This is a genomic window from Streptomyces rhizosphaerihabitans, from assembly GCF_025399795.1.
GTDB lineage: Bacteria > Actinomycetota > Actinomycetes > Streptomycetales > Streptomycetaceae > Streptomyces > Streptomyces rhizosphaerihabitans.
Window position 1 is genome coordinate 173,015 of record NZ_JAODTZ010000001.1, and the last position, 54,781, is coordinate 227,795.

The window sequence follows — 54,781 nt, forward strand, 5'->3', positions numbered from 1 at the left end:
ATGACCCGGCTGGCCGCGGGTGTGGTCCTGGTGACCGCGCACGAGCCCGCACTGGCCCCGGACGGACCGGGCGGCGAGGACGTCGGCATGACCGCGACCGCGTTCATGTCCGTCTCCCTGGACCCGCCGCTCGTCCTGGTCAGTCTGCGCGAGGGCTCCCGGATGGACGACCTGCTCGACGAACAGCCCCTGTGGGGCGTCTCCGTGCTCTCGGAGAGCCAGCGCCACATCGCGGGCCGCTTCTCCATGAAGGGCCGCATCAGCGACCGGCTCCTCTTCGAGGACATCCCGTACGTCCGCGGCGGAACGTCCGGGGCGCTCCTGGTGGGCGGCGCCCTGGCGACCCTGGAGTGCCGCACCGAGCAGCGGATTCCCGCGGGCGACCACACCCTCGTCATCGGCCGCGTCCTGACGGCCCACGTGCCGAGCGCGGACGGCGGCCCCCTGACGTACTTCAAGGGCCGCTACCGGCAACTGGGCTGAGGCGGCCTCCAGCAGGGCGGGCCGGTTCAGCGGTCCAGGACGGTGACGTCGAGGACCGCCAGTCGCTCCGGGTCGTTGACGATGTCGATCACGGCGATCCTGCCGTGTACGACCGTGAACGCGAGAACACCGGCCGGACGTCCCCCGGCGACCACCACGACACCCGCGACGCCGTTCACGAGGGCGGGCCGCGCGATGCGGGCCAGGTGCGCGAAGCTGCTCGCGTTGGACGCCACTGCGACGGCACCCGCCGTCACACCCCGCTCCGAGCGGGCCACGACATCCGGGTCCAGGACGGCGACGAGCGCCTCGAAGTCGCCTTCGCGGGCCGCGGCGAGAAACGCCTCGACGATCTCCCGCTGCTGGACCGGATCGGCGTCCGACACCGGCGCGCCGCCCTGCACCCGGCGGCGGGCCCGGCTGGCCAGCTGACGGGAGGCCGCGGGCGTCCGGCCCAGGACGGCCGCGATCTCGTCGAACGGCACGGCGAACAGGTCGTGCAGAACGAAGGAGAGCCGCTCGGCGGGCGTCAGCGTCTCCAGGACGACGAGCAGGGCGAGGCCGACCGAGTCGGCGATCAGCGCCTCCTGCTCCGGGTCGACCCCGCTGAGGGGGCTGAGCACCGGATCGGGCATCCGCACTCCCTGCCACTCGGCCGCCGGCTCCAGCGGCTCCTCCCTCCGGGTCCTGCGCGATCGCAACATGTCCAGGCAGACCCGGCCCACCACGGTCGTCAGCCAGCCCCCGAGATTGCCGACCCCGCTCGCGTCGGCGCGGCTGAGCTTCAGCCACGCCTCCTGCACGGCGTCGTCGGCCTCGGCGAACGAGCCGAGCATGCGGTAGGCGACGGCACGCAGCCGGCTGCGGTGGCTCTCGAACCGTGCGGCGAGGAACTCGACGCCGTCCTGCGCGTACGCTTCCCCGCCGTCCGCCGTCCGCGCGTCCTTCGGGAAGTCCTCGTGGGCACTGCCGCTCATCGCTGGTCACCACTCCTTGTCGCGGGCCGTCATGAAGGTGACGGACCACGCGGCGAGGATGTGACAGCCGGGCCGAAGCGGGTGGTGCGGCCGGGCGGAGGTGGTGGCCGGGCCGGGGGGCGCGGGTCCAGGACCTGATCCAAACGACAGGCCCTAGCCCCAGTCGCGTCCCGTGCGGCCGCGCTTGGTGTCGGAGCGCTGCTTCTTCTCGCGCAGACGTCGTTCGTTGATGCCCCGGGGGATGCGGGTGGCGCGGCGCGGCTTGGGCGGCGGCGCGGTGGCCTCGGCGAGAAGGGAGGCCAGGCGTACGGCCGCCGTCTCGCGGTTGCGCCACTGGGAGCGGTGCTCGGAGGAGCGGACGCTGATCACCCCGTCGACGAGCCGTCCCGCCAGCTTCGCGAGGGCGCGGTCCTTCCACACGGGCGGCAGCGCCTCCGTGCTCGCGAGGTCGAAGCGGAGCTCGACCTGCGAGTCGCTGGTGTTGACGTGCTGCCCGCCCGGCCCGCCGGAGCGCGAGAAACGCCACATGAGCTCGGCCTCGGGCAGGGAGACGGAGCCGCGGATGACATAGGGACCGGACATGTGTTCATGGTCGCGTGCCCGGCCGGTCCGCGTCACCCGGTTTTCGTCGTCTCTCGGGGTGAAGCGCGTCTCTCGGGGTGAAGAGGGGAGTCTGGGTAAAAAAGGTAAAGACAGGCGGAACCTCGGGTACCCCCCTTGGCGTTCATAGAGGTGACGGTAGCTTCGTCCCCAGTACGAAGCCCGTACGTCACGAGGGAAGGGACTCCCAACAATGGCTGTAAGCCTGTCCAAGGGTGGCAACGTCTCGCTCACCAAGGAGGCTCCGGGCCTGACCGCCGTCACCGTGGGCCTTGGCTGGGATGTCCGCACCACCACGGGCACCGAGTTCGACCTCGACGCCTCGGCCATCGCGGTCAACCCCCAGGGCAAGGTCTACTCGGACGCCCACTTCGTCTTCTTCAACAACAAGCAGACCCCGGACCAGACCATCGTCCACACCGGTGACAACCGGACGGGCGAGGGCGCCGGCGACGACGAGGCGATCAACGTCAACCTGGCGGGCCTCCCCGCCGACGTCGAGAAGATCGTCTTCCCGGTCTCCATCTACGACGCGGAGACCCGGACGCAGAACTTCGGCCAGGTCCGCAACGCCTACATCCGCATCGTCAACCAGGCCGGCGGCGCCGAGATCGCCCGCTACGACCTCTCCGAGGACGCGGCCACCGAGACCGCCATGGTCTTCGGCGAGCTCTACCGCAACGGCGCGGAGTGGAAGTTCCGCGCGGTCGGCCAGGGCTACGCCTCGGGCCTGGCGGGTATCGCGCAGGACTTCGGCGTCAGCATCTGATCCTGAGCACCCGCACGACGAGAGGAGCCCCCGGACTTCGGCCGGGGGCTCCTCTCATGCGGCCACCCCGCCCGCGACGCCCGGCAGTTGAACCGCTCGCGACGCCGGAGACCGTGCTCCGTGACGCCGGACACCTGCACCCATCGCGACGCCCGGCGGCTCACGGGTGGGCCGGCTTGCCCTTTCCGTACAGCCAGTTCTTCCAGATCCCGCTGAAATCCTTGTCCGGCGCGGCCTTCTCGACGTACGCGGTGAAGTCGGCCGTGTCCGCGTTCGCGTGGCGATGGGTGGCGGCCCAGCCCTGGACGATGTCGTAGAAGGTGTCGTCGCCCACCAGTTGGCGAATCTTGTGCAGGACCATCGCCCCGCGGTAATAGACGGGCGGGTCGGAGATCTGCGCGGCGCCGGGCGGGTCTGCGGGCGGGAAGGCCCAGATCTCGCTGCTGTCGACGGGTTCGTAATAGTCGCCCTTGTAGAGGGAGTCGAAGATCTCGTCGGCCGTGTCGCCGCCGTGGTCCTCCTGCCACAACCACTCCGCGTAGGTGGCGAACCCCTCGTTGAGCCACATGTCCCGCCAGGACTTCGGGGTGACCGAGTCGCCGAACCACTGATGGGCCAGTTCGTGGACCAGGGTCTTGGTGTCGGGGGCGCCGGGGAAGACGGGGCGCGTCTGGGTCTCCAGGGCGTAGCCCGCGTCGTCGGGGCGGTCCACGATCGCCCCGGTGGAGGAGAAGGGGTACGGGCCGAAGTTGGTCTCCTCCCAGTCCATGATCTCCGGGATCCCCCCGAGCACCTTCTTGCTCGCCTGCGTCTGGGTCGGGTCCACCGCCACGTAGACCGGCAGCCCCTTCTCGGTCGTCGAGCGGGTGATGTCGTATCTGCCGATCGCGAGCGTCGCCACATAACTCGCCATCGGTTCGGCCGTGTGCCAGGCGTAGGTCGTACGGCCCTTCGCGGTCGCCTCGCTCGTCAGCTCACCGTTGGAGACGGCCTGGAAACCCTTCGGGACGGTGATCCTGACGTCGTACGCCGCCTTGTCGAAGGGGTGGTGGTTGCCGGGGAACCAGGCCATGGACCCTGTGGGCTCCCCGAGGGCGAGGGCGCCGTCGGCCGTGCGCAGCCAGCCCTCCTTCGAGGTGTCGGGATCGGTGATCGTCTCGGGGGTGCCGGAGTAGCGGACCGTCGTACGGAACGTCCTCCCCTTGTCGAGGTCGTCGTGCGGGCGCACGGTCAGCTCCTGGCCCGCCCGGCTCCAGCCGGCGCCGCGGCCCTCGACGGTGACGTCAACGACGTGCAGTCCCCGCAGGTCGAGATGGAAGGCGCTGAGGTCCGTCAGGGCCCGCGCGGTGATCTCGGCCGTCCCCGTCAGCCGCTTGTCCCGGGGGTCGTAGGAGAGGGTCAGCCCGTAGTGCGTGACGTCGTACCCGCCGTTGCCCATCTTCGGGAAGTACGGGTCGCCGACACCGGCCGCGCCGGGCTTCCCGTGCACGTCGTCCCCGCCGCAGGCGGTGAGGCCGGCGACGAGCGTGAGGGCCAGGGCAAAGGGGACGGTGAAGGAAGATCGGGGCACATCCGCGATCCTAGGCCGCCTCTCCCCCGCGGGCGGGGCAAATCGTCCCCCACCGGTCGCACACCTCCGAAGCCGACCGGAATACGCGGCCCGGGTGCCACCGACTCGGCAGGCGCCCCCGACCCCGCGTCCCCGGTCGGCTCCGGACCCCGCCCCGCTGCCCCAGAACGGCCCTGAATCCCCAGGCCCCACCCCCAAGAACAGTGCTGAACCAGCCCTCCGGCCCCACCCCCAGAACAGTCCTGACCCCCGGGCCCGCTACCCGACGGCGGCCGGAAACCGACGGGCGGGGAGCGGTACGCCCGGCGTGACACCATCACCTACGTGCTCGACATCGGCTATGCCCTCTCCAACCGCTTCCCCGACCCCCCGCAGACCGACTACCGTCGCGCGGACGTCCACGCGCTGCGGCACGACCTGTTCTGCGGCGACGTCTACCTCGCCGACACCAAGACGGACCGGGAGGTGTCCACGGGCTGGGGATGGGTGCCGGTGCTCGACTTCGCGTGGGCGCTGTGCGACATCGTGGAGCAGCTCGACCGCGACCCGCTCGGCAGCCGGGCCTCCCGCCCCCAGCAGGCGGAACTGGACTTCACCGAGTCGACCGACCGCATGCTCTTCGAGCGCCGCTTCGGCTGGGTGGACGTCGAGGCCGACTGGATGCATCGCGACGAGGAGCCGCTGACCTTCTCCCACACCGAGCTCCGCCGCGAGGCCCGTGACTTCCTGCACGACCTGCTCGCGGACCTCACGGACCTGCACGACGACCTCGCCGAGAACCCGGCGATCTGGACTCTGCAGGCCCGCTTCCCCCGCGTCTCCTAGTCCCCGTCCGAACCCGGCCTTCTAGCCCACGCCGACGTTCCCCGGAGCTTCCGGGGAATCCCGGGGACTGCCGAGGAAGGTCTCAGACCTCCTCCGCGCCCCCGTCCACCCGTACCCCCAGCGCCGCCGCCAGCACCGGCGCCAGGTCCAGGAGCTGGGCCGGGCTGATGACCGCGCCCGCGAGCCGGTCCACGCCCCGCGCGATGTCCAGCTCCGCCGCCGCGCGCAGGTCCACGTCCACGAGGGTGGCCTCGGTGAGGTCCGCCCCCTTCAGGACGCAGTCCACGAACTCCACCCGCTCCAGGCGGGCGCCCCCGAAGTCGGGCTCGACCAGGACACAGCTCTCGAAGACGACGTCCTTCAGCCTCGCCTTGCGCAGATTCAGATAGTCGATCTTCCCGCCGCGCACGACCACCCGCTCCAGGACGGAGCCGTGCAGCTGCACTCCGCCGAGGCGGGCGTCGATCACCTCGACGTCACGCAGCGTCGACTCGGCGAGATCGGTGCCCACACCCCGTATGCCCGTCAGGACGGAGTCCAGCACGCGCGCGTGGTGCAGCCGCGTCTCGTCCAGCGCGCAGCCCGTCAGCGCGCAGTCCATGAAGCGGGCTCCCCCGCCGTCCTGCCCGGCGAAGTCCGCGTCCCGGAACTCCAGCCCGTCGTAGTCACCGTCCGGCTCCAGCTCCGCGCCGTCGTACGGCTCCAGCACCGGCAGCCGCACCTCCGGCCGCCGTGCCGCCTTCAGGCCCGTCCCCGGCGCCTTCGCACCCGTACCGCCGCGCCCGCCCGCCACTCTCCTCGCCATGCGCCCATCCTGCCCGCCCCCACTGACAATCGGCGCCTACCTGCGAGAACTCCCCGCATGTCACATTCCGGGGTCCTCGACCCGTCATAGACGCAGGCCCCGAAGCACAGGACCCCGAGCAGAGGAGAGCTCCAGCCATGCATCGCATCACCGTCATCGGCGGCGGCTTCGCCGGACTCACCGCCGCCATCACCGCCGCCGAGGCGGGTGCCGAGGTCACCGTTTACGAAGCGCACCACACCCTCGGCGGGCGGGCCCGGACCGCCGAGGGCCCGTACCGGACGAACGAGGGACCGCACGCCCTCTACAGCGCCGGGCCGCACTGGACCTGGCTCAAGCAGCGCGACCTGATCGGGGCGCTCGCCCCGATCCCGCCCCTGGAGGCCGCCCGGCTGCGGCTGCGCCACAAGGGCGCGCTGCGCCGCACCCCGCCCTTCGCGATGCTCAAGCTGCTGCGCCGCTCCTGCCAGCAGGCTCCCGCGGACGCCGACTTCATGACCTGGGCGACCGGGCAGGCCGGCGCGGAGGGCGCGCGGGCCGCCGCGCACTACTCCGCCGTCGCCCTCTTCCATCACGACCCCGGTTCGCTGTCCGCGGCGTTCGTCCAGGAGCGGCTGCGCCGGGCCATGAAACTGCCGACGGAGGCGAACTGCCCCCGGGGCGGCTGGGCGAACGTCATCGACCGGATGGCGGGGCGGGCCTGGAACCTCGGCGTACGGATGGAGACGCTGGCCCAGGTGGACGCCGTCCCCGCGGACCGGGGTCCGGTCATCGTCGCCACCTCGCTCGACGCCGCCCGGCGCCTCCTCAAGGACGCGTCGCTGACCTGGACGAGCGGCCGTACCGCCCTCGTGGACCTGGCGCTGCGGAGCCGCCGAGGCGACGCGTTCGCCGTCTCCGACCTGGACGCGCCGGGCTGGATCGAGCGGTTCACCGCCCGGGACCGCACGCTCGCCCCGGCCGGGGAGCAGCTCCTCCAGGGGCAGATCCCGATCGCCCCGGGCGAGACCGGGGCACACGGCGTCGCCCGCGCCGAGCAGTTGCTCGACCTCGCCTTCGAGGGCTGGCGCGAGCGGGTCACCTGGCGGCGCGCGAGCGTCTCGAACGGCCGCACGGGCGCGGTCGACCTGCCCGGCACCAGCTGGCGGGACCGTCCGCGCATCGACCGCGGTGACGGCGTCTACCTCGTGGGCGACCAGGTCGCCGCCCCCGGCGTGCTCTCGGAGGTGTCCTTCAACAGTGCGATGGAGGCCGTGGCGCTGGCCCTGCGCATCCGGGAGCGCCTTGACCTCAAGCGAGCTTGAGGTTGAAAAGTGGTTACTCCACCGACCTCGCGAGGCGCCCTCCCGGGCCTGAGGGACCTGAGGGACCTGAGGCCTCGCAAGCCTCATGGACCTCGCAGGCCTCGTAGATTTTGAGGAGCCCTGATGTACGCGATCCGTCTGCACGCCTTCGGTCCCGCCGAGAATCTCGTCCACGAGCGGACCGAGGACCCCGAGCCGGGGCCCGGCCAGGTCCGTATCGCCGTGGCCGCCGCCGGCGTCCATCTCCTGGACACCGCACTGCGCGAGGGCATGCGGGGCGGCCCGGCCCCCGAGCCCACCCTGCCGACCGTCCCCGGCCGCGAGGTCGCCGGAACCGTCGAGTCCCTCGGCGAGGGTGTTGCCGGACTCTGGCTCGGCAGACGCGTCGTCGCCCACCTCGGCTTCGCCCCCGGGGGCTACGCCGAACTGGCCGTCACGGACGTCGAGCGCCTCCACGACATCCCCGGGAACCTCGACTTCGCGCAGGCCGTCGCGATGATCGGAACGGGCCGTACGGCCATGGGGATCGTGCAGTTCGCCGAGTTCGGCCCCTCCTCCGTGGTCGTCGTGCCCGCGGCAGCGGGCGGCATCGGCACGCTCCTCGTGCAGTACGCGCACCACGCGGGCGCGACCGTGGTCGGCCTCGCGGGCGGCCCGGAGAAGGTGGCGCGGGCCCGCGCGAACGGGGCCGATCCGGCCGTCGACTACACGGACCCCGGCTGGCCGGAGAAGGTCCGCGCACACCTCGGCGGCCGGGCGGCGACCGTCGTGCTCGACGGCGTCGGCGGTGATATCGCCCGGGACGCGGTCGGACTGCTCGGCCCCGGGGGCCGGCACATCGTCTTCGGCTGGTCCGGCGAGGGCATCCGCGGCGGCTCCCCGTACCTCGTGGAAGGGGTGTCCGAGCAGGTGCTCGGCCCCGTGATGATGCGGAAGGCCGGCGGCCCCGACCCCGTACGAACCCTGGAACTGCGGGCCCTGGCCGAGGCCGCGGCCGGGCGCCTCGTCCCGGCCGTCACCCGCTTCCCCCTCGCCGAGGCGGCCTCGGCACACCGGGCCCTGGAGGACAGGGCGACGATCGGAAAGGTGGTGCTGGAACCATGACCGCGAGCCCGTGGAACGCGTCCCGCGAAGCCATGTCGTCCAAAGATGCGACTCATCCTGTTTCATGGTCTTCTGAGCGAATGAGTGTCACCCGGACAGGTGAACCAGAAGCGCCCGTGGGTCCCGACGCGCACCGCTGGTGGGCGCTGGTGATCATCGCGCTGGCCCAGCTGATGGTCGTGCTGGACGCGACCATCGTGAACATCGCGCTCCCTTCCGCGCAGCACGACCTCGGCATGTCCGACGGCAACCGGCAGTGGGTCATCACCGCCTACACGCTGGCCTTCGGCGGGCTGCTGCTGCTCGGCGGCCGGATCGCCGACCTCGTCGGCCGCAAACGCACGTTCGTCATCGGCCTGATCGGCTTCGCCGTCGCGTCCGGGATCGGCGGCGCGGCCACCACGTCCGGGATGCTCTTCGGCGCCCGCGCCCTCCAGGGTGCCTTCGCCGCCCTGCTCGCGCCCTCCGCGCTGTCCCTGCTGACCACGACCTTCACCGATCCGAAGGAACGCGGTAAGGCCTTCGGTGTCTACGGAGCGCTGGCGGGCTCGGGTGCGGCGATCGGCTTCATCGTGGGCGGCCTGCTGACGGAATACCTGAACTGGCGCTGGTGCCTGTACGTCAACATCCCCATCGCGGTCATCACGGTCATCGGCGCGTTCGGACTGCTGCGCGACCGGCCGGGCCACAAGAACGTCCACCTGGACGTGCCCGGCGCGGTGCTGGGCTGCGGCGGACTGGTGGCGATCGTCTACGGGGTCAGCGAGGCGAATTCGCGCGGCTGGACGGACCCGCTGGTGCTGGGCCTCATCGCGGGCGGAGTGGCGCTGCTGATCGCATTCGTGTGGTGGCAGAACAGGGCGCCGAGCCCGCTCCTGCCGCTGCACATCGTCAAAGACCGCAACCGCGCCGGCTGCTTCCTGACGATGGGGCTCGCCGTCATCGCCCTGTTCGGCATGTTCCTGTTCATGACCTACTACCTCCAGGTCATCCTCGGGTACTCGCCGGTGAAGACCGGTCTCGCGTTCCTGCCGCTGACCGTCGCGATCATCATCGGTTCGACACAGATCTCGGCGCGGCTGCTGCCCCACGTGGCGCCGCGCATGCTCATGGTCCCGGGCACGATCCTCGCCGCCGGCGGCATGCTGATCTTCACGCAGCTCACCGTCGACTCGGACTACGCGGGCCAACTGCTGCCCGGTCTGCTCCTGATGGGGCTCGGCATGGGCCTGACCTTCATGCCGGTCTTCGCCACCGCCACCGCCGGGGTCGCCCCGCAGGACGCGGGCGTGACCTCCGCGACGGTCAACACCTCGCAGCAGGTGGGCGGTTCGATCGGCACGGCTCTGCTGAACACCATCGCCACCACCACCAGCACGGCGTACATCGCCGCCCATCTCCACAACCCCGCCCAGAAGGCGCTGATCGTCCGGGAGGGCGTCGTCCACGGCTACACCGTGGCCATCTGGTGGGCCACCGGCATCCTGCTGCTGGCCGGCCTGGTCGCGGGGCTCATGGTCACGGCCAAGGCCCCGAAGCACGCCGCGTCGGGCGCGGCGGTCCCGGAGTCCGTGGGCTGACGACTGCGGCTCCGGCACCCGGCGGGGGGCTCCCCCGCCGGGACCGGGTCGCCCTCGACCGCCGGAACCGGGTCGCCCCCGGTCGCCGGAGCCGGTCAGTGGCGCCCCGACACCCGGTCCGCGAGCTGGGCCAGCCGGGACGACTCCGGGCTGCGGGTGGTCAGTTCGCGGCGGTCGGCCGTGCGGTAGGTCGCGTACATGCCGTGGACGCCGATCCAGCGGAAGGGCTCCGGTTCCCACTTGCGGACCCTGTGGTTCACCCAGGGCAGGGTGGTCAGGTCGGTCGCGCCCGCCTGGCCGGAGTCCTGCCGCACGAGGTCGCGCAGGGTGCGGGCGGCGAGGTTGGTGGTGGCGACGCCGGAGCCGACGTAGCCGCCGGCCCAGCCGAGGCCCGTCGAGCGGTCCAGGGTGACCGTGGCGCACCAGTCGCGCGGGACGCCGAGGACGCCCGACCATGCGTGGGCCACCCGGACGCCGGTCAGCGACGGGAAGAAGCGGACGAGGATCTCGTACAGGGCGTCGACGGTCGCCTGCTGGGTGCGGCCGTCGTTGTCGGTGCGCGAGCCGAAGCGGTACGGGACACCGCGGCCGCCGAGCGCGATGCGGTCGTCGGCGGTGCGCTGGGCGTACATGTACGCGTGCGCCATGTCGCCGAGCGTCTCGCGGCCCTCCCAGCCGATCTCCGCCCACTGCTCGGCGGTCAGCGGCTCCGTCGCGATCATGGAGGAGTTCATGGGCAGCCAGGTGCGCTTCTGGCCCTTGAGGTTCGCGGTGAAGCCCTCGGTGCAGCGCAGGATGTAGGGGGCGCGGACGGTGCCGTACGGCGTCACGGCGTGCTGCGGGCGGATCTCGGTCACCGGCGTCTGCTCGTGGATGGTGACGCCGAGTGCCTCGACGGCCGCGGCGAGGCCCTTGACCAGCTTCACCGGGTGCAGCCGGGCCCCGTGCGGGGTCCAGGCCGAGCCCACCGCGTCCGCGACCCGGATCCGCTCGGCGGTCTCCTTCGCGCCGTACAGCTCGCGGTCCTTCTCGCCGTACGCCAGCTCGTGCGCGTGAAAGGCCTTGAGCCGGGCCAACTGGGCGGGCGTATAAGCCACTTCGAGGACGCCGCCCTGGTGGATGTCGGCCTCGACGCCTTCCTCGGCCGCCACCCGGACGACCTCGTCCACGGTGTCGTTCATGGCCTGCTGGAGGCGTACGGCCGCCTCCCGGCCGTGCAGCTTCGCGTACCGGTCGCGGCCCGCGATGCCGTTGTAGAGCCAGCCGCCGTTGCGGCCCGAGGCGCCGTAGCCGCAGAACTTCTGCTCCAGGACGGTGACGCGCAGGAAGGGGGCCGCCTTCTTCAGGTAGTACGCGGTCCACAGCCCCGTGTAGCCGCCGCCGACCACGACGACGTCGGCGGACGCGTCGCCGGGCAGGGGCTCCCGGGGAACGGGGAGGCCGTCGTCCGCGTACCAGAAGGAGATGCCGCCGTTCACTGCCTTGCTCGCCGAGCTGCTCATGAGCGGACGCTAACCCCGCAGAGCGTGCACTGTCTCCTTCGGATTCCATGCCTTTCCGCGCCCTCTGGTCAGCGGATAACAGGCCAGACCGATCAGCACGGAGGTGAAATGCCCGAGATCGGTGAGGGTGCGCGCGGTCATGAAGGGAATCCCGTACACCGCCAGAACGATCACCAGATACGGGTACCGCCAGGGCGTCGCGATCCGGTAGGTAAGCACGCCGACCACCCCCGCCAGGGCGTAGCTCACCCCGACGTCGAGGGTGTCGACCGCGGAGTGCGGTGCCACGCCGTGCTTGATCGCCCAGAGCAGCGCACCCTCGCTGACCAGCGTCGACAGCACGTGCGCTGCCGCGTTGACCGCGAGCCAGCGCGCGGTTCCCAGCCAGCGTTCGGCCGGCGCCTGGAAGACGGTGTAGAGCACGGCGTACGGCACCCAGTGGCCGCCGTCGATCCACATCGCGCTGGCGAACAACACGCGCACCGGGTTGTTCGACAGCTCATGGATGTTCGTCGAGCGCTGCCGCAGGAAGTCCTCTTCGAAATCCGGAGACATGTGGTGCATGGCGACTGTCGTGATGAAAAGAATGGTCAGCCAGATGTACGTGCCCGGCGCACCGCGCACGTACATCCACACCCTGTGGAGGACCCGGTCAATGCGCATGGTCCGATTCACCCATGCCGGCAGTGTCCCTCAGGTGATCGACATTCCGGACGAGCCGAACGCGTCGCGGGAGACTTCCGGCGGAGCCCTCCAAAACCAGGACCTGTCCTAGTCTCGACCCATGATCCGTATCGCGACCCCCGACGACATACCCGTCATCCATGCCCTGGTCCGTGAACTCGCCGAGTACGAGAAAGCCCTGGAGGAGGCGCGGGCAACACCGGAGCAGCTGCGCGAGGCGCTGTTCGGAAAGAATCCGGCCGCGTACGCGCACATCGCGGAGGACGACGTCACCGGTGAGCCGGTCGGCTTCTCGCTGTGGTTCCTGAACTTCTCGACCTGGCGCGGCGTCCACGGCATCTACCTGGAGGACCTGTACGTACGCCCGACGGCGCGCGGCGCCGGTCACGGCAAGGCGCTGCTCACCGAGCTCGCGCGGATCTGCCGGGAGCGCGGCTACCAGCGTCTGGAATGGTCCGTCCTGAACTGGAACCGGCCCTCGATCGACTTCTACGAGTCGCTGGGGGCGCGCCCGCAGGACGAGTGGACGGTGTACCGGCTCACGGACGAGGCGCTGGAGTCCCTCGGAAAGCGCGGCTGAGGCCCGGTGATTCCCGGGATCCGGTGCGGGCAACCTGTCGACCCGTCACGTACACGACACGAGGATATGAAATTGGCCAAATCGACAGAGTGTTCGTAACGGCCCTCGCTACTCTCTGGTGTTGTGAAGGTTACCGATGGTGCGGAAGTTCTCCGTTTCTCCTTGCTGGGCCCGCTGCGTGCCTGGCGGGGCGAGACGGAACTGGCACTCGGCTCGCCGCAGCAACGGGCCGTGCTCGTGGTGCTGCTCCTGCGCCGCGGGCGCGCGGTCGGTATCGGCGAACTCGTCGACGGCATCTGGGGCCACGACCCGCCGGCCGGCGCCGTCCCCATGCTGCGCACCTATGTGTCGCGGCTGCGCAAGCTGCTGGAGTCCGAACGGAGCCCGGGCGCACCGCCCCGGCTCGTGGTGTCCATCGGTGACGGATACGCACTGCGGACCGAGGAGATCACCAGCGATCTCGGCGAGTTCGAGGAAAGCCTGGCGCAAGCCGAGCGAAGCCGCGCCCGGGGCGACAGCCGCGGGGCGGCCCGGCTGCTGAGCACCACGCTCGCCGGCTGGCACGGCGCCCCCCTAGCCGGCGTCCCCGGGCCGTTCGCGGAGACCGAACGGGCGCGCCTGGCCGAACGGCGGCTGGCCGCCCTGGAGTACCGGCTCCGCGTGGAACTCGAACTCGGCCGCCACGAAGCCGTGTTGCCCGAACTGGTGGCACTGCGCGCCGCGCAGCCGCTGCGCGAGGCCGTGTGCGAACTGCTGCTGGTGGCCCTGTACCGCTGCGGACGGCAGGCCGAGGCCCTGGAGGTCTACGCGAGCACCCGCCGCACACTCGTGAACGAACTCGGCATCGAACCCGGCCCTTCCCTGCGGGCCGCACACGCACGGCTGCTGGCCGGGGACGCCGATCTGTCGCCGCCGCCGGTCCCGGTACCAGCGGCGGACACCGACGGCACGGACACCGAGGACGGCCCGGACACCGAGCCGGCGGACGCCCCCGACCGGGACGAGCCGATGCGGGCCACGGGCGACGTACACCCCTCCCAGCTCCCGGCCGACCTGCCCCTGTTCACCGGACGTGACATCGAACTCGGCCAGGTGGACGCGCTGTTGCCCGCCGAGGACCATCCGGACACTGCCGTCATCGGCCTCATCAACGGCATGGCCGGGGCCGGCAAGACCACCCTGGCCGTGCACTGGGCGCACCGGGTCGCCCACCGGTTCCCCGACGGCAGCCTCTATGTGAACCTGCGCGGATATGACCAGGGCGGCTCCGTCATGGAACCCTCCGAGGCGCTGGAAACGTTCCTCGTCGCCCTCGGGGTGGCCCCGCAGGCCGTCCCCGAAGGACTCGACGCGCAGGCCGCCCTCTACCGCAGCGTCCTCGCCCGCCGACGCATCCTGATCGTGCTGGACAACGCCCGTGACAGCGGGCAGGTACGACCGCTGCTGCCCGGCACACCGGGCTGTCTCGTCGTCGTCACCAGCCGCAGCCGGCTGACCGGGCTGGTGGCCGGCCACGGCGCCCACCCGCTGACCCTGGGCCCGCTGACCACCGGCGAGGCCCGCGCGATGCTCACCCGGCGCATCGGCGCCGCGCGGGTGGACACCGAACCGGAGGCCGCCGACGCCATCGTCGAGCTGTGCGCCCGGCTGCCGCTGGCCCTCGCCATCGTCGCGGCGCGGGCCGCCCACCACCCCGGCTTCCGGCTCGCGGACATCGTCGGGGAACTCCGCGAGACCCACGGAAGCCTGGACGCGTTCACCGGCGGCGACGCCCACACGGACGCCCGCGCCGTCTTCTCGTGGTCGTACCACGCGCTGCCGTCCCCCGCCGCGGAACTCTTCCGCCGACTGTCCCTCCACCCGGGCCCCGACATCAGCACGGCCGCGGCCGCCGCCCTGGCCGCGGTGCCCCCGCGCCCGGTCCGCGCGCTGCTGGCCGAGCTCACCGGGGCCAGCCTGCTCGGTGAACACGCGCCCGGCCGCTTCGCCTTCCACGACCTGCTGCGCGCCTACGCCCGCGAACTGGCCGACACCGAGGACACCGAGGAGCGGCGCGGCGCTGCGCTGCGCCGCATGCACGACCACTATCTGCACACCACCCACCACGCCTCCGCGATCATCAGCCCGCTCCGCGAGACCCTCCCCCTGCCGTCGAGCACAACGGACGGCGGCGCGGTGCGGTTCACCGGTCGGAGGAAGGCCATGCAGTGGCTGCGCACGGAACGGCACGTCCTGCGCGCGGTCGTCGAGCACGCCGCCGCCCACGGCTACGAGGACCACGCCTGGCGCACCGCCGTCGGCCTCGACCTGTACTTCGACCGGCTCGGCTTCTGGCACGACCTGATGGAGATCAACAGTGCCGCGCTCCGGGCCGCCCGGGCCGTCGGCGACCGGATCGGCGAGGCGCACGCCCTGCGCGGTCTGGGGTTCTTCCACACCCGGTTCGCGCACTCCGCCGAGGCGCGGCGGGACCTCGGCCGCGCGCTGGAGCTGTTCCGGGCCGAGGGCGACGCGTTCGGCGAGGCACGCACCCGGCGCTGCCTCGCCTACCAGGCCAACGGTGAGGGCCGGTTCACCGTCTCGCTGGACCACTACGCGCACGCCCGCGAGCTGTACCTGGCCGAGGGCGACACGAGCAGCGAGGCCATCGTCCTCAACGAGGTCGGATGGACGTACATCCTGCTCGGTGAGCACGACAAGGCGCTGGAGCACTGCGAGAAGGCCGTCGCCCTGCACCAGGAGATCGGCGACCCGGTCGGCGAGGCCGCGGCACAGGACAGTGTCGGCTACGCCCACCACCAGCTCGGCCAGTACGAGGCCGCCGTCCAACGCTTCGAGCACGCGCTGGCGCTGTACCGGGAGGTCGACGACCACTATCTGGAGGCCGACACCCTGCGCCACATCGCCGACTCCCGGCTCGCCGCCGGCGACCGGCTCGTACCGAAGTACTGGGACGCTCCGCAGCCGCCCTACCCGGCCCCGTTCTGGCGTGTACTGATTCAGAGCCGCGCGGCCCTGCCGGACCCGGAAGCCGAACCGTCCGTGTGCGCGCTGCCGCTGGCTCTGCGTCCTTTCGTGGACACCCCCGACGAGGTGGGCGTCGGGGCCCAGGCTTTCAAGGTGGGCGGTACCCCGTCCTGGGCGCAGGATCCCGAGTACTACAGGTGCGCGTGCGGCGCGGACTTGGTGTACGTCTGCCAGATTCCTGAGGGTATGGACTTCGCTGTCCACCCCGGCCGGCCAGAACAGCCCTACAGCGTCAGGGCCGACACCTACTGGCTGTTCCTGGGCAACGAGGTCTACCTGCTGGCGTGCCCGGCCCGCTGCGATCCGGCGGCCATCTGGCCGGTCAACCAGCACTGACGCGTCAGCATCATCACCCCTGCCCCCCTCCCCCGCGGTGTCCAGGAACCACCACCGCGAGCAGCCGCGTACCGGGTGAATGTGCCGCTGACGATGCCTGTGATGCGGGCCTGCCCGCCGGTGGTGAAGGTGAGGTGGCGGAGGGGCACGACTTCACCGCGGGGCCGGATTGGGCACGGCGGGGGGCTACTTGTGTTTCCCGCTGCCCTTCGCGCCGCTCGCCCGGCCTTTTCCGGCCGCGTTGCCCGTGTCGCCTGCGCCGTTGCCGGAGGCGTCGGCGCTTCCCGCCTTGCCGTTGCCGGCAGGCCTGCTCGGCGCGGCGGTCGCCCGCGCCAGCTGCTCGGAACAGTATGCGGCGACCTTGCCCTTCCCGCCGGCGGCCGTGACGAGTCGCTGCCAGGCCGTTCCTTCGAGCGCTTTGCCGCGATCCTTGACCTGCTCGTAGGCGCGGCAGTGGGCTTCGGTGTCCTGGGCGGTGTCCTGGGCGGTGACCGGGCCGTCCGTCGGTCCGGGGACGCCGGAGGACGACGACGAGGCCTCACCGCCCGGCTGGTCCGGGGCGACCGCCGACGGGTGCGCGGTACCCCGCTCGGCACCGTCACCGTCCGCGGACGAGCCGACGGAACCGATGGCCGCGACCGCGACTCCACCCAGCGTGAGACTGGCGAACACCACGCCGAGCGTTATCTTCACAGGACGCCTGGCACGCCGTTCCGCGGGCGGCCGCCAGTCGTCCCGGCGCCGGGTACGCGCCCGGTGCGCGCCTTCGTCATGGGCGACCCGGAAGGCGGCCAGGGCCCGTTGCTCGGCCTCGGGGTCGAGATGGCCTCCGCGCAGGACACCGCCCAGCTCCGTTTCCAGCGTGGCGGCGTCACGCACCTCCCACGGGTCGGACACGGCGCTGCCGGGGTGCGCACGTCGAAGGCCCGGAACTCCATCGCCGCCCAGCTGTTCACCCATGTCCGCTTCCGTTCCTGTTCGACCGGTTCGATTCGTTCGGCGTTCCGGGTCTGATGCCTGTCCATCGGTCGCTGTTGCCGGTGTCGTTCATTTCGACTCCCCCAGCGTTGGGGAAGCCTCATTCGTCACACCCGTGTCCGCTTCGCCGGCGACACCCAGCTGACGGGCGAGGCGTTTCAGACCCCGGTGGGCGGCAGTGCGCACCGCTCCCGGGCGCTTGCCGAGGACGCGTGCGGCGGCGGGACCGTCCAGGCCGACGACGACCCGCAGAAGCACGGCCTCGGCCTGGTCCCGCGGCAGCCCGCGGACCAGTTCGATCGCCCGCTCGGTGGACAGGGACTCCAGGGCCTCTTCATGGGTGCTGTTCCGGCTGGGCAGGTCCAGTACGTCCTGTTCGGTCCCTCCTGCCCGGGGCCGTACGCGCTGGCGGCGCAGGTGGTCCAGCGCCCGGTGTCGGGCGATGGTCGAGGTCCAGCCGCGGAACCCGGACCCGTCCCCCTTGAAACGGCCGAGGTCACGGGCGATCTCCAGCCAGGCGTCGGAGGCCACGTCCTCCGCGTCGTCGCCGACCAGGCCGCGCAGATAGCCCAGCAGGCCCGGCTGCACGATCCGGTACGCGACCGCGAAAGCGGCCTCGTCGCCGTCCTGGGCCCGCGCGACCGCCGCGCCCAATTCCCCATTGCACTCCCGTACACGTCGGGGTTGCCGTACCTGGCCCAAGACTGTCCTCGTTCGTACCGGGTTCATGGCGAGCGCATGCCGTCCGCCGTGCTCCGGTCGCATCGACGGCCCCATGGTTACCAGCGTCCGTGCTCACAGAAGTGTCACAACGCCGTGGACGCCCCTTGACGTCGTCACCGGTGCCCGCCACCCACCACCCCCCGCGCGCACGACTGTCGAGGTGTCTTCCCTCGAACGGGGTCCGTCGGACCGCGTAATGCTTCGGCGCCCTCGTGCGCTCCCTCTGGCATGAGTACGTACCTCCGTCTGCGAGCGGTCCCGCCCCCCGCACTGCGCAACAGCACGACCTGGCTTGAACGACTCTTCGAGGACGACTCGGAGACCGTCCGGCACCGGGTCGGCCGACACCAGGAAGAGTCGCTGGACGAGCGTTATCTGGACCAGGAACGCATCTACGCCGGCGCTCCCCCGCATGGTGCCGAAGACCGGCCCCGGACCCAGGTGGTGCTCGGTGGTCGGCCGGTGTTCCGCGCCGACAGGCACAAGCCGCCGTTCCTGGTGCTGACGGCGGCCCAGGCCCGTCGGGTGGCCAGGTTCCTGGCGATGGCCGACTTCGACGCGCTGTGGGATTTCGCCCGCGCCGAACTGCTGCCGCGCTACGGCGGTGTGACCGCGGAGCCCGAGACGTGGCATGAGTTCGCGGTGGCGCACCAGGAGTTGAGGGCGTTCTACGCACAGACGGCCGAGTGCGGGGACGCGGTGGTGAAGTGGCTGCCGACCTGAGGCGCGCGAGCTGCGCGGGCCAGGAACCCGGCTCGCGGTGGTCCGCATCACCACAGCCCGATGCCCTGTGACGTTCGTCGGACGCGGTGCGCTGTGGAGGGCGGACACCTGTGTGACAGGTGTGCCTCATGTGACTTTTTCTGTGGCCTTTCCGGGCCTTCTAGGGGTGGATACATCGTGGGTCGTCGTACGTCGCATGTGTACAGACCGCTGAGCATGAAACGACGGGCGTGGCTGACGCTCGGTGCGCTGGTCCTGGGCGGCGGGGGTGTGGTGACCTACGCCGTCGCCAGTCCGTCCTCCGATCCTGGCGCGGCCCGCCGGGCCAAGCGCCCGGCGAAGGTGTACGACCTCGCGCTGAAAGGCGGCACGGGCGACAAGCGGGAGCTGCCGCGCACGGACACCGAGCAGTTCTCGATGCTCGGCGTCTCCTGGACGGGGGCGGCCAAGCGGCTCGACGGCACGGCGCAGGTACGCACCCGGAGCATCGAGACCGGCCGGTGGAGCGCCTGGCAGGACCTCGAACTGAACGTCGACCCGCTGGAGAACCCGGGCGCCGGAGTGCGCGGAGCGTCCGAGCCGTTGTGGGTCGGCCCCTCCGACGGCATGCAGGCGCAGGTCCTCCGCAAGAACGGCGCCGGCAGCTCCGCTCTGCCCAAGGGGCTTGAGGTCAACCTGGTCGACCCGGGGGTGATCACCGACGCCGAGACCAAGGCCGGCAGTACCGCCGCCGAGAAGGCCGCGTTCGTCGCCGATGAAAGTCCCGGCGCCACAGCATCCGCGCCCACCGACGGCACCACGGACGGCACCACCGCCACCCCGACGGACGGCCAGACCGCCACGTCCCCGGCTGCGACGGACACCACGCCCGCAGCCACCGACTTCGTCCCGCCCTCCGCGTCGGAGTCCCCCGCGGACTCCGTGCCGCCCTCCCCGAGCACGTCCTCCAGCGCGCCGCCCTCGGCGCCGCCGTCCACCGTGCCCGAACCGCCGATCGTCTCGCGCGCCGACTGGGGTGCCGACGAGTCGATCAGCCCCGAGGCGCCGGAGTACAACGCGGACGTGAAGGCGGTCTTCGTCCACCACACCGACGGGGCCAACGACTACTCCTGCGCCGACTCGCCGTCGATCATCCGGAGCATCTACGCGTACCACGTCCAGGTCAGCGGCTGGAAGGACATCGGCTACAACTTCCTCGTCGACAAATGCGGCACCGTCTTCGAGGGCCGCAAGGGCGGCGTCGACCTTCCGGTGTTCGGCGCACACACCTACGGCTGGAACCGGGAGTCCGCAGGCATCGCGGTGCTCGGTGACTACACCACCACCAGCGCCACCAACGCGACGCTGGCATCGGTCGCCCGCCTGGCGGCCTGGAAGCTCGGCCAGTACGGCGCCGATCCCGCCGGAACCACCCAGGTCACGGCGGGAGCGGACCAGCACAACTACTTCAACACCAACTTCACCGCGGGCGGCAAGTACACCTTCCAGCGGATCTCCGGCCACCGGGACGGCTACAACACGCAGTGCCCCGGCGGCCTGCTCTACGACCAACTGCCGACCATCCGCACCTGGGCATCCGGCCCGGTGCAGGGTCTGAAGGTCAGTTCGGTCGACGGCGCGGGCCTTTCGGGCTCGACGTACTACACCAAGGGCGGCATCACCGTCCGCTGGACGGCCACCACACCGGCGTCGTTGATCTCCAAGTTCGAGCTGCTGGTCGACGGCAAGAGCGTCGCCACCACCTCCGGCACCGCCACGTCCGCCGGCGCCACCCTGGCCCTGGGCAGCCACACCGTCGCCGTGCGGGCCGTGCACCAGTCCGGCAGGACCGCGACCACTGCCGCGCTGACCGTCGTCGCGGAGACGACGGCGCCGACCTTCACCACCAACCCGAAGGTCTCCCTGGGCTCCGGCACCGTCAGCACCAGCGCCGTCCCGGTCGCCCTCGGCTGGAAGGCCACCGACGACAAGGCCCTGCGCGAGGTGAGGCTGCTGTCCCCCACCACCGCCACCTTCGGCCCGACCACCGCGAGTTCCAACCGCACCGCCAGGTCCGGCACCGCCACCACATGGTCGATGCGGGCCTACGACTACGCCGGCAACTACCTCACGTCCTCCCCCTCGTACACCCCGGTGATACTGCAGGAGACCGCCGCCGCGAAGTCCGGCAGCTGGACCACCCGCTCCTCCACCAGCTACCTCGGCGGGCAGTCCTACTCCAGCGGTTCCAAGGGCGCCGGCCTCACCTGGACCTTCACCGGCCGCTCCGCCGCCTGGGTGGTCTCCCGCGCCGCCGGCTCCGGCCAGGCGTACGTCTATGCCGACGGCACCAAGATCTCCACCGTCGACCTGAAGTCGTCCACCAGCCTGTACCGGCAGGCGATCTGGACCAAGACCTGGTCCAGCAGCGCCAAGCACACCATCAAGATCGTCGTGGTCGGCACCAGCGGCCGCCCCACTGTCACCACCGACGGCCTCGTCTACATCAAGTAACCCGAGCCCCGCGAAGACGAAGCGCCCCACGCCGACCGGCGCACGCGGTCCCCCAGCACGAAGTCGGCCTTCACGATCCGGCGTACGCGGTCGTGAAGGCCGACTTCGCAGTGACCGGGCCGTCGGACGAGGCAGCCTGCTTCTCCGTAGTGGAGCTGGAGTCGCGGGAGTTGGTCGGCGAGGCCCTGCTGTGGGGCATCGACACGCACAGCAGGACGGCTCGCGTCGGGATCTCCCTGCGACCGTCGTTCCGCGGCCGCGGGCTCGGCATCGATGTCCTGCAGGCGCTGTGCGAATACGGATTCGCCGTACGTGGACTGCAGCGCCTGCGGATCGAGACCCTCACGGACAACACCCCGATGATCGCAGCGGCGGCCAGGGCGGGCTTCACGCGAGAGGGCACGCTGCGACGCTCCGCCTGGGTGTACGGCGCGTACGCAGACGAGGCCGTCCTGACCTCCTCGCGAATGACTGGACGCCCCGGGCATGGACAGCAAGAACCGGGGCCGCAGGAGAGCAGACACGAACAAGATCGGGCCTCAGGCCGGCAGGTGCGCCGGCCGTACCCGTTCCGGACCGTCCGGCCGTCACCGGCGGGGCCGTCTCCGGCATCGGCCCTGAGACGGACGACATGCAGCGGCTCAGGACTCGTACGACCAGGACGTACCGGTCTGCCGGTACGTCCTGGTCGGGCAGCGGGGGGGCAGACGCTCAGACGGTACGCCTGACGACGACCGAGCCGGCCATGGAGTCCACCAGGCTCTGCTTCTCGCTGCCGAAGACCTTGAACAGGTTGACCCAGGCGACGATGCTCAGCGTCATCCCGCTGAGGAAGCCCAGCACCACGCCGCCCAGCAGGAAGTTGCGGACGAACATGTCGCCCCAGGTCAGCCGGACGCCGGTGTCCTTCTTCACTATGCACAGGCCCATGATCTTCTGGCCCGGGTTCGCCGAGTCGGTGGACCAGGTGACCATGGCCCAGACCAGCCAGCCGATACCCAGGGTGACGACCACCAGCAGGAGGTTCAGCAGGTAGGCGCCGAAACGCGCGCCGGCGCCCACGCGCAGTTCCTTGGGCACGGTCTGCGCGATGTACACGGTGTAACCCGGCCCCTGGGCAGAGGCAAGGGGCGCGGCGTAACCGGCGGGCGCGGCGTAACCCGCGGGCGTGACCGGAGCGGGCCCGAAGCCCGGCGCCTGCGTCGGGGCCGGCGGGGTCGTGGCTTCGGTCGTGGTGTGAGCCGGGGTTTCGGCGGACGTCTTGTCCATGTTCATGGCATTACTCCTCAAAAGATCGAGATATTCAGGGGTGTGAAGAAAGCTGGGCGCGGTACGGATCCGGCAACGGCGGGTGCGGTGCGGCGAGAACTCACCGGACCGCTTCCCTCGGCCATCACAGCGGGAGGAGCCGATCACCATCCGTAGTCGGTGTCGTAGCTGGGGTCGAAGGTCACGGTGGGCGCGGCGCCGGAAAGGTCGACAGTCGCCGAGAAGGACTTCGTGCAGGTGTCCTTCTGCTTCTCCTTGGCGCCGTCCCAGTCGTCGACACCGACCCAGCTCACCTTGAAGTCCAGGTCGCCGGAGGCTGTCACGGTTCCGTCCTCGGCCAGCTCGGTCTCCAGCCCCGGCTCCGACTGCTGGGTCCAGTGGACGTCCTCGACCTCGTCGAGCGAGGAGTAATAGTTGTCCGGACTCATCGGGCAGTCCTCGGGTTCGAGGGTCGTGCTCCGCTCCGCGCACTGAACCAGCTCGGTGACCACGGCCTCCCGCGCGGCCTGCTCACCCTCACCGGTGAGAGCCGCGTCAAGGCCGTCGGGGGTTCCGCTGCCGCCGGGCTCCACCATGACCGAGCCGCCGCCACTGGCGGCGACATAGCCGGAGTTCACGCCCTCGACGGTCACCATGCCGGGAAAGACGGCGAGTTCGGCGGTGCCGTCCTTCAACAGCACCGGCACACCGCTCACCTTGGCCTCGCGCAGCAGCGGAGACGCCGTCACATCGACCCGCGCCAGGCCGTCCGAGACCTTCCAGCGCCGCCACAGGCCGAGGTGCTTGTCGTCTTCGTCGGTGACCAGTCGCAGCGAGGTCTCGCGCTTCTCCCCGCCCACCGAGTAGGTGACGGTGGCGGTGGCCGTCGTCCCGGACTCGTCCACCTCGTCGACGCTCACGTCGGTCAGCGGGGCGGCCTTCAGCTGGCTGTCCAGCGCGGCCTGCGTCAGCAGCCGGCCGGAGGGGGAGCCGTCGAGCAGTTCCAGGGCGTCCTCGGCACGTCCGTCCGCGACGGCCTGGATGTAGTCCTCGGCGGCGGCCTTCGGGCCGTAGACCTGGGAATCCACGACCGCCCAGGCAGCCGTGCCGCCACCGCCGAGCACGGCGACGACGATCAGGCCGACGCCGGTGAACCGTGCCCACTTCGCGTCGGTGGCCAGTGGCGGACAGGCCAGCGGCTCGGTCAGCGCGCTCGTCAGCCGGGGCGGCACCGGGCGGCCCCTGCGGTGCGCGGCGTCGGCGAGCAGCGCGGCCCACTGCGGGTGCACGGGCAGGCCGGGCATCCGCAGCACCCAGGCACCCGCGGCGGGGAAGACGCTCAGCAGCGGCCGGGTCAGGAACTGCGCCGCGACGAGCAGCAGCCCACCCCACAGCAGCGCCACGAACAGCGTCCCGAACACGCTCAAGCCGAAGGACACGGAACCGTGCGCACTACCGCTGGCGCCGATCGGCCCCACCCCGATGTCCATGCCTCCGTCGACATCGGCATTCAGTCCGGACAGGATGCCGAGCGGCATCCACAGCACGGCCATGGCGCCCGCGAACCTCCACAGGGTGCTCAGCATGCGCGCCCGGGGGTCGTGGGCAAGCGCGTGACGCACCGCCGCGACGACCACCACCAAGGCGACGAGAAGCAGCAGCAGATAGGCGGCACCGGGCATATTGCCGGTGAACAGGCCCGCCTTCGAGTCCTTCAGCCGACTGGTGTCCTCGCCGCCGAGGAAGGACTGGACGCTTGCGGCGCCGTTCAGGGAACTGCCGGCCGTGACGCCCATGGCCACACCGGTCAGCCAGACCGCGGAGTTGATGAAGGTGAGCAGCGAAAGGCCGAGTGCGGCACCGGCGTTCAGGTCACCGGTGTCGCCGAAGACCGCGAAGCCCAGTGCCGTCAGGGCACCCAGGCCGAGCAGCACCGAGCTCACGGTGCCCGCCGCGGTCAACGGGGACCGCCAGTCGCGCAACCGGCCGGCGAACCCGCCCGGCAGCGCGCCCGGAGTGCCGTGGCGAACGGCGGCGCGGGCGGCGAAGTCGGCGAGGAAGACGAAGACGACGGTGTACGGAAGGAGCGGCCACACGGCCACGCCCAAGTCGACCGACACCGGACCGAGTTCCTCGGTGTTCATTCCGAAGACCGAGGAGGAGTGGGTGGCCAGAGCCAGAACGGTCATGGCGAGGGCGTAGACAAGAGCACCGGTGGCGGACCGGCCCGCCACGCGGGCCCAGGTGTCCGCCGCCGCGCGCCGCTCGCCGCGCCGGGCGAACCACCACACCGCGAACAGGGCGGTGCAAGTGAACAACATCAGCTGCAGGGTGACGCCGATCTCCCCCTGACCGGCGAAATTCCCGGGCATCGAGTCACCGAAGCCGCTGCCCGATCCGGATTGCCCACCCCCCTCAACCGTCAGGCCGAGCGTGCCCCGTAGGGCCAATCCGGCCACCCACACCGTGGTGGTCAGCCAGTCGCCCACCGTGCCGGTGTTGTCCTCGGGCAGGAACTGGGCGGCGATGGCAAGGACGACGAACAGCAGGCCGAGCTGGCTCCCCAGAGCCGACAGGGCGCTGACGGCCGCGGCCTTGGCGGACTGCGCGTCCGGCCGGACCTGGCTGAACAGGGTGGCCAGACGGCCGGGAGCCGTCACACCGGACTGCCCGGGTACCGGCTGCGGCACGGCCGGGACCTGTGCGTTCCACGGCGCGGGCGGTGCGGACGGCATCGGCGCGGCTGCCGGCGCAGCGGGCGCAACCGGTGCCCCGCAACTGCCACAGAACGCGTGACCTGCGGCTATCGGTTCAGCGCAGGACGGACAGGTACTCATTCACTTCCCTGAAGGACTGGTGGCCCGAGGGGGCCTACGGGTGGAATCGCGCGAACTCCCCCGACCACCCGGACACATCACGGGGCCGGGCGCCGGTTGGGGGACCGGCATTCGGCGTGCGGTCTGCCGCTGCGACCGCGCCATGAGCGCCGAACCGACAAGGAGCTTCTTCGCATTGTGAAGATCCAGTGGTTGATGCGTGGAGCAATTGATAGCAGCCCTGCGTGACTCATGCAATATGCATGAGTCACCGCGACAGCTCTGACCGGCGGAAACGAAGCGTCAGCACCCCGACAGAACCCACCCGGCGGCGCGACCGCGCCCCCTCCGAAGCCTTCACATACCCACCTGCAGGCGGACCGGGTTGCACCTCGGGTTGCGCCTGGCTCGTGCGCTCACCCCTCTTTCACGGCCTGCGCTGCGGCGAGTTGGCCACACTCGCCCGGGACGAGGCGGACCTGGACGCCGAGTTGCTCCACATCGGCAGGCAGCCGGCGTCCATCTCCCGCGAAGCACACGAGGACGAACCGAAAGCCGACAGCGTCCGCGACATCAAGCTGAACCGAGACGCGGTGATGCTCCCGCAGACCTGGCGCGCGAAGCAGACCGCCGAACACGAGAAGTGGTCATCGACCGGCGCTCCCGCAGCAGCCGCAGCCGCCGGCCGAGTCCTCACCGAGGACCGCTTCATCGAGCAGCAGGCCGGACCATGCACCGATCAAGGAAACAAAAGAGGCCCAGGTCGGAAATAGTGACCTGGACCTCTTTCATGGAGCCCCCTGTCGGATTCGAACCGACGACCTACGCATTACAAGTTGTCGGATCTTGATCCGTAGGCGTCCACCAACGTCAGCCAGCCGCGAATACCCCCTGCTCAGCAGCGGTGCCGGACGCCAACGGATGCCCATGGCGCTCTATGGATCAGGACTTCATCGAGACCGCAACTGAGACCAGTCGCGATCTCCATGCTCTCAACTGCCCGCTCTACGAGGGTCTGCCGGCCGTTTCACGTAGTACGCGCAGCCTCGGAAGGCTGCTCGGAAGCGCTCGTCTCACCAACAGCGTGGGCCCTGTCGATGGTTCCTTGGTGAGTGCTTCGCAGAGCCACGTACGTCGTCACGACACCTCCAACGACGGCGGCGGCCGTACTGAGCGGAGCAGCCAGACCGGGGGCTGCCCAGACTGCAAGGACCACCACAAGGGCCAAGAACCCTGCTGTGAGCATCAAAGGCAGTAGACCGAGTCTCTGGGAAGAGCGCTCCCAGCGGCGTACATTCATCAAGGCACCTCTTCGTTAGCTGAGTTACGAACCTGGGTGTAATCGCGGCCCTCCGTTGCACCGGGGGGCCGCTCGCCGTGGTGGCGTGCCGCAACTCTGATGCATCTCGCGGGAGCGTGCGTGATCCGCTGCGACACCCTTTGGCCCGCATATAGCGTGTTAGCCGTACGAGCAACACCGCAGGTCAGACGCTGGTCCTGGTGCGGGCTAAAGGGTCAGGCAACGGGAAGGTATCCATCGGTGACCCTTTGGCCCGTATGTAGCGTGTGAGTCGTACGAGCAACACCGCAGGTCAGAGGCGCAACACGATGCGGGCCAAAGGGTCAGAGGGGGCTTGACGTGCCAAGAAACGCTGATCGACGTGCACGCCGCTTAGAGGAACTGGAGGCTGTACGAGGACGCCTTGAGCAGGTGCTCCCAGCCGTAAAGCGCCTTCACAGACGCGGTGGCGGCTGGCCACTGAACGTGAAGCTTCGCGCATCGCTCTTCGTTGGCAGCACTCGGTTCCCGGCTCCATTAGCCCGGATTTCAGCGCCCCGCGGGGTGAACTTGCAGGTGTACTTTTTGGCGCTACTGGAAGCTCAGAGCAGGAAGCGCAGCGGGCCAGCGGGGCCGTGCCCTCTGCCACTTTCAGGTGGAGATATCTCCTGGGCGGACCTAGTTGTTTCTCAGGCTCAACAGAACATGAGAGCAAAGGCCCCGGTTACCGCAACACAGAACAGAGTTCGTCAAATCAAATCAGCCATCAAGCGTCTCGCTGACGAGAATTTGATTCTACGGAACGCAGGAGACCCTTCCAACCCATATCCACTCATGCTGCTGCGCGAGTCCGGACACAGGACAGGGGAGGACCATGACTACGTGATACCGGATTCATATGAGAGCCCGCCGACGGCCATCAGTCTTCCCGTGGAGTTTTTCACAAACGGCTGGATTCATCTGCTCACGGACTCCGAAATACGGATGTACTTGACCCTAAAGCATCTCGCGAGCCGATATCCGCGGGAGCACTCGCTGCGTGGCATCTACTGCATCGATCGAGACAGGGAGTGGCTTTATGGTGTCTCTCGCGATGTTTACGAGGCGCATCTGACCCTAGCCCGATTCGGCCTTATCGAGCTTGTCCAAAATGACTCACGCCACAAAGACGGCAAGATCGTCAACTATAAGGAGTTCCTGAAGAAGGGGGCCGTACCCCTACCCCCTCACAGGTTTCAAATCCTCCCCGACAATTCTTTCTATAGGCCCGCCGCAGAAAAGATCAAAAGAGCCCTACTCAATTACCCGCCTTCAGTAAAGCAAATGACGAGGAATTGACGAATCCCTGGACGTCACGGAGCCGTCCAGCCTCGCGATGCCGCTCTACTGGGCGAATAGCGCCGCTTCGATACCTTACTGGACGAGGCTAGGGTGGGCTTCCGGCCGACTCTCCGGTGGTATCGGACGGCGGCAATAGCAGGCCCTCGGGAGGATTCGCCACGACACCACTGTCGAAGATCGGAGGTACAGTCCACGACGCCACACGTTGTATGTCAACCTGGCTACCGACGAATTCGGCCTGATGGAAGGTCACATCGCTGCCAGTGAACTCGGCGAGGAAGAAGGTCACCGCACCTTCGAGGAACTTGGACTCGCGGCCGTCGAGGAAGCCTACCCAGCCCCTTCTGAACACGGCTCCGTCGAAGCTCACCTTGCCACCGGCGAATTTGGCGAAGTCAAAACTCGCTGCGCCACTGAACACGGCTCGGTCGAAGCTCACCTCTCCGTCGATGAAATCTGCACCGAATATCACCCCACTGTTGGCGAACTCGGCACCCTGAAAGGTCACCTTGCTGCCGGTGAACTTAGCGTCCTGAAAGGTCACCTCGCCACCGTGGAACTTGGTACTGCGAAAGCTAACTTCACCACCGATAAACTTGGCGCCCAAGAAGCTAAGCGAACCATTGGTGAACACAGCTCCGTCGAAGCTCATTTTGCCACTCGTGAACTCTGCGTCGAAGAAGCTCAGCGGCCCATTGGTGAACCTGGCGCTCCGAAAGCTCACCTTGCCACCGGCGAAGCTGGCTGAGCCAAATCTCACCGAATCAGTAAACACGGCCCGGTCGAAGCTCACCTTGCCACCGGCGAATTTGGCGAAGTCAAAACTCGCTGCGCCACTGAACACGGCCCGGTCGAAGCTCACCTCTCCACCAGTAAACTCGACATCGAAGAAGTTCACATCGTCAGTAAACGTGGCTGCGCTGAAATTTACTGCGCCTCTGAATCGGGTGTTGCTGAAGTCGCCGCCGTCGAACACAGCGCCGGTGAAGTCGTAGTCATATCCATCCCATGAGGCGGTGGATAGGGTGCCTTCGACTCTTAGGTGGTTACAAATGATCCGGATGACTGTATGGCGGACTTCGCGGTTGGCCTGCCAGGCAAGGTGCTGTTCGGGGAATGCAGTCTCGTCGGGTTTGGGCGGGTAGGGCATTCGAAGGTAGGCGCAGAGGACGTCGATGCAGGTTTGTCGGCGTTCGGTCCAGTCGTCGGCCAGCCCGGCCAAGGCGTGCACGCCGGCTAGGCGACAGGCCGCCTCATCGTGACCGAGGAGTTCGGCAGCGGTGGCGAAGCGCTCGTTGAGTAGGCGGGTCCGTTCATGCTGCAGGGACTCTTGGGCGCTTTTGCGGAGAGAGCGTTCGGAGCGTCGTGCGCCAAAGTACACACCTGCGCCGCCGAGCAAACTCCCGCCAAGACCTACAAGGAGGATCGCCCACAGGGGGCTGGCCGAGCCCGCACTTTGGTTCGCTAATGGAGAAGGCGACGGGGCGGGCGCAAGGATGAGGCTGACGGTGTCGAAGAGACTGCCCAGGAAGGTCATGGTGGCACGTTAGGCATGGTTGCAACGGTCTTCCGGGGCAGCGTGCCGGGCAGTAGGCCACTGTCATTCCGAGGGGTACAGCCACCCAGCCATCCGGCTGGAGGCGGAGTGGCTGGCGCGGAACTGTTGGCGGTCGACGCACCGAGCCTGCGGGTCGAGCCGGACGCAGAGGTCCCCACAGGTGTCGGCCAGCGCCGGTGCTGCGCCGCTTGGATAGGCCGCATCTCGGCGCCCCGAGCCGCGAACATTGACGTACAGAAGAACGGGCGACCGACAGAGCGGCTGCCTCTGTCCGTCAGTGTTCGCCACTGTTGATGTCAGAGGGAGCCCTGCCCACGGCCAGGAGGTGCGAACTGGCGGCAAGCAGCTCGGGGTACGGCTCTGCCATGCGCGCCGCCTCCATCGCCGAGGCAATCAGCTCGTCTGTGGGCCCCTCGCCTGGCTGTTGCTCGGCCGCCTTCACGAGCGACCATGCGGGCCCCTCGATCCCGAAGACCTGTACGTCCGTCAACCCGGAGGCCACCAGCTCTGCCACAAGCTCTTCAGCACGGTGGAAGTAGGACAGGGTGAACCCTCGTACACCGTCATAGACGGCCGTCTCAAGGATCTTCGAGACGGAGTCACGAATTCGTTCGGTGTGCAGGTGAGCGTATGTGACGTGCTCAAAGAGCGACGCGTAACGGTTGATTGCAGCCGCCGCAACCAGTCCGCCCGGCTTCACCACGCGGCGGGCTTCCGCCAGCGCCCTACGCCGATCATCGGGGTCGGGCAGGTGGTACAGCGGCCCGAGAAGCTGCACAACGTCGAAACTGTCGTCCGGCTCACGCAGATCGCGAGCGTCTCCCACGATCGCCGAGCACACTGCCGCCGCGCTCTCGACATGACGGGGCACGGGGTCCACGAGCGTGACGTCGTAGCCGTCCTTCACAAGCCATTCAGCGTGGACCCCGGTCCCCCCTCCCACGTCGAGCACGCGTGCCGGCGCGGGGGGCAAGAAGCGTCGGAGAAGCTCTTGAGTCCTGACCAACTCCATACGTCCGTCTGCCGAGCTACGCAGGCGGCTGTCCTCGTTCACTGTCTCGCCGTAGAACCGCATCACAGAGGGTGCCAATTCGAGATTCGACATGGTCGCAGTATCGTGTGTACCGGTGGACCAGTCCAGCGTGCGGAGTAGAGGAAGCCATGGCCGTCCTGAAGTACGAAGAGATCGCCGAGTCTCTGCGCGCCCGCATCGCCGCTGGTGAGTTCGCCCCTGGTGCCACCATCCCCTCCGGCCGCGACCTGGCCGAGCAGTGGGACGTGTCACGAGCCACCGCCATCAAGGCCGTGGACGTGCTGCGCAACGACGGTGTGGTGGTGGCCAAGCAGGGCACCGGTTTCGTCGTCACGGAGACGCCCGTGGCGCGCCCTGCCGGCGCCCGCCGGGCTGGGTCGGCACGCATCTTGGGCGGGATGCCGTTCCTTCGCGTCGGTACGCCCGACTGGGCGGAGCCTCCCGCACGCGTCGCCGTCGCACTCGGGATCTCCCCCGGCGTGCTGGCACTTCGACGCATCCGCGTCCTCCAGCTCCCAGACGGAACCCCGAACAGCTGCGTGGAGGCGTGGTTCCCTCCAGAGATCGCGGAGGCAGCGCCTCGCCTCGCCGACACGGCGCCCATCGCCGAGGGCACGACACGCTACGTCCGTCGGCAGACCGGGCGGTTCCCGGTCGAGGGAGTGGACATCACCACCGTGCGCCTCGCAACGGACGCGGAGGCGGACCGCTTGAACGTAGCGACGGCTACCCCGGTCGCCGTGCTGCTCCATACGGCACACGACGAGGAAGGTCGTCCGTTGGTCTGCGAGGAAGGTGTTACCCCCTCTTCGCTCTTCGAGCAGGTGGACACCTACGCCATGTAGGCACCCGCAAACCGAGCTGGACCGGTCCGCCGGTCCAGCTTTTTTGATGCCCCGTCACGTCAGTTGACCTGCGCAAACTCGGCCCAACGTCATCCAACTCCATTTTCATCGCTTGACTGGACCGGTCCACCGGTCCAGTCTGTTGATGCGGCGCCGCTCCTCCTCAGTGAGGAGCGGCGCCGGATAGGGCGGCCACTCTGCAAGACCGCCCGCTAAGGCCAGGCACAACAGGGTTTCGGCCCGTACTGGCGAGGTGGCCCGGTGACCGCGAGCAACGGCCGGAGGGTGGGGACACAGGTCCCCCTTGCAGTGCTTTTCCCTCTTCCGCGCAGACCCGATCTGCCCGACCACCAGGAGTTTTGATGCGTCAACGAAAGCGTAGGGCGCCGCCGAGACGGACCGGCCGGCGGACGTCAGTAGACGCTTCCCGGTCCTTGTTCTCCCTGGCTTCGCAGCGTTGACGCTGCGGCCGGCTGCCTCTCCCACCCGTCCGGCCCGCGCGCCGCGACGGTCGTACGGGTGGGAGTGCGGGGAGCCGCGAACTCGGGCTTCATCCGCCATTTTGGAGGCTCGTTCATGAATCGCTTGAAGAAGGCCACCGCCGCGAACCGTGCCGCTGCCCAGGTGCAGCGTGAGGCCGGCCGCGAAGAGGCTGCGGTCCGGCTGGAGGCCCGTGCCGGGGAGCTGGAGTCCGGCAGGCTCACCGACCGCACCGACGACGCGCTCGCCATCGTGCGCTTCGCGTTCCGTCGCTGACCCGCATGTCCGCACCGCCGTTTCGGCTGGAGCGCTTCGGTCCCTGCTGACGGCTGGGTCCACACCAACGACACGTCAGGAGTCCCGCATGTTCGACAAGAAGTCGCAGCAGTCGCCCGACCTGACCACCCCGGAGAACGTCAAGAAGGGCCAGCAGGTCTACAACCGCATCGTGTCCGGCCAGTGCAAGGACGTCACGGCGGAGCTGAAGGCCACCTACGGCCACGACATCAACCGCAAGAGCAACTGACACCCACCCCACGAAACGGCGCGCGGCTCCGGTGCTCGAACACCGGAGCCGCTTTCGGGCCGCACCACCTGCAAGGGAGACCACGACCCAATGAACGAGATTACTGTTCAGGACGCCATCACGGCATTCGCCGACTGGATGGAACCGACCGACGCGGAACTGTCCGCGATCGAAGCCGAGATGCCGCTGATCCTGGCGGACGTCGACCTGGTCGACGCGCAGATCACGGCCATGGACCACTCCCCGAACGACGTCGACACCCGCCGAATCCGCCGGGCCCTGGCCCGGGTGCTCGCCGAACGGGCCAAGCTGACCAACCGCACGGCCGGCACGTCCCTGGCGGGGGGTGCGGCATGAGCACGATCCTCACCCTTGATGCCCTGGCGGCGCCGCTGCGGGCGTTGCGGCTGCTGGCGGTCGACTTCCCCGAGCTGCCGGCCCCGGTGGTCGACGTGAGCGCGATCTACCCGGACCGGCTGAGGCTGTCGGTGCACGAGTCGCAGGGCGGGTTCACCGCGTTCGAGGCGTGGCGGGCGGCGCTCGGTATCGCCCCGGACGCGGTCGACTTCCACGTGCAGTGTGACCACCGCACCGGCGTGCTGAGCGCACGGACCGAGTACGGCGGGGCGGACATCGAGTTGACCGGCTACACGCAGGTGCCCGACGGCGCTCGGATGCCCGCGGTGGTGGCGTGATGGCCCGCCCGACCGCTCTGCCCGCCGCTGCGGTGACGGCGGTGTCTCTGGTGCTCACTCTGGCCGTGGTCGTGATGTGGCTGGGTTCGGCGATGCCGTGGCCGGTCGCGCTGGTGGTGGGTCTGGGCATCGACGGGGGCTGGCTGGCCACCCTCGCCTACGAACGGCGCCTCGCCGCGCAGGGCGACCACTCCGATGCCGTGACGGCGGTCGGCTGGTCGTTCGGGCTGCTCGCCACCGGTGTCCTGGTCGCCCACGCGTTGACCGCCGAGGCGGACACGGGCGCGTGGCTGGCGGTGGCGTGGCTGCCGCTGGCGGCGAAGGCGCTGTGGCTGGTGCACGGGTTGTGGGAGCGGACCGCACTCACCCCGAAGGCACTCGGAGCGATCCGCGGTATCCAGCAGGAAGCCCGTGACGAAGCGGCCGTGGCCCGTGCCCGGCTGCGGGCGGAAGCCACGACGGAGGAGACCCGGCTCACGGCCGTGACGCAGGCTGGCGCGCGCGTCGCACGCGTCCAGGCCGACACCGCCAAACGGCTCTCCGATGCGTGGTCGACGCTGGAAGCGGCCCGGTCCGGCGAGGACACGGGCAGGGCACTGACCAGCGTGACGACCCGCGTCACAGCAGACGTCACACCCCGCTGGGAACTCCCCGTCTGGGGACCGACCGAGCCGCTGACCGCGCTGGAATCGGGCCCGGCGCTCACCGACGCCGAGCTTGACGCGGTGGTCGAGGAGATCCGCACCAGCCGCGTTCCGGCCCTGTCCTACCGCGAGATGGCGACCCGCTTCCGCGCGGCCGGCCACTCCGCCTCCGAGGTCCGTCTCCGGGCCGCGTGGAAGCGGGTGGCGGCATGAACACCCTCGCCGCCCTCTTACCGGCCCTGCCGCCCGTCCTCGGATGGGCGGTCCACGCCCGGTGGCTGCACGGACGGCTGACCACCGCCCGCCGCGACCCGCTCACCGGACTGTGGACACGGGACGCATTCACCCGCCGGGCCCGCCGCCTGCTGAGCGACCCGCACGCGGTCGTGGTCCTCGCGGACGTCGACCACTTCAAGCACGTCAACGACGTCCACGGACACGCGGCCGGTGACGCCCTGCTGACGGCGGTCGCGGCCCGCCTCGCCCACGGCACCGCTCCCGGCGGGGTTGCGGGCCGGCTCGGGGGCGATGAGTTCGCGGCCGTCCTGGTCGACCACGACGGCACGGCTGCGGACAGGCTGCACACCCTCGCCCGCGTCTTGGCCCGGCCCGTCGACACCGCCCCCGATGTCCACACCACGGTGTCTCTGGGGTGGGTGCGGTCCGTCGACCACCCGGGCGAGGACCTGTCCACCCTGCTGCGCCGCGCCGATGAGGCGATGTACGCGGCCAAACGGTCCGGCCGCTCCGGTCCCCACCGTGCCCGTATCGGGTGGCTGCTCGGGTCGGTCGCCGGACGCCGGCACGGACGTCGCGGCGCGGCATGAGCACGCTGCCCGTCTTCCGGTGGCACCTCGCCCCGGACGGCTACGCCACCCGCCGTCAACTGCGGGCCCGCGACTTGCGTCCCGGCGGGCAGGACGTCGCCGCCCAGCTCGAACGCCCCCAGCGGCGGGGTCGTCCGCCACTGGTCGCCTACCTGTACCGCGTCGACCTCGCCAAACCGGTGCGGCCGATGACGGCGGGCCGGTGGCGGGCGCACGCCGCGATGATGCGCGCCCGCCGCACCTGCTCCGAGTGCCGGAGTGATGCCGGATACGTCGTCCCGTCGTCGCTCGGTGTGTGCGTGACCTGTGCCTATCCCGAAGAGCAGCGCGCTGCCTGAACCACTCGAACCGGGTCCGGCCGTCCACCTTCCACAGCAAGCCGGCCGGACCCTTACGCCTCCGAAGGAGTACGTACATCGTGACGGAAACAACCACGTTCACCCCGTCTCCGGACCAGCCGGAGAGCAGCGAACCGCAGACGGCCGCCGTGCTGCCGTTCCCGCTGAAGACGACGACAGGCCCGGCCACGCCCCGTGAGGGTGAGGTCAAGCCGGGGGAGTGGGAGGCCGAACTCCCCGACGCCGACGATCCCGAGGCCGAAGGACTGGCCGAGGGCACGCCGGTCGACCCGCCGCGCGAGGTCTACCCGCCCTCGGTGGCCGAGTGGATGCAGGAGCGGGACAAGGCCCGTATCCCGGTGCTGCCGGACTGGGTCAAGCTCCCCGACCAGCGCAAGGCTGTCCGCAAGTGGGCTGTTCGCCACTACTCGGCCGTGGTCGGCTATCACGCGGTGCGGCTGCCGTGTATCTACACGCCCAAGGTGCTCTGGTACTCGCCGCGCGGTGCGTGGCGCTGGTCGGCCGCGATCGGCCGGTGGGTGTTCGACGCCGAGGGCAAGTCCCTGCGCCTGGCGGCCGTGGCCGCCGAGGACGCGGCCGAGTACCTGAAGCTGTCCCGGCAGCGCAACGACCGCGTGAGGCTGCGCGGGATCGTGGCCACGATCGCCGGGTTCGTCGGCCTCGCCGCCGCCCTGACGCTGTTCGTCATGGCGCCGTCGTGGCTGCTCCTGCTGACCGTGGCCGCCCTGACGACCACCCTTGGTGTGGTCGGGGCGCCAGCGGATCGGCCGCTGATTGACATGGCCAAGGTGACGTTCCGCAAGCGCAAGCTGTCCTCGGACATCGTCATCCGCGCGCATGAGGCCGCCAGGCTGACCAGCAAAGACCAGTCCATCGCGTTCCCGCGGCCGATCGGCCGGGACGGGGACGGGTGGCGCGTGGTCGTTGACCTGCCGTACGGCAGGACGTTCGAGGACGCCCTCAACGCGCACACCCGGCTTGCGTCCGGCATGGACATCGCTCCGACTCAGCTCTTCCTGGACAAGGACGAGACGAGCGGCCGGCGGGTGTCGTACTGGATCGCCGACCGTGACCCGCTCGCCGTCCCGTCCGGCAAGTCGCCGCTGCTGGGCGCGACTCGGGTGGACTTCTGGAAGCCGTTCCCCTGGGGCGTGGACGAGCGGGGCAACCCGGTCATGGCCACCATGCTGTGGCTGTCGCTGCTGGTCGGTGCCGTACCCCGTCAGGGCAAGACGTTCTCCGCCCGCACGATCGCGCTCGCCGCAGCGCTGGACCCGTACGTGCGCTTGTACGTGTTCGACGGGAAGGCGTCGCCGGACTGGCGCAAGTTCGCGCTGGTCGCGCACCGGATCGGGTTCGGCATCGTCCCGAAGAACGGCATCGACCCGGTGGCGCATCTGCTGACCTCGCTGCGGGAGTTGAAGGCGGATGTTGAGGACCGGTACCACCGGCTCTCCGAACTGCCGCTGCACATCTGTCCGGAGGGCAAGCTGACCCCGGAGATCAGCCGGGACCGGAAGCTGAACATGCCGCTCACGCTGTTCGTGGTGGACGAGGTGCAGGAGTACCTGACCCACCCCGAGCACGGCAAAGAGATCCTGTCCCTGATGGTCTACCTCGCCCGCGTCGCCCCGGCGGTCGGTGTCTCGGTGATGACGGCGACGCAGAAGCCGGACGACAAGGCGTGCCCGTCAGAGCTGCGTGACCAGCACCAGGCACGGTTCGCCCTGCGGGTCGGCGCCTACCAGGTCTCCGACACCATCCTCGGCGCCGGCTCCTACTCGGAGGGCCTGGACGCGTCCAAGCTCCTCAAGTCCCACAAGGGTGTCGGCCTGCTCAAGGGCATGTCCGACGACTCCGGGATCGTCCGTACCTACCTCGCCGACGGACGCGACGCCGAACGCATCCTCACCCGCGCCGCCGCCCTGCGCGAGGCCGAGGGAACCCTGTCCGGCGACGCGGCCGGCGAGGCACCGGCCCCGGAGACGTCCGCAACGATCCTGGACGACGTCGCCGCCGTCCTCGGCAAGGGCGAGGCCAAGGTGTGGTCCGAGACGATCGTGGACCGTCTCGCCGACCTGCGCCCCGAGACCTACGGCCCGTGGGCGGAGTTGGACGCCAAGCCCAAGGCGGAAGCCCTCACGGCCGCACTCAAGCCGTTCGGGATCGGCACCGGGCAGATCAGCCGGCGCATCGACGGCGAACAGGTCAACAAGCGCGGCATCAAGCGCGACGACATTGCCGCCGCGATTACACAGCGCAATCAAAACAGGGACGCCGGATAGGTCTCGGAGGGTGCTACCGGTAGCGGCACACGTCGCTACCGGTAGCAACCCTGCTAGCAACCCAAACCGCACCTGATCAGGTCGCTAGCAGATAGCGGCCCACCTGCGGAAACCCTCGAAAACCCCTCCGAGAGGCCCCTGATGAGCCTTCTTGCCCTCGCTATCGCATGCCTGCTCGTCGTCACGCTTGGTTACGGCGGCAAGTGCTGGCTGAGCCCGTTCGGCGACTGCCGCAAGTGCCACGGCATGGGCCACGCCTTCAAGAACGACCGCAAGGGACGCCTCAAGCGCGGCAAGGACTGCCGCCGCTGCCACGCCACCGGCAAGCGCATACGCATCGGCCGCTGGATCTACAACCGCGCCGCGCGCACCTACCGCGCCGGCACCCGCTGACCCCACCGGGAGGCATCCGTGGTCCTCACCATCCCGCTCGTGCTCCTGCTCGCCGCCGTCCTTGCCCTGCTGCTGCGCTTCCGCGCGCTCGGTGCCGGAGCGGCCGTCGCCGCCGCGCTTTTCGGCTTCTACCTCGCCGACACCGGCGCGGCCGACACCGTCAACCAACTCGTCACCGCTGTGACCGGCGCCCTCGCCGGAACGGACCGCTAGAGAAGGAGACCAGCACCGTGAACGGACACGCCCCCGCCCTGCGGCCGGACCTCACGGCCGCGCCGGTGTACGACCCGGCATCACTGACCCTGTACGCGCCCACCCCGGCCGCCGTTGAACTGGCCGCCGAACGGGGCCCGGTGGTGTGGGTGCCCGACGCCTACGGGCGCATGGTCCCCATGCCCAAGCACCTCGCCCCCGCCCCGGTCCTCGCCCCCGAGCCGCGCGACCTGACCCCGCTGCCCCTGCTGGACCCCGTCGCCCAGCGCTTCTTGGGGGCCGGTCTCGGGGGCGGGGCGCTTGCGGCTGGCATCGGCTACGGCGTGGGTGAGATCGTCAGCGCTGCGGCTGGAATCAGCGGCGGAGCACTCGTGTGGCTCGCGGTCATCGTCCTCGCCCTGCGCACCCCCGCCCGCGCGATCAGCGGTGGCAGGGGCAGCACGGTCAACATCCGAAAGGCTGTGATCAAGCGCAGCCACTTCCACGGCTGACCGAGACGAGCGCATCGCTCTCGATCCGCACGGATCCTCGGGGCCCCTACCGACTGAACCGTCGCAACGAGTCCAAGGCCGTCCTGGCAACTGTGAGGAAGACGAACATGCCCACGAAGCCCCTGCCTGCCGGATCCCAGGTTGGCGCCTGAGCGAGCAGCATCCACCCGAGCGTGCCTATCGCGGCAAAGGCAAAGCCGAACACCACGTTCCCCAGCACGACCCTGCCCACGCCGCTAACCCAGGGCTCCCAGGTCTGTGCCCGCGGGACGCTTGCTCGCCCGGATCAGCCCGATGCTGAAAGCCAGGATGAGGACGCCGACTGTTCGTTCCGCCGAATGCATCAGATCGCTGGACGCCATCTCGCCCGCTGCCATCAAGGACATGCCGACGGCGGCCGCCAGCGCTCCCACGCCGTAGGCGCGCTTGTACCTCACACCCGACCGGATGTTGGGAAGCACCCAGCCAAAAGCGATCGCTGCGATGCCGCCGACGGCGGCCACCAGGGCCCACAGGGCAAAGAGTGCTGCGAGGTAGATGGCCATGGGTCCTCTCCGAGTGCCGCATCCAGGGCAGACGCCCGCGTGATCTTTACAGCCTCCGCACCCTACGTCCACACCTACCCGCAGTCCGCCGCCACCCCCTCCGACCAGCGACTCCCCGCTACGCCAAGGGCGGCCCCCGTCTCGCCAAAGTCCGGGGCCGCCCTTGCTGTCCAGCAACTCATCAAGGAACTGGAGACATCCAGCATGACGCAACTGACCGACAGTCGGCGAGGGTCATTACTCGCCGCAGCTCTGACGGCCGCGGAACGCGGCTGGCACGTCTTCCCCCTACGCCCCGGCGCCAAGCTCCCGGCACTGCACGGAGAGCGGACATGCACCCGCACGGGCCCGTGCGCGGAAGGTCACCGGAAGTGGGAGCAGCGGGCCACGACCGATCCGGACCGTATCCGTGCCGCGTGGTCGCGGGCGCCGTTCAACGTCGGTATTGCCACCGGTCCTTCCGGGCTGCTGGTCGTCGACCTGGACACGCCCGAGCACAAGGGCAGTTCGGACGCGCCTGACGGCGCGGCAACCTTCCGGGCGCTCTGCGAGCGCGCCGGACACGCCGTCCCCGACACCTACCGGGTGCGGACCGCGAGCGGCGGAACCCACCTGTACTTCACCACCCCGCCCCACGTCCGGATGACCAACACCCAAGGCACCGTTGCCGAGTCGGTCGACACCCGCGCCTGGGGCGGATACGTCGTCGCCGCGGGCAGCACCACCCCGGCGGGAGCCTACGAAGCCCTGTGCGGATCCGTGCTGACCCCGCTGCCCTCGTGGCTGCAAAGCATCCTGCAACCGGCTCCCAAGCGCTCTCAGGGCCCTTCGATGGCCGCAGCAGGGCAACCCTGTCGATATGCGGATGTAGCGCTCGCCGACGAGACGCAGAAGGTGGCTTCGGCTCAAGTCGGGGAGCGGGAGGCGAAGTTGTTCCGGGCCGCACGCGCGTTGGGTCGGTTCGTCGCGTGGGGCGACCTCCCCCGGCACGTGGTCGAGCAGGCTCTTCAGGCAGGGGGCGAGGCGGCCGGACTGTCCGCGGCCGAGTGCCGCTCCACCCTGCGCAGCGCCCTCGACTGGTCCATCACCCACAACCAGACCCGCCGGGCGACAGCATGAGCACCCGCCCGCACCCCCCTCTGAAGAGCATCACCACCACCCCGGACGGCCCGCACGCCGCTCCACAGCCTGTGGACCGTCCGGCCGTGGGCGAGCCGAAGGTCGTCGCCCGTCAGGGCGTCCTTTCAGTCCTTCCTCGCCCGGACCGCTTCCCGACAGCCGGGGGCCGCGGCGACGGTGAGGACCCGGCGCCGGAGCGGCCCGGGATCCGTATCTACGCCCCGCCGATCTACCGCCACCACCGGGACGGGGCCCGCTGGTCGAGGCGGCACGGCGACACCCCGTACGCCGCGTACGCGTGCTCGTGCGGTGAAGCCGTCACCGCGATGGGGGCCGCCGACGTGGCCGCGCTCGTCGCCGAGTACGCCGCGCACAAGCACTTCTGCACCGGAGCACCCGCCGCACTCACCGAAGGGAGGGCCGCCGCATGACCGACACCATCGACGGGGCCGCGCTGCTCGACGAGGTGGAAGCCTTCCACCGCCGCTTCAACGTCTTCCCCCACGAGGCCGCCTACGTCGCGGTCGCGTTGTGGGACGCACACGCCCACCTGCTCGACTGCTTCGACTCCACCCCCCGCCTCGCCTTCCTCTCCCCCGAACCGGGGTCAGGGAAGTCACGAGCCCTGGACGTGGTCGAGACCCTCGTGCCACGCTCCATGGCCGCTGCGGACGCATCCGCTGCAGCACTGTTCCGGTCCGTGTCCGGCATCGACGGCGGCCGGCCCACGATCCTGTTCGACGAGATCGACACCATCTTCGGCCCGAAAGCCGGAGACAACGAGCAGCTACGCGGCTTCATCAACGCAGGCCACGCACGCGGACGCGTCATGTACCGGTGCGTCGGGGACGGCTCCAACCAGCAGGTACAGGGCTTCCCCTCGTACTGCGCCGTCGCCCTCGCCGGACTCGGATCCCTGCCCGACACGATCCTCACCCGCTCCGTCATCATCCGCATGCGCCGCCGGGCCAGGAACGAGAAAGCGGAGCCCTTCCGCACCCGCATCCACGTCCGCGAGGGCAACCAAATCCGCGACCGCCTCGCCAAATGGGCCGAGTCCGTGGAGAAGCAGGTCGCTGGTGCCTTCCCCGCTCTCCCAGACGGCGTCACCGACCGCCCGGCGGACGTGTGGGAACCCCTGCTCGCCGTCGCGGACGCGGCCGGGGGCGACTGGCCGCACCGGGCCCGAGAAGCCTGCGTGACCCTGGTCAACGCCTCCCGCGCCAACGACAAGGGCAGCATCGGGATCCGGCTCCTGACAGACCTGCGTGACCACGTCCTCATCGGCATCGACCGTCTGCCCACCGTCGCCATCCTCGACCGCCTCAACGCACTCGACGACGCCCCGTGGGCCGACCTCAGCGGCAAGCCGCTCGACAACCGGCGACTGTCCAGGATGCTCGGCGACTACGTCACCGCCGAGGGGGATCCGGTCGTCTCCCGCAACATCCGAACCGCTGGCGGAGTCCTCAAAGGGTTCTTCGCCAAGGACCTCGAAGACGCATGGGCCCGCTACTGCCCTCCGCCAGGGTCCGCTACATCCGCTACACCGCTACATCCCAGCTCAGAGCAACTGAATCTGTAGCGGCAACCACCGATGTAGCGGCTACGGCAACCCACCCCGAAACCGCCGTAGCCGCTACATCCGACCCGTCCGCTACAAAAATCATGCCGCTGACCTGCGATGTAGCGGTGTAGCGGATGTAGCGGACTTCTGAGAGGGACCCGAGCCCACAGAGGAGACACGACTCGATGAGCAGCACGCGCCTGGCAACCGATCAACTGCTCTACAAGCCCGAAGAGGCCGCCAAGGTTCTGTCCTTCGGCCGCTCCACCGTCTACGAGCTGATGGCGGAAGGGCTCCTGAAGTACGTGAAGCGAGGCCGCTCCCGGCGCATTCGGCGCAGCGACCTGGAGGCGTTCGTGAACAGCCTCGAACCGTCGCCCAACTGACCCTGATCGACAGCCCACCCGAGGCGGCCCCGGACCACGTCCGGGGCCGCCTCGCGCATGGAGGAGCGCATGAGCCCCCGCAAACAGAACATGGAATCGTCCATCTACCTGGGCGGCGACGGCTGGTGGCACGGTCGCGTGACTATGGGCGTCAAGGACGACGGAAGTCCGGACCGCCGACATCGTCGCGGCAAGACCGAGCCCGAAGTACGGCGCAAAGTCAAGGAATTGGAGAGGCTCCGCGACAAGGGCCGCGCCCCGAAGGCCGGCCGCGCGCCCACGGTGGCCGCGTGGATGGAGAACTACCTGACCAACATCGCGAGCCTCAAGCTCCGCCCGCGTTCCCTCGACGACTACTGGTCGAAGACCCGCAACGACATCATCCCGGGCGTCGGCAAACACCGCCTCGACAAGCTCGCCCCCGAGCACCTGGAGCGGATGTACCGGGGGATGCTCGATGACGGCCACGCTCCCTCTCACGTGCTGAAAGTCCACCGCATCCTGTCGCGGGCCCTGAAGATTGCCCACCGGCGCCGGATCATCGCGGAGAACGTCGCCACCCTCGTGGACCCGCCCACGGTCGACGAGACCGAGGCCAACCCGTTCACGATCGAGGAGGCGAAAGCCTTCCTGCGAGCAGCGGCCGAACGCCCCACCTCGATGCGCTGGATCGTCGGCGTCGGAATGGGATTCCGGCAGGGGGAAGTGCTCGGCTTCCGGTGGTCGTACGTCGACCTAGAAGGGGAAATGTTCCACCCACAGTGGCAATTGCAGCGCCTCACCTGGCGCCACGGCTGCAAGGTCCCGCACGCGTGCGGCGAACGCCTCCACCGATTCGAGCCCTGCCCGCCGGACTGCACCACGCACAAGGGCTACAAGCGCGGTTGTCCCGCCCCGTGTCCGAGGACGTGCACCCGTCACGCGAGTGCCTGTCCCGAGCGAAAGGGCGGCGGTCTCGTCTTCACCCGCCCCAAGACGAAGAAGAGCCGCAATTCCGTGCCGATCCCTCCGCCGTTCATCCCCTACTTGATCGAGCACAAAGAGCGGCAGGAAGCGCTACGCGAGGCCGCGGGCGACGGGTGGGAGGAGCACGACGCCGTATTCACGCGGCCCGACGGACGGCCGCTCGACCCACGGGCCGACTGGGAGGAATTCAAAGAACTGCTCGCCGAGGCCGGTATCGACGACCGCCGGCTCTACGACGGCAGCCGTCACACGGCCGGCACGATCCTGAACGAGCTGGGCGTGGACATGGTCACCATCATGGAGATCCTTCGGCACACCCAGATCAGTCAGACGCGGCGGTATGTGAAGGGTCGGTCCCACCTCTCGAAGGACGCCATGCGCCGCATGGGAGACACCTTCCTGCCCGCGCCGCAGGCCCCTACTGAGACCGCAACTGAGACCCCCGACAGCCGCGCGGCCCGCGCCGCGCGTCGCCGTCGCGTCCGCTGAACGCAAAAGCCCAGCTCGGACCACGTCCGAGCTGGGCTTACAAGGGAGCCCCCTGTCGGATTCGAACCGACGACCTACGCATTACAAGATCGCCAGAGCGTTGCCCCGGGCTTCCCCGACGTTCCCCGTTTTCACCGTCTGTGCAGGTCAGATGGCATAGGGGTGTCCGGGGCTTGGTGATCGTTCACGGGGTTTCACTGTCCTTCCGGCCCCATCTTGGCCCCAGGAGGGCCCCGTCGTCGGGCTGGCCGGGCCCAGTCGGGCGGGCCTCCAGACCAGAGCCGGGCGGCGAAGTGGCCTCCAACGCACCAACCTTGCGACGTGAAGAGGCCCTACCCCGCTTGGGGTAGGGCCTCCGGCCGTCTGCGCGCGCCCTGTCCAGGCTGCTGCCCACAGGTTAGCGGCTCGGGCTTATCTGCGGGATCAATCTGTACAGGATGCTCCGGCGCGGCGACGTAGCCGTAGGGGGCTCCCGATAACCGGCGAGACTAGCTCGCTACGGCAGAATGGCGCTGTTTCTCGGTTCACCGCGCGTCATCCGCCGACGTTTGCGGCCTCGGCAGGGAGAGTGGAATGACCACAGCACCACAGACCAGCCTCGAAAAACTGCTGGCCCGGCTCATCGACCGCAAGCCCATGCGGTCTGAGGCCACCCTCCAGGCGGATGTCCGGCAGCTGCTGCTCGAAGGCGACCTGAACCTCGACGAGAACGATCTAAGCGTCGACCTGGAGGCTCAGGTTGGTGACGGCCGACGCATTGACATCGAGATCGGCTTCACAGCCATCGAGACCAAGAAAGATCTACGCGGCGCCAAGATCCTCAAGGACGCGGAAAAGCAGCTTGAAGGGTACGTTCGCACCCGCACCGACCAGGTCGGCCAGCGGTACGTCGGCATCCTCACTGACGGCGCCGACTGGCGTGCCTACAGCCTAACCAGCGACAAAATGGTCCTGGTCAGCCGCTTCGAGGCCAAGCAGCGTACGGCACCTACCGATCTGCTGATTTGGCTTGAGGGCGTCCTTGCGACTTCTGAGGGCATCAAGCCGACCCCCGAGGTGATCGAGGGCCGCCTGGGCGCTGGAAGCGTGTCCCACAAACTCGACTACGCCACGCTGGCGGCGCTCTACGAAGAGCACAAGGACCTGCCCACGGTGAAGCTCAAGCGCGATCTGTGGGCACGCCTGCTGCGCAGCGCACTGGGCGCCCAGTTCGAGAACACCGACGAGCTGTTCATCGAGCACACGCTGCTCGTCAACACCGCAGGGATCATCGCCCACTCGGTCCTGGGCTACGACGTCCGGCAGATCCCCGCGGCCACCCTCGTGCTCGGCCAGCTCTTCGAGCAGTCCCAGATCTATGGCGTGGTCGAATCCGACTTCTTCGGCTGGCTGATCGAGGTACCGGACGGTGAGGACTTCGTCCGCCTGGCAGCCCGCCGGCTGTCCCGCTTCGACTGGGCAAGTGTCGAGCACGACGTGCTCAAGGTGCTCTACGAATCCGTGATCGCGCCCGAAACGCGGAAGAAGCAAGGCGAGTACTACACGCCGGACTGGCTCGCAGAGAAGATGGTGTCCGACGTCGTGACCGATCCGCTGAACCAGCGGGTCCTCGACCCGTCCTGCGGCTCCGGTACGTTCCTCTTCCACGCCGTACGCCGCTATCTGAGCGCCGCCGAGATGGAAGGGCGGCCGCTGGGGCAGGCCCTCGACGAGCTCAGCGACCACGTCGCCGGGATTGACCTCCACCCAGTAGCTGTGTCCCTGGCCCGCGTCACCTACCTGCTCGCCGTCGGCAATGACCGCCTGCGGTCCCCGGAGCGCCGTCAGATAAGGGTCCCGGTCTACCTCGGCGACAGCGTCCAGTGGCAGCAGCGGACGGACCTGTTCGACCACGGTCACCTGGTGATCCGCACAGGCACCGGCGACACGCTCTACGAGCGGGAGCTGCGGTTCTCGGAACATCTACTCAAGGATGCCGGGCGCTTCGACCGCCTGGTCAACGACCTCGCCGACCGTGCCGCGAACCCCAACCGCCAGGCAGGGAGCAGGCCGTCGCTGTCGAGCCTGTTCAACGTGCTCGCCATCGACGGCACGGACGACCAGGAGCAGATCACAGCAGCCTTCCAGCTCCTGTGCGAGCTGGTCGATGAGGGGCGCAACCACATCTGGTCGTACTACGTCCGCAACCTCGCCCGCCCGATGTGGCTGTCGATGGCGGAGCACCGCGTAGACGTCCTGATCGGCAACCCTCCATGGCTGTCGTACCGCCACATGCCCGGTGACATGCAGGACCTTTTCAAGGCGATGAGTCAGTCCCGGAATCTGTGGCGGGGTGACGAGGTGGCAACCCACCAGGACCTGTCCGGCCTGTTCATCGCTAGGGCCGTGCAGCAGTACCTCACCGTGGGCGGCACCTTCGCCTTCGTGGTGCCGAACCCGGTCCTGGACCGGCCGTACTGGAAGGGATTCCGGGCGGGCGACTATCCGGACCCCAACGAGCCAGTGCGGGTCGAGTTCACGGGTTCGTGGGATCTGCGGCGGCTACGGCCGCACTTCTTCCCGCGCGGCAGCGCGGTGATCTTTGGGCATCGGATCTCGGCAGCGGTCGGCGGCGCCGCCCTCGGCAACGCCCCAGTTCCCTTGCCGAAGACGACCCAGCGGTGGACCGGGAAGATCCCGGCGACGGCTCATGACTGGGCGAACGTGCGGGGGTGGATTACGCAGGAGGCAGCAGAGCTGAGGTACGTGGGGGAGGATCTCATCTCGTCGCCATACAGGACACGGTTCTGGCAGGGCGCGACGATCGTGCCGCGCGTTCTTTTCTTCGTGCAGCAGCAGGAAGCCGGGCCCCTGGGGCTCGGCGGCGGGCGGGTCCGCGTACGGTCGGAGCGCAGCAGTACCGAGAAGACACCGTGGAAGGACCTTCCGGACCTGGAAGGCGTGGTGGAGGCTCAGTTCGTCCGGCCGGTACTGCTCGGGGAGAGCGTGCTGCCGTACCGGCTCCTCGCTCCGCGCAAGGCAGTTCTGCCCATCGAGGGCAGTACGACACTGCTCCACGGCGAGCACGACCACCTAGACCGGTATCCGGATGTCGCGAAGTGGTGGCGCGAGGCAGAGGAGCTGTGGATGGGGCATCGGAGCAGTGAGCGGTTGACGCTCCTTGACCAGCTTGAGTTCCGCCGGAAGATGTCCATGCAGCTTCCCGGCACACCGTTGCGCGTGGTGTACGGCAAGGCGGGAATGCACGTTGCAGCGGCGCTCGTGGACGATTCGAGCTCTGTCATCGACCACACTCTGTACTGGGGCACGGTGGCAACACGCGAGGAGGGCATGTACCTCTGCGCCATCCTCAACGCCCCGGCCCTGACCGAGGTAGTCCGCCCCCTGATGTCGTACGGCAAGGACGAGCGGCACATCGACAAGGCCGTATGGCAGCTCCCCATCCCGCAGTTCAACCCGACCCACGCAACTCACCAGCGTCTCGCCGAAATCGGTACGGCAGAAGCCCAGCGCATCGCGGCCCTAGAACTGGACGAGTCCAAAAACTTCGTCAAGCTGCGCCAGGTCATCCGCTCGGTCATCGTGGACTCCCCGGACGCCGAAGAACTCGACCTGATGGTCCGCCTGCTGCTGGAGTAGCAGGCGGACCGGGCAGCAAGGTCAGCCTTCGGACGCGTGCGTCACGAAGTCCGCCCCCGCGGACGCGGCGGCAAGCCGAGGCCAGGGCCGCTGGCGTTCTTGGAGTCTCGGCTGTGGACGGTAGCGGGGTCAGCAGGTTGTGGGCTTGGCGGGGGTGCGCTTGCGGGCGGGGCGCGGTTCGGGCTCGGCGCTGGCAGACGGGGTGTCGGCCTTGGCGCGGCGGGTCCGCATCGGGATGACTTTGACGGCAGGGTCGGTGGCGGCCTGCGGCTCGGGCGCGGCCTCAGGGGGAAGGGCAGACTCGTTCAGCACTTCGGACAGCGCGCTGTCGAAGGCCCCTTCCCATGGCCGGTGGCCGACGTAGAGGGGCTTGGTGTCGAAGGCAGGCAGTAGGCGGTCGGTGATGGTGTTGTAGAGGAGAGTCGCGGGGTCTTTGTCGGCTTCGAGGCGGCCGATATCGATCCAGGTGTGCCAGCGGTGGCCGCGCGGCAGGGGGGTGGCACCTTCGGTGGGCTCGTGGTCGGCGGGCTCGGTACCGCCGGTAGCCCACAGTTGGATGTTGCTGCCGTTGCCAAGGAGGCGCATTCCGATCTGGCGGTCCTGGGGGCCGTCGAGGCTGATGATGTCGTCGCTGATGAGTTCGTTGAGTGTCCAGCCGAGATAGCCGCCGAGGGTTTCGGCGGTGGCGTGGAGGGCTGAGGGTGCGAGCTGCACTGGGTTCTCCAAGAGGTCGGTTGGTGCTGGTTGGGGCCTCTGGTGTGCGGGTCAGGCCGGGAGGCTGGCCAGGAGGGCGCGGGTGGCTTCTGCGAGCTGGGGGGCGCCGGCTTCCTCGCAGCCGGCGTAGCTGCAGGCGGCGCGCAGTGCGTCGCGGGCTGCGTCGGTCTCGCCTCGGTCGAGGAAGTGGGCGGCGGAGTCGAGCGAGAAGGCGGCGACGCCGAGGGCTTTCTCCTGGTCGTCGCAGACGGCGTGGTTGGTGAGGGCGCGGGCGCGGGTGGCCCACTTGCGGGCGGCGGATTCGAGGGCCGTGAGGTCGAGTTGAAGGTCGAGGGAGGGGGTTGCGGGCTGCATGGGGTTTCTCCAAGAGGTCGGATGGTGCTGCGCGAAGGCCCCGCCCTGGTGGGCGGGGCCGGTGGGTCAGGCGGGCAGAAGGCGGACGCTGTCGCCCTCGTCGAGGAGCATCGAGAGGCGGGAGCCGCTGTCCCAGTGGATGTCGATCTGGTTGAGGGCGGGGTGGTAGCGGCGGATGGTGCCTTCGTCTCCGGGGCGGAGTTCGGTGTGGGGGTCAGTGGTGGCGTCGAGGGCGACGCGCTGGCCGGCTTCGTACATGGGGGCACCTTTCTTTGGCTTGATTCGATCCAGTGGTGTGGCACATATGGAGTGGACGGCGGAGTGCCCGTAGTCCACGGCGGGATCAGGCCGCGCGAACGGTGACTTCGCCGGTGCCGGTCGCGTTCAGCGACGTCTCGCTCAGCTTGGCGCCGAAGGCCCAGACTTCGGCGACTACCGTGTCGCCCTCGTCTCGCAGCTTCAGCGTCCAGCCGCACTGGCATTTCGTGGTGCAGTTCGTCGGCCGCTCGCTGATGTGGTTCTCCTCAGGATGCAGGCCGGGCTTCCCCCCGCCCATCCCTCTTATTCTAGTGGCAATCAGTGGGGGGTCAAGAATTTTTTCGACGAAACCCCAGGTCAGGACGCCTTTGAGCCGATCAGCCGGTCGGCGAGCGCCATCGCCTGCTGCGCCGCCTCCGCGACCGCGAGGCGGGCGAGGATCTCGTCGCGCTCCTCGAACAGGTGCTTGCGCTCCCGCGCGGTCCGGTCCGACAGGCCGCCGTCGGCGAGGGTGTCGCCGCAGGCGATCACCACGTTGGGGCCCAGGCCCCACACGATTGCGTTGACGGCCGCGCCGGCCGCCGCGAGCGGGTCGAGTTCGTTCAGCGCCCACTCGTAGCCGGCCGGGTCGAGGCCCATGTGGCGCAGGTGCTGGGCGAGGGCGCGGAACATGCCGCCTGTTCCTCCGGCGGGCTCGTGGAACCGTGCGCCCTTCTCTGGCGGTTCCAGGCAGGTCATCGCGGCCATCATGTCGCACACCTCGGGCGGTGTGTGGTACTCGCCCATGCCCTGGCGGGCACCGTGCGAGCGCAGCGAGGTGATCGTCCACGACACCACGTCGGTGTCGGAGCGGCACCACGGGTCGGGGTCTCCGGTCAGCTGCAGGATGCCGTAGCGCAGCGCCGTCTCGGTCACCCGGCGTACCGCGTACGCCTTCTCCTCCACACCGTCCTCGGTGAGCCAGCCCATGAGCGGGGCCATGCGGGCACCCAGGTCGGGGCGGTGGGCCCAGGTGTGCGCGTAGACCTCGCGGTAGCCCTGCAGCATCTCCCAGTCGGTCGCGTTGCTGATGATGCGGGTGACGTCCTGGGTGTGGCCCTTGATGGGGAACAGGGCCAGGGCGGCGACGATGCTGACGGGGATGTCCATGCGGTAGCCACCCCAGTTGGAGGCGTGCCAGGTCTCGGCAACGGCCTCGCCCAGTCGCTGCCCGGCGTCACGCGGGTTGCCAATCAGCAGCGGCGCTATGCGGCGCTGCGCGGGGATGGGCGTGTGCACGGAGGGCAGCTCCGGGCGAGGGCCGGCGAACAGGCCGTCGGGCTGGTCGTCGGCCGCTGCGAACGGCCGGGGGGCGGGCACGGGCGCCGCGTGAGGTGCTGGTGAGGCGGTGACGGTGCGGGTCGGCTTGGGGCGGGCGGCGAACGTCGCCGAGACGGGGGTCTCCTCGGGGGCGAACAGGTCGAGCTGGTCCATGGGTTGCTCCTTCGGGTGTGGGCGTGACGGCGCCCCGCCGCCCGGGCCGGGAATCCGGCCCGGGCGGCGGGGCGCTTGAGAGGGGGTCAGGTGCGGTTGTCGGTGTTGGGGGCGGCCTCGTACCAGTTCCACTCGTCGCCGCCGATGCTGTACAGGCCCTCATCGTCGGGCTGCATGACCAAGGTGGCGTACTGGGCCTCTACCTCGTCCTCGACGTAGTGCCAGCGGACGTGGAGGACGACCGCGCGAGGGTTGCCCTCGCGGTCGGTGCCGCCGTCGATGACGTGGATGGTCTCGACGCTCTCGTAGTTGGCGTTGTCGGCCTGCTCCTGCGTGCGTGCGGCGATCTTGCGGACGGTGTTGAGGGTGAAACGCGGGCAGACCAAGCCCTTCCACCGTTTCGTGGGGTCGATCTTGGCCTCGTAGGGGCCGAGCGTGTCGATGTGGACCCAGGCGTCGATCAGGGGGTCTTCGGCGTCGGCGAGCGGCTGCGGCTGGTCGGTGTCGGGCACGGTGGGCTCCTTCGGGTGTGCTGCTGGCGTGGCGGTTGTCGGCGTGGAAGGGGCCGGGCGCCCGCGGTACGGGGCCCGGCCCGGTGGGTGGCAGGGGCGGGGGGTCAGAGGTCGGAGCTGGTGGCGGCGAGCGCGTTGACGAGCAGTGCCACGGCTTCGTCGTTGCGGCCGGCGGCTGCCAGCGCGGCGTAGCGGAAGAGAGTCGCCGCGGTGGTGAGAGTGAGCTGGCCGACGTACTGCTCGAACGTCAGCTCGCGCTGCCGCCAGGGCCGGTGCTGGTATCCGGCTCGCAGCGCGGACGTGGCCATGGCGTCGGCGTACCGGATGCCCCGGCCGGTCAGGTCCAGGTCCTGAGCGGCGCCGGTGAGTACCTCTGTGGCAACGGCGATGACCTGGTCGACGCGTCTGACGGCGGGGGCGCTGAGGCGCTGGGCACGGCAGGCACGCTGGTGGGCGCAGACGATGCGGATGCGCTCGACGTCGTGCAGCTGCCGGGCGCAGCGCCGGGCCCCTTCGGTGGTGGTGGCCTCGACTTGGTAGGAGGACAGGCAGGCCACGTACAGGTCGCTGTGCAGCCCGGCAAAGGCGCCGGGATCTTGGGGTGCGGGCTCGACGGCGACGATGCGCATCGCGTATGGCCCTTCGTTGAAGACGACTATCCAGCTGCGGCTGGACGGATCGAGGGTGGTCACGGGGGACTCCAAGAGGCCGATGATCAAATCAAGGTTGTGGCATATCTGATGTGCGGGTCTGCGGCGGATAGGTGCGGCATTGGAGGCCGCCCTGACAGGCGTCACTCCAGTCCAGGCCGGCGGCGGCCAGGGTGCGGCCGAGCCGGGCACGGCGTCCCGGAGTGGGGTGGTCAGTACAGGTCGTCGACGGCTTCGGCTATGGCCTGGCCGACCGCAGCGAGGTCGGCGGTGGAGGCGAAGGGCAGGTGGGCGCTATCGCCCTGGGCGTCGTTACGGATGTAGAGGTGTCCGGCCTCGCAGACGCCTACCGTGAACGGGACGTGGTCACCGCTGCGCAGGTGACCAGTCCTCCCCCAGGGGCCCGGCAGGGCTCCCCACTGATCCCCCAGGAACTCAAGGGCAGCGCACGCGACTTCGTAGGGCGTGTACGGATGTTGTTCGGGCTGCTGGTAGAAGCTGGTGGCCATGGGGCGGTGCGTTCCTCTCGGGTTGCTGCGCGTGGTCTGCGGGCGCGCAGCCGGATGCTTTCTTGGCGCGCTGCCCGGGCAGCGGGAATCCGGGCAGCGGGAGTCAGCGGCCGATCTGGCCGGTGTAGACGTGCATGTCGTTGGCCACGAGCCACAGGCTCTTGGCGATGAGTGCGGTCTCGAAGAGCGTGTTGTAGAAGCAGTGGCAGACGACCTGCGTGAACTGCTCCCGATTGAGGCCGCGCGCCCGGTTGATCCGGACGAAGTCCTCGTCGGCCTCAAAGGCCGCGTCGAGGGCCTTGTTGACGAGGGCCACGGCGTTGCGGACGTCGCCGCCGGTGGCGCTATGGCGGTCTACGACGTCGCCTATCCGCAGCCCGGGGTAGGGGGGAAGGGGCATAAGGGTCGAGGTGGTCACATTGTTCTCCGTGAGGTCGAGGTGGGTGCCGGTCGCGGCGGGCGATCAGTTAGAGCTGCCGTAGCGGGACTTGAGGGCGTCCATGATCTTCGGCAGGACCTCGTGCAGCGACTCGGGAACGTCGGTGTGGTGACGGGAGTCGTCCAGCGCCCCCAGCAGGACGACCGTCCCGTACAGGCAGTACGGCAACTGCTTGAGGTAGATGCCGTTGATCAGCGAGGTCGCGTACAAGTTCTCCGGCTTGGTGAGCGCGCCTCCGGCGTCCAAGGCCACCGCCAGGCGGCGCGTGCCGTCGGGGCGGGCGTAGTGAGCGATCTCAAGCCATCCGTCGACGTGCTTACGCAGCACCTCCGCCAGGCCATCGTCGATGGGCAGTTGCACGTCGGTGAGGGTGCCGTCGACGTCGATGCGGACACCGCGAACGGTCTTGCTCATGGTTATCTCCCAGTCGGTGAAGGGGCCGCCACCGCGGCGACCCCGGGACAGGTCAGAACGGGCGGAGCCGTAGGGCGAGTTCGGTGAACACCTGGCGGCCGATGTGCACCGCGTGGCCAGTGAAGAACTCGTCCCGCTCGGAGCGGGCAGCCATCTCCACGAAGCACTTCAGGAGCACATCGGGCATGCAGCCGATCCACGTGCGGAAGTCCTGGCCGTGGCCCTCCACATGCCAGGTGACGGTCAGGACCTGGCTAACGGTGATCGCGGCCTGGCCGGCGGCGTCGGCAGTGAGGCCGAAACGCTCGGCGAGCAGGACCTGCAGGTGCGGGCCTTCGAGGACGTCGGCAAGGCATTCGACGACATGGCCGGTGGCGAGCGTGTACGGCGCGGCAAGCGCGTCGGTGGAACCGGTGCTGTGCATGGCTTCCTCCAAGAGGCCGTGGTCGTACGGGGACAGAACCGGCCGCCCACCTGGGAGGGTGGGCGGCCGGTGAGGCGGGGTCAGACGAACCAGATATCCCGGTACGCCTCCATCTGCTTCAGGGCAGCCGCGAAGTTCCGAGCTCTGGTCTGGGTGAAGCTCGCCGTGTCGATCGGGCCGTGATCGGGGTGGATGTACTGGAACGTGACCTTGGCCTCGCCGACCTCCTGCCACTGACAGGTGATCTTCAGGACGGCCGGGTCGTTGGCATAGCGGATGTAGAGGCTGTCGCCGATAGTGCGGGTGATGCTGTCTTCGTCTTCGCCGAGACAGGCGTCGAACTGGACCAGCAGGTGGTTCATGGGCCTCTCCAAGAGGTCGTCGTCGAGGGCATCCGAGCGCAGCGGATCGTTTGAGAGTTGTGGCATATTTCGGCCGCTAGTCCGACCGCCGGCCGCACTAGCGGCCGACCGTGCCGCGAATTCCGTCGGCAGCCCTGGCGGCCAGCCACTTGCCGAACGGCGAGTTCTCGAACTCGCCGTCGGCCGCCTCGCCCGTGCGGACCCCGTCTTCATTCCCGCTCTCCATGACATTCCTCCTTGGCGATAGGCCGGGAATCTCCCCCGCCCCGTCCTCTTATTTTAGCCGCATTCGTCGGGTGCGGCAAGAATAATTTTCACGTTTATCCAGGTCAGCGGCTTGTATGGGAGTGCCTCGCTCCGGCCAAGGAACCGCGTCGTGGGCCCTTCGGTGCGTGCCCGGGCCACCGTTCCTTCAAGGTTGGTGGGGCCGCGCCCGCGGGGGTGGTCACCGTGGGCGCGGCCCGGCTTGGGGTGGGGTCAGCGCGGGTGCGGAGCGGGCTGCTCGCTGTCGGCGGCCAACTCCTCCAGCGCGACGCGGGCCAGGTGGCCGACGTCGCCGATCAGCGCGGTCAGGGAGTGGAAGTAGTCCTCGCCGCTGGCGTTGGCCGCCGCGAGGTACAGGGCCTCACAGGTCGGCATGTCGCGGTTGGCGAAGGCGGCGATGAACCGTAGGGAGAAGAGGTGCGCCGGGTGCTGGGCGCAGTCGTCGTCCGGGTCGGGTGCGGCCAGTGCCCACAGGCCCTCGGGGCTGGCGTGGCCGTAGAGGCGGACAAGGATCTGTCGGCCGGCTTCGGCGAGCGCGCAGCACGCGCCATACATCTGGCGGCGGGTGCTGGTTGCGGCTATCTCGCCCAACACCTGCACGGCCCGGTCGTAGTTGCAGTTGACGGTGTGCTGCACGACGGCCATAACCAGTTGGCCGCGACGGGAAATATCCATGGTGGCTCCGCTCTCTGCCAGAGGATGAATGGGTGCCGGGCCGCGCCCGCGGGGGTTCTCACTGCGGGCGCGGCCTGGATCAGCGGGCGATCAGTCGGTCGCGGCGGGGTGCCTGACCTGCGGCTGGGGTGTGGCGGGGGCCGAGGGAACCTGGGCGTCGTGCTCGGGCGGCAGCAGGGCCAGGCTCGCGGCCCATGCGCGGCCGCCGGACGCCCACGCCATCGCGTGCAGGGCACGGCGTCTGTCCGGCTCGTCCAACAAGCTGAGGTTGGCCAGGGACAGGACGTGACGTCCAGTCAGGACGCAGGACAGGCGCAGGACCTGCCACTCCGAGGGGGTACCGATCAGCGGGCCGTCGCCGGCGGACAGGCACGCGGAGGCCACCAGCGGCCAGGCGATGCGGGACCGGCCTTCGGCGTCGTTGTGGATCAGTCGGGTGCGCTCCAGCTCGGGCAGCCAGCGTCCGTGTGAGGTGAGCAGCCATACGGCGGCCTCTTCATGCCACGAGCCGGCGGCGCGTTCTCTCAGGCGGGCGGTGAGGGCGGTGATGTGGTTCACGATGTCTCCAAGAGGTTTGTCGGTCAGGTGCGGGGCTTGGGGAGGTGGCCGACGTGCCAGCCGCCGCAGGCTCGGTTGCGGCACGGGTAGGCGGTCAGGCGTACGGCGCCTTTGGCGATCAGCCGGTCGCGGTGGTCCGCGGCCTCCCCGCGGGTGTCGTGGCGGCGCTTGCCGGTGCAGGCACGGCCCTTGGTTCGGATCACTGCACGCCCACCCGGGCGGTCTCGGCGCTCGCGCAGCCGGGGCAGCGGTGTGCGGGTGTCTCCCAGTGGGCGGGGTCGGCGACCCCGGTGATCAGGTCGCCGCAGGCAGCCGCTGTCCCGTCTTTGGTGCGGTCGCGTTTGTGGACGCCGCTGCCGGTGCTGGTG

The 54,781-nt window shown here is 69.5% G+C and carries 61 protein-coding genes (1 of these 61 only partly in view); 31 read left to right on the forward strand and 30 right to left on the reverse strand.

Going from position 1 to position 54,781, the window contains the following annotated elements; translation table 11 throughout:
* Entirely contained in the window at nt 1–483 is a 483-nt protein-coding gene (locus N4G66_RS00730; RefSeq protein ID WP_261702141.1) for a flavin reductase family protein, read from the forward strand.
* A 26-nt stretch (nt 484–509) separates the two neighbouring features.
* Here the strand turns inward: N4G66_RS00730 and N4G66_RS00735 are convergent, their stop codons facing one another.
* Nucleotides 510–1,460: a sigma-70 family RNA polymerase sigma factor gene (locus N4G66_RS00735; protein WP_261701891.1), complete on the reverse strand. Its 951-nt coding sequence runs from the start codon at nt 1,458–1,460 to the stop codon at nt 510–512.
* 153 nt (nt 1,461–1,613) lie between these two features.
* On the reverse strand, nt 1,614–2,042 hold the full coding sequence (arfB, locus tag N4G66_RS00740) for an alternative ribosome rescue aminoacyl-tRNA hydrolase ArfB (RefSeq protein ID WP_261701892.1): 429 nt from the start codon (nt 2,040–2,042) through the stop codon (nt 1,614–1,616).
* 211 nt (nt 2,043–2,253) lie between these two features.
* Between arfB and N4G66_RS00745 the strand changes: the two genes are divergently transcribed.
* On the forward strand, nt 2,254–2,829 hold the full coding sequence (locus N4G66_RS00745) for a TerD family protein (protein ID WP_261701893.1): 576 nt from the start codon (nt 2,254–2,256) through the stop codon (nt 2,827–2,829).
* A 160-nt stretch (nt 2,830–2,989) separates the two neighbouring features.
* Here N4G66_RS00745 and N4G66_RS00750 read toward each other — a convergent pair whose 3' ends face one another.
* The gene (locus tag N4G66_RS00750; RefSeq protein WP_261701894.1) at nt 2,990–4,399 is read right to left on the reverse strand and encodes a M1 family metallopeptidase; all 1,410 of its coding nucleotides are present in this window, start codon (nt 4,397–4,399) and stop codon (nt 2,990–2,992) included.
* 324 nt (nt 4,400–4,723) lie between these two features.
* On the opposite strand from N4G66_RS00750, the gene N4G66_RS00755 reads away from it, so the two are divergent.
* Nucleotides 4,724–5,224, forward strand: a complete 501-nt coding sequence (locus N4G66_RS00755; protein ID WP_261701895.1) for a hypothetical protein — start codon at nt 4,724–4,726, stop codon at nt 5,222–5,224.
* Nucleotides 5,225–5,306: 82 nt separating this feature from the next.
* Here N4G66_RS00755 and N4G66_RS00760 read toward each other — a convergent pair whose 3' ends face one another.
* Complete coding sequence (locus N4G66_RS00760; RefSeq protein ID WP_261701896.1) at nt 5,307–6,029, reverse strand: pentapeptide repeat-containing protein; 723 nt, start codon at nt 6,027–6,029, stop codon at nt 5,307–5,309.
* A gap of 137 nt (nt 6,030–6,166) precedes the next feature.
* Between N4G66_RS00760 and N4G66_RS00765 the strand changes: the two genes are divergently transcribed.
* The 3 genes from N4G66_RS00765 (at nt 6,167) to N4G66_RS00775 (ending at nt 10,017) form a co-directional block, all read left to right on the forward strand.
* Nucleotides 6,167–7,333 (forward strand): NAD(P)-binding protein, encoded by a 1,167-nt coding sequence (locus N4G66_RS00765; RefSeq protein ID WP_261701897.1) that lies wholly within the window; start codon nt 6,167–6,169, stop codon nt 7,331–7,333.
* A gap of 123 nt (nt 7,334–7,456) precedes the next feature.
* Nucleotides 7,457–8,437 carry a zinc-binding dehydrogenase gene (locus N4G66_RS00770; protein WP_261701898.1) on the forward strand — a complete coding sequence of 327 codons (981 nt, stop codon included), beginning with the start codon at nt 7,457–7,459 and terminating at the stop codon, nt 8,435–8,437.
* An 80-nt stretch (nt 8,438–8,517) separates the two neighbouring features.
* Nucleotides 8,518–10,017, forward strand: a complete 1,500-nt coding sequence (locus N4G66_RS00775) for an MFS transporter (protein ID WP_261701899.1) — start codon at nt 8,518–8,520, stop codon at nt 10,015–10,017.
* Nucleotides 10,018–10,112: 95 nt separating this feature from the next.
* On the opposite strand, the gene N4G66_RS00780 is transcribed toward N4G66_RS00775, so the two are convergent.
* Together N4G66_RS00780 and N4G66_RS00785 are read right to left on the reverse strand one after the other, a co-directional pair.
* Nucleotides 10,113–11,519: an NAD(P)/FAD-dependent oxidoreductase gene (locus tag N4G66_RS00780; RefSeq protein WP_261701900.1), complete on the reverse strand. Its 1,407-nt coding sequence runs from the start codon at nt 11,517–11,519 to the stop codon at nt 10,113–10,115.
* Between the two features lie 9 nt (nt 11,520–11,528).
* Nucleotides 11,529–12,182, reverse strand: coding sequence for a rhomboid-like protein (locus N4G66_RS00785; protein WP_261701901.1), 654 nt, complete (start codon nt 12,180–12,182; stop codon nt 11,529–11,531).
* A 121-nt stretch (nt 12,183–12,303) separates the two neighbouring features.
* Here N4G66_RS00785 and N4G66_RS00790 point away from each other — a divergent pair, with 121 nt between their 5' ends.
* Together N4G66_RS00790 and N4G66_RS00795 are read left to right on the forward strand one after the other, a co-directional pair.
* Nucleotides 12,304–12,783 (forward strand): GNAT family N-acetyltransferase, encoded by a 480-nt coding sequence (locus tag N4G66_RS00790; RefSeq protein ID WP_261701902.1) that lies wholly within the window; start codon nt 12,304–12,306, stop codon nt 12,781–12,783.
* Between the two features lie 123 nt (nt 12,784–12,906).
* Nucleotides 12,907–16,146 carry an AfsR/SARP family transcriptional regulator gene (locus N4G66_RS00795; RefSeq protein ID WP_261701903.1) on the forward strand — a complete coding sequence of 1,080 codons (3,240 nt, stop codon included), beginning with the start codon at nt 12,907–12,909 and terminating at the stop codon, nt 16,144–16,146.
* A 186-nt stretch (nt 16,147–16,332) separates the two neighbouring features.
* Here the strand turns inward: N4G66_RS00795 and N4G66_RS00800 are convergent, their stop codons facing one another.
* Both N4G66_RS00800 and N4G66_RS00805 read right to left on the reverse strand, forming a co-directional pair.
* Nucleotides 16,333–17,106 carry a hypothetical protein gene (locus N4G66_RS00800; RefSeq protein ID WP_261701904.1) on the reverse strand — a complete coding sequence of 258 codons (774 nt, stop codon included), beginning with the start codon at nt 17,104–17,106 and terminating at the stop codon, nt 16,333–16,335.
* 87 nt (nt 17,107–17,193) lie between these two features.
* Nucleotides 17,194–17,826 carry an RNA polymerase sigma factor gene (locus tag N4G66_RS00805; RefSeq protein ID WP_261701905.1) on the reverse strand — a complete coding sequence of 211 codons (633 nt, stop codon included), beginning with the start codon at nt 17,824–17,826 and terminating at the stop codon, nt 17,194–17,196.
* Between the two features lie 249 nt (nt 17,827–18,075).
* Between N4G66_RS00805 and N4G66_RS00810 the strand changes: the two genes are divergently transcribed.
* The 3 genes from N4G66_RS00810 to N4G66_RS45595 all read left to right on the forward strand — a co-directional run bounded on the left by N4G66_RS00810 (nt 18,076) and on the right by N4G66_RS45595 (nt 21,791).
* Nucleotides 18,076–18,570 (forward strand): YfbM family protein, encoded by a 495-nt coding sequence (locus N4G66_RS00810; RefSeq protein WP_261701906.1) that lies wholly within the window; start codon nt 18,076–18,078, stop codon nt 18,568–18,570.
* 216 nt (nt 18,571–18,786) lie between these two features.
* Nucleotides 18,787–21,063 (forward strand): peptidoglycan recognition protein family protein, encoded by a 2,277-nt coding sequence (locus N4G66_RS00815; RefSeq protein WP_261701907.1) that lies wholly within the window; start codon nt 18,787–18,789, stop codon nt 21,061–21,063.
* Between the two features lie 149 nt (nt 21,064–21,212).
* On the forward strand, nt 21,213–21,791 hold the full coding sequence (locus N4G66_RS45595) for a GNAT family N-acetyltransferase (RefSeq protein WP_315903600.1): 579 nt from the start codon (nt 21,213–21,215) through the stop codon (nt 21,789–21,791).
* On the opposite strand, the gene N4G66_RS00825 is transcribed toward N4G66_RS45595, so the two are convergent.
* Both N4G66_RS00825 and N4G66_RS00830 read right to left on the reverse strand, forming a co-directional pair.
* Nucleotides 21,775–22,338: an RDD family protein gene (locus tag N4G66_RS00825; RefSeq protein ID WP_261701908.1), complete on the reverse strand. Its 564-nt coding sequence runs from the start codon at nt 22,336–22,338 to the stop codon at nt 21,775–21,777. The genes N4G66_RS45595 and N4G66_RS00825 overlap by 17 nt on opposite strands.
* A 137-nt stretch (nt 22,339–22,475) precedes the next feature.
* The gene (locus N4G66_RS00830; RefSeq protein WP_261701909.1) at nt 22,476–25,001 is read right to left on the reverse strand and encodes a hypothetical protein; all 2,526 of its coding nucleotides are present in this window, start codon (nt 24,999–25,001) and stop codon (nt 22,476–22,478) included.
* Nucleotides 25,002–25,537: 536 nt separating this feature from the next.
* Between N4G66_RS00830 and N4G66_RS00835 the strand changes: the two genes are divergently transcribed.
* Together N4G66_RS00835 and N4G66_RS00840 are read left to right on the forward strand one after the other, a co-directional pair.
* Nucleotides 25,538–25,900: a hypothetical protein gene (locus N4G66_RS00835; protein WP_261701910.1), complete on the forward strand. Its 363-nt coding sequence runs from the start codon at nt 25,538–25,540 to the stop codon at nt 25,898–25,900.
* Between the two features lie 1,340 nt (nt 25,901–27,240).
* Nucleotides 27,241–27,744, forward strand: a complete 504-nt coding sequence (locus N4G66_RS00840; RefSeq protein ID WP_261701911.1) for a hypothetical protein — start codon at nt 27,241–27,243, stop codon at nt 27,742–27,744.
* Between the two features lie 88 nt (nt 27,745–27,832).
* Here the strand turns inward: N4G66_RS00840 and N4G66_RS00845 are convergent, their stop codons facing one another.
* Together N4G66_RS00845 and N4G66_RS00850 are read right to left on the reverse strand one after the other, a co-directional pair.
* Complete coding sequence (locus tag N4G66_RS00845; protein WP_261701912.1) at nt 27,833–29,284, reverse strand: pentapeptide repeat-containing protein; 1,452 nt, start codon at nt 29,282–29,284, stop codon at nt 27,833–27,835.
* A 295-nt stretch (nt 29,285–29,579) separates the two neighbouring features.
* Entirely contained in the window at nt 29,580–30,410 is an 831-nt protein-coding gene (locus N4G66_RS00850) for a class I SAM-dependent methyltransferase (protein ID WP_261701913.1), read from the reverse strand.
* Between the two features lie 56 nt (nt 30,411–30,466).
* On the opposite strand from N4G66_RS00850, the gene N4G66_RS00855 reads away from it, so the two are divergent.
* From N4G66_RS00855 to N4G66_RS00910, 12 genes are all read left to right on the forward strand, one after another.
* On the forward strand, nt 30,467–31,183 hold the full coding sequence (locus tag N4G66_RS00855) for a GntR family transcriptional regulator (protein ID WP_261701914.1): 717 nt from the start codon (nt 30,467–30,469) through the stop codon (nt 31,181–31,183).
* Nucleotides 31,184–31,759: 576 nt separating this feature from the next.
* Nucleotides 31,760–31,939, forward strand: a complete 180-nt coding sequence (locus N4G66_RS00860) for a hypothetical protein (RefSeq protein ID WP_261701915.1) — start codon at nt 31,760–31,762, stop codon at nt 31,937–31,939.
* A gap of 88 nt (nt 31,940–32,027) precedes the next feature.
* Nucleotides 32,028–32,189: a hypothetical protein gene (locus tag N4G66_RS00865; RefSeq protein WP_261701916.1), complete on the forward strand. Its 162-nt coding sequence runs from the start codon at nt 32,028–32,030 to the stop codon at nt 32,187–32,189.
* Between the two features lie 90 nt (nt 32,190–32,279).
* Entirely contained in the window at nt 32,280–32,546 is a 267-nt protein-coding gene (locus N4G66_RS00870) for a DUF6284 family protein (protein ID WP_261701917.1), read from the forward strand.
* A complete protein-coding gene (locus N4G66_RS00875; protein WP_261701918.1) occupies nt 32,543–32,884 on the forward strand; it encodes a hypothetical protein in 342 nt (113 codons plus the stop codon). The genes N4G66_RS00870 and N4G66_RS00875 overlap by 4 nt, the downstream gene beginning before the upstream one ends.
* The gene (locus N4G66_RS00880) at nt 32,884–33,741 is read left to right on the forward strand and encodes a protein spdB (protein ID WP_261701919.1); all 858 of its coding nucleotides are present in this window, start codon (nt 32,884–32,886) and stop codon (nt 33,739–33,741) included. Before N4G66_RS00875 ends, N4G66_RS00880 begins: the two co-directional genes overlap by 1 nt.
* The gene (locus N4G66_RS00885; protein ID WP_261701920.1) at nt 33,738–34,355 is read left to right on the forward strand and encodes a GGDEF domain-containing protein; all 618 of its coding nucleotides are present in this window, start codon (nt 33,738–33,740) and stop codon (nt 34,353–34,355) included. Before N4G66_RS00880 ends, N4G66_RS00885 begins: the two co-directional genes overlap by 4 nt.
* Entirely contained in the window at nt 34,352–34,693 is a 342-nt protein-coding gene (locus tag N4G66_RS00890) for an RRQRL motif-containing zinc-binding protein (protein WP_261701921.1), read from the forward strand. Before N4G66_RS00885 ends, N4G66_RS00890 begins: the two co-directional genes overlap by 4 nt.
* Nucleotides 34,694–34,773: 80 nt before the next feature.
* A complete protein-coding gene (locus N4G66_RS00895) occupies nt 34,774–36,999 on the forward strand; it encodes a cell division protein FtsK (RefSeq protein WP_261701922.1) in 2,226 nt (741 codons plus the stop codon).
* 141 nt (nt 37,000–37,140) lie between these two features.
* Nucleotides 37,141–37,392 (forward strand): hypothetical protein, encoded by a 252-nt coding sequence (locus N4G66_RS00900; RefSeq protein WP_261701923.1) that lies wholly within the window; start codon nt 37,141–37,143, stop codon nt 37,390–37,392.
* Between the two features lie 18 nt (nt 37,393–37,410).
* Nucleotides 37,411–37,605 carry a hypothetical protein gene (locus N4G66_RS00905; RefSeq protein WP_261701924.1) on the forward strand — a complete coding sequence of 65 codons (195 nt, stop codon included), beginning with the start codon at nt 37,411–37,413 and terminating at the stop codon, nt 37,603–37,605.
* 17 nt (nt 37,606–37,622) lie between these two features.
* Complete coding sequence (locus N4G66_RS00910; protein ID WP_261701925.1) at nt 37,623–38,096, forward strand: hypothetical protein; 474 nt, start codon at nt 37,623–37,625, stop codon at nt 38,094–38,096.
* 236 nt (nt 38,097–38,332) lie between these two features.
* Here N4G66_RS00910 and N4G66_RS00915 read toward each other — a convergent pair whose 3' ends face one another.
* Nucleotides 38,333–38,641, reverse strand: a complete 309-nt coding sequence (locus N4G66_RS00915; protein ID WP_261701926.1) for a hypothetical protein — start codon at nt 38,639–38,641, stop codon at nt 38,333–38,335.
* A gap of 204 nt (nt 38,642–38,845) precedes the next feature.
* On the opposite strand from N4G66_RS00915, the gene N4G66_RS00920 reads away from it, so the two are divergent.
* The 6 genes from N4G66_RS00920 (at nt 38,846) to N4G66_RS00945 (ending at nt 46,807) form a co-directional block, all read left to right on the forward strand.
* Nucleotides 38,846–39,760 (forward strand): bifunctional DNA primase/polymerase, encoded by a 915-nt coding sequence (locus N4G66_RS00920; protein ID WP_261701927.1) that lies wholly within the window; start codon nt 38,846–38,848, stop codon nt 39,758–39,760.
* On the forward strand, nt 39,757–40,191 hold the full coding sequence (locus N4G66_RS00925; protein WP_261701928.1) for a hypothetical protein: 435 nt from the start codon (nt 39,757–39,759) through the stop codon (nt 40,189–40,191). The genes N4G66_RS00920 and N4G66_RS00925 overlap by 4 nt, the downstream gene beginning before the upstream one ends.
* Nucleotides 40,188–41,345, forward strand: coding sequence for a DUF3631 domain-containing protein (locus N4G66_RS00930; RefSeq protein WP_261701929.1), 1,158 nt, complete (start codon nt 40,188–40,190; stop codon nt 41,343–41,345). Before N4G66_RS00925 ends, N4G66_RS00930 begins: the two co-directional genes overlap by 4 nt.
* Before the next feature lie 167 nt (nt 41,346–41,512).
* Nucleotides 41,513–41,713, forward strand: a complete 201-nt coding sequence (locus tag N4G66_RS00935; protein WP_261701930.1) for a helix-turn-helix domain-containing protein — start codon at nt 41,513–41,515, stop codon at nt 41,711–41,713.
* Between the two features lie 69 nt (nt 41,714–41,782).
* A complete protein-coding gene (locus N4G66_RS00940) occupies nt 41,783–43,168 on the forward strand; it encodes a tyrosine-type recombinase/integrase (RefSeq protein ID WP_261701931.1) in 1,386 nt (461 codons plus the stop codon).
* A 573-nt stretch (nt 43,169–43,741) separates the two neighbouring features.
* Nucleotides 43,742–46,807, forward strand: coding sequence for an N-6 DNA methylase (locus N4G66_RS00945; RefSeq protein ID WP_261701932.1), 3,066 nt, complete (start codon nt 43,742–43,744; stop codon nt 46,805–46,807).
* 129 nt (nt 46,808–46,936) lie between these two features.
* Here N4G66_RS00945 and N4G66_RS00950 read toward each other — a convergent pair whose 3' ends face one another.
* The 17 genes from N4G66_RS00950 to N4G66_RS01030 form a co-directional block, all read right to left on the reverse strand.
* Nucleotides 46,937–47,521, reverse strand: coding sequence for a hypothetical protein (locus N4G66_RS00950; protein ID WP_261701933.1), 585 nt, complete (start codon nt 47,519–47,521; stop codon nt 46,937–46,939).
* A gap of 51 nt (nt 47,522–47,572) precedes the next feature.
* The gene (locus tag N4G66_RS00955) at nt 47,573–47,875 is read right to left on the reverse strand and encodes a hypothetical protein (RefSeq protein ID WP_261701934.1); all 303 of its coding nucleotides are present in this window, start codon (nt 47,873–47,875) and stop codon (nt 47,573–47,575) included.
* Nucleotides 47,876–47,941: 66 nt separating this feature from the next.
* On the reverse strand, nt 47,942–48,133 hold the full coding sequence (locus N4G66_RS00960; protein ID WP_261701935.1) for a DUF4314 domain-containing protein: 192 nt from the start codon (nt 48,131–48,133) through the stop codon (nt 47,942–47,944).
* 85 nt (nt 48,134–48,218) lie between these two features.
* Nucleotides 48,219–48,431 carry a hypothetical protein gene (locus N4G66_RS00965; protein WP_261701936.1) on the reverse strand — a complete coding sequence of 71 codons (213 nt, stop codon included), beginning with the start codon at nt 48,429–48,431 and terminating at the stop codon, nt 48,219–48,221.
* Nucleotides 48,432–48,490: 59 nt separating this feature from the next.
* Nucleotides 48,491–49,606: an N-6 DNA methylase gene (locus N4G66_RS00970; protein WP_261701937.1), complete on the reverse strand. Its 1,116-nt coding sequence runs from the start codon at nt 49,604–49,606 to the stop codon at nt 48,491–48,493.
* An 86-nt stretch (nt 49,607–49,692) separates the two neighbouring features.
* Nucleotides 49,693–50,118 carry a hypothetical protein gene (locus tag N4G66_RS00975; RefSeq protein ID WP_261701938.1) on the reverse strand — a complete coding sequence of 142 codons (426 nt, stop codon included), beginning with the start codon at nt 50,116–50,118 and terminating at the stop codon, nt 49,693–49,695.
* 104 nt (nt 50,119–50,222) lie between these two features.
* Nucleotides 50,223–50,810, reverse strand: a complete 588-nt coding sequence (locus N4G66_RS00980; RefSeq protein ID WP_261701939.1) for a hypothetical protein — start codon at nt 50,808–50,810, stop codon at nt 50,223–50,225.
* Between the two features lie 170 nt (nt 50,811–50,980).
* Nucleotides 50,981–51,277 (reverse strand): hypothetical protein, encoded by a 297-nt coding sequence (locus N4G66_RS00985; protein ID WP_261701940.1) that lies wholly within the window; start codon nt 51,275–51,277, stop codon nt 50,981–50,983.
* A gap of 103 nt (nt 51,278–51,380) precedes the next feature.
* Nucleotides 51,381–51,695 carry a hypothetical protein gene (locus N4G66_RS00990; protein WP_261701941.1) on the reverse strand — a complete coding sequence of 105 codons (315 nt, stop codon included), beginning with the start codon at nt 51,693–51,695 and terminating at the stop codon, nt 51,381–51,383.
* Between the two features lie 45 nt (nt 51,696–51,740).
* Nucleotides 51,741–52,130 (reverse strand): hypothetical protein, encoded by a 390-nt coding sequence (locus N4G66_RS00995; protein WP_261701942.1) that lies wholly within the window; start codon nt 52,128–52,130, stop codon nt 51,741–51,743.
* A 52-nt stretch (nt 52,131–52,182) separates the two neighbouring features.
* Nucleotides 52,183–52,554 (reverse strand): hypothetical protein, encoded by a 372-nt coding sequence (locus N4G66_RS01000; RefSeq protein WP_261701943.1) that lies wholly within the window; start codon nt 52,552–52,554, stop codon nt 52,183–52,185.
* An 80-nt stretch (nt 52,555–52,634) separates the two neighbouring features.
* Nucleotides 52,635–52,982 carry a hypothetical protein gene (locus N4G66_RS01005; protein WP_261701944.1) on the reverse strand — a complete coding sequence of 116 codons (348 nt, stop codon included), beginning with the start codon at nt 52,980–52,982 and terminating at the stop codon, nt 52,635–52,637.
* Between the two features lie 31 nt (nt 52,983–53,013).
* Nucleotides 53,014–53,142, reverse strand: a complete 129-nt coding sequence (locus N4G66_RS01010; protein ID WP_261701945.1) for a hypothetical protein — start codon at nt 53,140–53,142, stop codon at nt 53,014–53,016.
* Between the two features lie 251 nt (nt 53,143–53,393).
* Nucleotides 53,394–53,855: a hypothetical protein gene (locus N4G66_RS01015; RefSeq protein WP_261701946.1), complete on the reverse strand. Its 462-nt coding sequence runs from the start codon at nt 53,853–53,855 to the stop codon at nt 53,394–53,396.
* Between the two features lie 90 nt (nt 53,856–53,945).
* Complete coding sequence (locus tag N4G66_RS01020; RefSeq protein WP_261701947.1) at nt 53,946–54,413, reverse strand: hypothetical protein; 468 nt, start codon at nt 54,411–54,413, stop codon at nt 53,946–53,948.
* Between the two features lie 23 nt (nt 54,414–54,436).
* The gene (locus N4G66_RS01025) at nt 54,437–54,616 is read right to left on the reverse strand and encodes a hypothetical protein (RefSeq protein WP_261701948.1); all 180 of its coding nucleotides are present in this window, start codon (nt 54,614–54,616) and stop codon (nt 54,437–54,439) included.
* Nucleotides 54,613–54,781 carry the final stretch of a hypothetical protein gene (locus tag N4G66_RS01030; RefSeq protein ID WP_261701949.1) on the reverse strand. 341 nt of this gene lie beyond the right edge of the window, so the window shows 169 of its 510 coding nt (coding positions 342–510); its start codon lies beyond the right edge, outside the window; it ends in the stop codon at nt 54,613–54,615. The genes N4G66_RS01025 and N4G66_RS01030 overlap by 4 nt, the downstream gene beginning before the upstream one ends.

Bases quoted from the DNA above. Each gene is read 5' to 3' on its own strand.
- N4G66_RS00965 (WP_261701936.1), bottom strand. From the start codon at position 48,431: ATGGGCGGGGGGAAGCCCGGCCTGCATCCTGAGGAGAACCACATCAGC.
- N4G66_RS00920 (WP_261701927.1), top strand. From the start codon at position 38,846: ATGACGCAACTGACCGACAGTCGGCGAGGGTCATTACTCGCCGCAGCT.
- N4G66_RS00960 (WP_261701935.1), bottom strand. From the start codon at position 48,133: ATGTACGAAGCCGGCCAGCGCGTCGCCCTCGACGCCACCACTGACCCC.
- N4G66_RS00915 (WP_261701926.1), bottom strand. From the start codon at position 38,641: ATGGCCATCTACCTCGCAGCACTCTTTGCCCTGTGGGCCCTGGTGGCC.
- N4G66_RS00880 (WP_261701919.1), top strand. From the start codon at position 32,884: ATGGCCCGCCCGACCGCTCTGCCCGCCGCTGCGGTGACGGCGGTGTCT.
- N4G66_RS00855 (WP_261701914.1), top strand. From the start codon at position 30,467: ATGGCCGTCCTGAAGTACGAAGAGATCGCCGAGTCTCTGCGCGCCCGC.
- N4G66_RS00790 (WP_261701902.1), top strand. From the start codon at position 12,304: ATGATCCGTATCGCGACCCCCGACGACATACCCGTCATCCATGCCCTG.
- N4G66_RS00765 (WP_261701897.1), top strand. From the start codon at position 6,167: ATGCATCGCATCACCGTCATCGGCGGCGGCTTCGCCGGACTCACCGCC.
- N4G66_RS00930 (WP_261701929.1), top strand. From the start codon at position 40,188: ATGACCGACACCATCGACGGGGCCGCGCTGCTCGACGAGGTGGAAGCC.
- N4G66_RS00840 (WP_261701911.1), top strand. From the start codon at position 27,241: ATGCTGCTGCGCGAGTCCGGACACAGGACAGGGGAGGACCATGACTAC.
- N4G66_RS01005 (WP_261701944.1), bottom strand. From the start codon at position 52,982: ATGCCACAACTCTCAAACGATCCGCTGCGCTCGGATGCCCTCGACGAC.
- N4G66_RS00955 (WP_261701934.1), bottom strand. From the start codon at position 47,875: ATGCAGCCCGCAACCCCCTCCCTCGACCTTCAACTCGACCTCACGGCC.
- N4G66_RS00815 (WP_261701907.1), top strand. From the start codon at position 18,787: ATGAAACGACGGGCGTGGCTGACGCTCGGTGCGCTGGTCCTGGGCGGC.
- N4G66_RS00900 (WP_261701923.1), top strand. From the start codon at position 37,141: ATGAGCCTTCTTGCCCTCGCTATCGCATGCCTGCTCGTCGTCACGCTT.
- N4G66_RS00940 (WP_261701931.1), top strand. From the start codon at position 41,783: ATGAGCCCCCGCAAACAGAACATGGAATCGTCCATCTACCTGGGCGGC.
- N4G66_RS00885 (WP_261701920.1), top strand. From the start codon at position 33,738: ATGAACACCCTCGCCGCCCTCTTACCGGCCCTGCCGCCCGTCCTCGGA.
- N4G66_RS00850 (WP_261701913.1), bottom strand. From the start codon at position 30,410: ATGTCGAATCTCGAATTGGCACCCTCTGTGATGCGGTTCTACGGCGAG.
- N4G66_RS00845 (WP_261701912.1), bottom strand. From the start codon at position 29,284: ATGACCTTCCTGGGCAGTCTCTTCGACACCGTCAGCCTCATCCTTGCG.
- N4G66_RS00925 (WP_261701928.1), top strand. From the start codon at position 39,757: ATGAGCACCCGCCCGCACCCCCCTCTGAAGAGCATCACCACCACCCCG.
- N4G66_RS00985 (WP_261701940.1), bottom strand. From the start codon at position 51,277: ATGGCCACCAGCTTCTACCAGCAGCCCGAACAACATCCGTACACGCCC.
- N4G66_RS00745 (WP_261701893.1), top strand. From the start codon at position 2,254: ATGGCTGTAAGCCTGTCCAAGGGTGGCAACGTCTCGCTCACCAAGGAG.
- N4G66_RS00780 (WP_261701900.1), bottom strand. From the start codon at position 11,519: ATGAGCAGCTCGGCGAGCAAGGCAGTGAACGGCGGCATCTCCTTCTGG.
- N4G66_RS00865 (WP_261701916.1), top strand. From the start codon at position 32,028: ATGTTCGACAAGAAGTCGCAGCAGTCGCCCGACCTGACCACCCCGGAG.
- N4G66_RS00775 (WP_261701899.1), top strand. From the start codon at position 8,518: ATGAGTGTCACCCGGACAGGTGAACCAGAAGCGCCCGTGGGTCCCGAC.
- N4G66_RS00760 (WP_261701896.1), bottom strand. From the start codon at position 6,029: ATGGCGAGGAGAGTGGCGGGCGGGCGCGGCGGTACGGGTGCGAAGGCG.
- N4G66_RS00945 (WP_261701932.1), top strand. From the start codon at position 43,742: ATGACCACAGCACCACAGACCAGCCTCGAAAAACTGCTGGCCCGGCTC.
- N4G66_RS00730 (WP_261702141.1), top strand. From the start codon at position 1: ATGACCCGGCTGGCCGCGGGTGTGGTCCTGGTGACCGCGCACGAGCCC.
- N4G66_RS00785 (WP_261701901.1), bottom strand. From the start codon at position 12,182: ATGCGCATTGACCGGGTCCTCCACAGGGTGTGGATGTACGTGCGCGGT.
- N4G66_RS00935 (WP_261701930.1), top strand. From the start codon at position 41,513: ATGAGCAGCACGCGCCTGGCAACCGATCAACTGCTCTACAAGCCCGAA.
- N4G66_RS00735 (WP_261701891.1), bottom strand. From the start codon at position 1,460: ATGAGCGGCAGTGCCCACGAGGACTTCCCGAAGGACGCGCGGACGGCG.
- N4G66_RS01000 (WP_261701943.1), bottom strand. From the start codon at position 52,554: ATGCACAGCACCGGTTCCACCGACGCGCTTGCCGCGCCGTACACGCTC.
- N4G66_RS00860 (WP_261701915.1), top strand. From the start codon at position 31,760: ATGAATCGCTTGAAGAAGGCCACCGCCGCGAACCGTGCCGCTGCCCAG.
- N4G66_RS00770 (WP_261701898.1), top strand. From the start codon at position 7,457: ATGTACGCGATCCGTCTGCACGCCTTCGGTCCCGCCGAGAATCTCGTC.
- N4G66_RS00800 (WP_261701904.1), bottom strand. From the start codon at position 17,106: ATGGGTGAACAGCTGGGCGGCGATGGAGTTCCGGGCCTTCGACGTGCG.
- arfB (WP_261701892.1), bottom strand. From the start codon at position 2,042: ATGTCCGGTCCCTATGTCATCCGCGGCTCCGTCTCCCTGCCCGAGGCC.
- N4G66_RS00870 (WP_261701917.1), top strand. From the start codon at position 32,280: ATGAACGAGATTACTGTTCAGGACGCCATCACGGCATTCGCCGACTGG.
- N4G66_RS00810 (WP_261701906.1), top strand. From the start codon at position 18,076: ATGAGTACGTACCTCCGTCTGCGAGCGGTCCCGCCCCCCGCACTGCGC.
- N4G66_RS00875 (WP_261701918.1), top strand. From the start codon at position 32,543: ATGAGCACGATCCTCACCCTTGATGCCCTGGCGGCGCCGCTGCGGGCG.
- N4G66_RS00995 (WP_261701942.1), bottom strand. From the start codon at position 52,130: ATGAGCAAGACCGTTCGCGGTGTCCGCATCGACGTCGACGGCACCCTC.
- N4G66_RS01015 (WP_261701946.1), bottom strand. From the start codon at position 53,855: ATGGATATTTCCCGTCGCGGCCAACTGGTTATGGCCGTCGTGCAGCAC.
- N4G66_RS01010 (WP_261701945.1), bottom strand. From the start codon at position 53,142: ATGGAGAGCGGGAATGAAGACGGGGTCCGCACGGGCGAGGCGGCCGAC.
- N4G66_RS00825 (WP_261701908.1), bottom strand. From the start codon at position 22,338: ATGAACATGGACAAGACGTCCGCCGAAACCCCGGCTCACACCACGACC.
- N4G66_RS00970 (WP_261701937.1), bottom strand. From the start codon at position 49,606: ATGGACCAGCTCGACCTGTTCGCCCCCGAGGAGACCCCCGTCTCGGCG.
- N4G66_RS00890 (WP_261701921.1), top strand. From the start codon at position 34,352: ATGAGCACGCTGCCCGTCTTCCGGTGGCACCTCGCCCCGGACGGCTAC.